The organism is Hoskinsella mucinilytica (assembly GCF_045223415.1).
GTDB classification, from domain to species: domain Bacteria; phylum Bacillota_I; class Bacilli_A; order Erysipelotrichales; family Erysipelotrichaceae; genus Hoskinsella; species Hoskinsella mucinilytica.
In genome coordinates, this window is sequence record NZ_JBEQZJ010000004.1 from 57,672 (window position 1) to 114,375 (window position 56,704).

General features: G+C 36.3%; 59 protein-coding genes (1 of these 59 running past the window's edge). 28 read left to right on the top strand and 31 right to left on the bottom strand.

Annotated features, from left to right (window positions below; genetic code table 11):
* Positions 1-902 carry the 5' portion of a 4-hydroxy-3-methylbut-2-enyl diphosphate reductase gene (ispH, locus tag UGRO018_RS02190; RefSeq protein WP_416324809.1) on the bottom strand. The gene continues 7 nt to the left of window position 1, outside the view, so only the first 902 of its 909 coding nucleotides appear in the window; it begins with the start codon at positions 900-902; its stop codon lies beyond the left edge, outside the window.
* A gap of 161 nt (positions 903-1,063) precedes the next feature.
* Here ispH and UGRO018_RS02195 point away from each other — a divergent pair, with 161 nt between their 5' ends.
* Genes UGRO018_RS02195 through UGRO018_RS02205 form a run of 3 tightly spaced genes read left to right on the top strand, consistent with a single transcriptional unit; the run spans position 1,064 to position 3,857 of the window.
* Entirely contained in the window at positions 1,064-2,425 is a 1,362-nt protein-coding gene (locus UGRO018_RS02195; RefSeq protein ID WP_416324810.1) for a DEAD/DEAH box helicase, read from the top strand.
* Positions 2,422-3,300, top strand: a complete 879-nt coding sequence (locus tag UGRO018_RS02200) for a deoxyribonuclease IV (protein WP_416324811.1) — start codon at positions 2,422-2,424, stop codon at positions 3,298-3,300. Before UGRO018_RS02195 ends, UGRO018_RS02200 begins: the two co-directional genes overlap by 4 nt.
* 2 nt (positions 3,301-3,302) lie before the next feature.
* Entirely contained in the window at positions 3,303-3,857 is a 555-nt protein-coding gene (locus tag UGRO018_RS02205) for a GNAT family N-acetyltransferase (protein WP_416324812.1), read from the top strand.
* Here UGRO018_RS02205 and ispG read toward each other — a convergent pair whose 3' ends face one another.
* Complete coding sequence (gene ispG, locus UGRO018_RS02210) at positions 3,858-4,928, bottom strand: flavodoxin-dependent (E)-4-hydroxy-3-methylbut-2-enyl-diphosphate synthase (protein ID WP_416324813.1); 1,071 nt, start codon at positions 4,926-4,928, stop codon at positions 3,858-3,860.
* 142 nt (positions 4,929-5,070) lie between these two features.
* Between ispG and UGRO018_RS02215 the strand changes: the two genes are divergently transcribed.
* From UGRO018_RS02215 to UGRO018_RS02315, 21 genes are all read left to right on the top strand, one after another.
* On the top strand, positions 5,071-7,116 hold the full coding sequence (locus tag UGRO018_RS02215; protein ID WP_416324814.1) for a peptidoglycan D,D-transpeptidase FtsI family protein: 2,046 nt from the start codon (positions 5,071-5,073) through the stop codon (positions 7,114-7,116).
* Between the two features lie 95 nt (positions 7,117-7,211).
* A complete protein-coding gene (rpmG, locus tag UGRO018_RS02220) occupies positions 7,212-7,361 on the top strand; it encodes a 50S ribosomal protein L33 (protein WP_002609076.1) in 150 nt (49 codons plus the stop codon).
* 41 nt (positions 7,362-7,402) lie between these two features.
* Entirely contained in the window at positions 7,403-8,017 is a 615-nt protein-coding gene (locus UGRO018_RS02225) for an MBL fold metallo-hydrolase (RefSeq protein WP_416324815.1), read from the top strand.
* Positions 8,018-8,113: 96 nt separating this feature from the next.
* Positions 8,114-9,106, top strand: coding sequence for an ATPase, T2SS/T4P/T4SS family (locus UGRO018_RS02230; RefSeq protein WP_416324816.1), 993 nt, complete (start codon positions 8,114-8,116; stop codon positions 9,104-9,106).
* The gene (locus UGRO018_RS02235) at positions 9,060-10,052 is read left to right on the top strand and encodes a type II secretion system F family protein (RefSeq protein ID WP_416324817.1); all 993 of its coding nucleotides are present in this window, start codon (positions 9,060-9,062) and stop codon (positions 10,050-10,052) included. The genes UGRO018_RS02230 and UGRO018_RS02235 overlap by 47 nt, the downstream gene beginning before the upstream one ends.
* A gap of 15 nt (positions 10,053-10,067) precedes the next feature.
* Entirely contained in the window at positions 10,068-10,370 is a 303-nt protein-coding gene (gene comGC / locus UGRO018_RS02240; RefSeq protein WP_416324818.1) for a competence type IV pilus major pilin ComGC, read from the top strand.
* Entirely contained in the window at positions 10,324-10,743 is a 420-nt protein-coding gene (gene comGD, locus UGRO018_RS02245; RefSeq protein ID WP_416324819.1) for a competence type IV pilus minor pilin ComGD, read from the top strand. Before comGC ends, comGD begins: the two co-directional genes overlap by 47 nt.
* The gene (locus UGRO018_RS02250; protein WP_416324820.1) at positions 10,733-10,900 is read left to right on the top strand and encodes a hypothetical protein; all 168 of its coding nucleotides are present in this window, start codon (positions 10,733-10,735) and stop codon (positions 10,898-10,900) included. The genes comGD and UGRO018_RS02250 overlap by 11 nt, the downstream gene beginning before the upstream one ends.
* On the top strand, positions 10,869-11,279 hold the full coding sequence (locus UGRO018_RS02255) for a prepilin-type N-terminal cleavage/methylation domain-containing protein (protein ID WP_416324821.1): 411 nt from the start codon (positions 10,869-10,871) through the stop codon (positions 11,277-11,279). Before UGRO018_RS02250 ends, UGRO018_RS02255 begins: the two co-directional genes overlap by 32 nt.
* Positions 11,227-11,643: a hypothetical protein gene (locus UGRO018_RS02260; protein WP_416324822.1), complete on the top strand. Its 417-nt coding sequence runs from the start codon at positions 11,227-11,229 to the stop codon at positions 11,641-11,643. Before UGRO018_RS02255 ends, UGRO018_RS02260 begins: the two co-directional genes overlap by 53 nt.
* 46 nt (positions 11,644-11,689) lie before the next feature.
* Positions 11,690-12,019 carry a hypothetical protein gene (locus tag UGRO018_RS02265; protein ID WP_416324823.1) on the top strand — a complete coding sequence of 110 codons (330 nt, stop codon included), beginning with the start codon at positions 11,690-11,692 and terminating at the stop codon, positions 12,017-12,019.
* Between the two features lie 72 nt (positions 12,020-12,091).
* On the top strand, positions 12,092-12,655 hold the full coding sequence (gene efp, locus UGRO018_RS02270; protein ID WP_416324824.1) for an elongation factor P: 564 nt from the start codon (positions 12,092-12,094) through the stop codon (positions 12,653-12,655).
* A gap of 117 nt (positions 12,656-12,772) precedes the next feature.
* The gene (locus UGRO018_RS02275; RefSeq protein WP_416324825.1) at positions 12,773-13,675 is read left to right on the top strand and encodes a hypothetical protein; all 903 of its coding nucleotides are present in this window, start codon (positions 12,773-12,775) and stop codon (positions 13,673-13,675) included.
* Between the two features lies 1 nt (position 13,676).
* Positions 13,677-14,336 (top strand): (d)CMP kinase, encoded by a 660-nt coding sequence (gene cmk / locus UGRO018_RS02280; RefSeq protein WP_416324826.1) that lies wholly within the window; start codon positions 13,677-13,679, stop codon positions 14,334-14,336.
* 45 nt (positions 14,337-14,381) lie between these two features.
* Positions 14,382-15,692, top strand: coding sequence for a ribosome biogenesis GTPase Der (gene der / locus UGRO018_RS02285; RefSeq protein ID WP_416324827.1), 1,311 nt, complete (start codon positions 14,382-14,384; stop codon positions 15,690-15,692).
* A gap of 7 nt (positions 15,693-15,699) precedes the next feature.
* Positions 15,700-16,698, top strand: coding sequence for an NAD(P)H-dependent glycerol-3-phosphate dehydrogenase (locus UGRO018_RS02290; RefSeq protein ID WP_416324828.1), 999 nt, complete (start codon positions 15,700-15,702; stop codon positions 16,696-16,698).
* A gap of 360 nt (positions 16,699-17,058) precedes the next feature.
* A complete protein-coding gene (locus UGRO018_RS02295; protein WP_416324829.1) occupies positions 17,059-18,651 on the top strand; it encodes a peptide chain release factor 3 in 1,593 nt (530 codons plus the stop codon).
* Positions 18,652-18,700: 49 nt separating this feature from the next.
* On the top strand, positions 18,701-18,883 hold the full coding sequence (locus UGRO018_RS02300) for a (2Fe-2S)-binding protein (RefSeq protein ID WP_416324830.1): 183 nt from the start codon (positions 18,701-18,703) through the stop codon (positions 18,881-18,883).
* Positions 18,884-19,038: 155 nt separating this feature from the next.
* Positions 19,039-20,517, top strand: a complete 1,479-nt coding sequence (gene spoIVA / locus UGRO018_RS02305; RefSeq protein WP_416324831.1) for a stage IV sporulation protein A — start codon at positions 19,039-19,041, stop codon at positions 20,515-20,517.
* A 108-nt stretch (positions 20,518-20,625) separates the two neighbouring features.
* Positions 20,626-20,910, top strand: a complete 285-nt coding sequence (locus tag UGRO018_RS02310) for an HU family DNA-binding protein (protein ID WP_416324832.1) — start codon at positions 20,626-20,628, stop codon at positions 20,908-20,910.
* A 104-nt stretch (positions 20,911-21,014) separates the two neighbouring features.
* Entirely contained in the window at positions 21,015-21,719 is a 705-nt protein-coding gene (locus UGRO018_RS02315) for a zinc metallopeptidase (RefSeq protein ID WP_416324833.1), read from the top strand.
* Positions 21,720-22,510: 791 nt separating this feature from the next.
* Here UGRO018_RS02315 and UGRO018_RS02320 read toward each other — a convergent pair.
* Both UGRO018_RS02320 and UGRO018_RS02325 read right to left on the bottom strand, forming a co-directional pair.
* Entirely contained in the window at positions 22,511-23,254 is a 744-nt protein-coding gene (locus UGRO018_RS02320) for a type 1 glutamine amidotransferase (protein ID WP_416324834.1), read from the bottom strand.
* A gap of 17 nt (positions 23,255-23,271) precedes the next feature.
* Positions 23,272-24,591, bottom strand: a complete 1,320-nt coding sequence (locus UGRO018_RS02325) for a MurT ligase domain-containing protein (RefSeq protein WP_416324835.1) — start codon at positions 24,589-24,591, stop codon at positions 23,272-23,274.
* A gap of 293 nt (positions 24,592-24,884) precedes the next feature.
* Here UGRO018_RS02325 and UGRO018_RS02330 point away from each other — a divergent pair, with 293 nt between their 5' ends.
* The 3 genes from UGRO018_RS02330 (at position 24,885) to purB (ending at position 27,964) form a co-directional block, all read left to right on the top strand.
* On the top strand, positions 24,885-25,568 hold the full coding sequence (locus UGRO018_RS02330) for a phosphoribosylaminoimidazolesuccinocarboxamide synthase (protein WP_416324836.1): 684 nt from the start codon (positions 24,885-24,887) through the stop codon (positions 25,566-25,568).
* Positions 25,569-25,806: 238 nt separating this feature from the next.
* Positions 25,807-26,511, top strand: a complete 705-nt coding sequence (gene purC, locus UGRO018_RS02335) for a phosphoribosylaminoimidazolesuccinocarboxamide synthase (protein WP_416324837.1) — start codon at positions 25,807-25,809, stop codon at positions 26,509-26,511.
* Between the two features lie 22 nt (positions 26,512-26,533).
* Positions 26,534-27,964: an adenylosuccinate lyase gene (gene purB, locus UGRO018_RS02340; RefSeq protein WP_416324838.1), complete on the top strand. Its 1,431-nt coding sequence runs from the start codon at positions 26,534-26,536 to the stop codon at positions 27,962-27,964.
* A gap of 33 nt (positions 27,965-27,997) precedes the next feature.
* On the opposite strand, the gene UGRO018_RS02345 is transcribed toward purB, so the two are convergent.
* The 26 genes from UGRO018_RS02345 to truB form a co-directional block, all read right to left on the bottom strand.
* Positions 27,998-29,596: a CTP synthase gene (locus UGRO018_RS02345; RefSeq protein WP_416324839.1), complete on the bottom strand. Its 1,599-nt coding sequence runs from the start codon at positions 29,594-29,596 to the stop codon at positions 27,998-28,000.
* A 5-nt stretch (positions 29,597-29,601) separates the two neighbouring features.
* Positions 29,602-30,183: an ANTAR domain-containing response regulator gene (locus UGRO018_RS02350; RefSeq protein WP_416324840.1), complete on the bottom strand. Its 582-nt coding sequence runs from the start codon at positions 30,181-30,183 to the stop codon at positions 29,602-29,604.
* Between the two features lie 23 nt (positions 30,184-30,206).
* Positions 30,207-31,439, bottom strand: a complete 1,233-nt coding sequence (locus UGRO018_RS02355) for a glutamine synthetase family protein (RefSeq protein WP_416324841.1) — start codon at positions 31,437-31,439, stop codon at positions 30,207-30,209.
* Between the two features lie 131 nt (positions 31,440-31,570).
* Positions 31,571-32,854 (bottom strand): adenylosuccinate synthase, encoded by a 1,284-nt coding sequence (locus UGRO018_RS02360; RefSeq protein ID WP_416324842.1) that lies wholly within the window; start codon positions 32,852-32,854, stop codon positions 31,571-31,573.
* Positions 32,855-32,983: 129 nt separating this feature from the next.
* The gene (locus UGRO018_RS02365; protein WP_416324843.1) at positions 32,984-33,817 is read right to left on the bottom strand and encodes an Mrp/NBP35 family ATP-binding protein; all 834 of its coding nucleotides are present in this window, start codon (positions 33,815-33,817) and stop codon (positions 32,984-32,986) included.
* Between the two features lie 29 nt (positions 33,818-33,846).
* Positions 33,847-35,037, bottom strand: coding sequence for a phosphopentomutase (locus UGRO018_RS02370; protein ID WP_416324844.1), 1,191 nt, complete (start codon positions 35,035-35,037; stop codon positions 33,847-33,849).
* Positions 35,034-35,936, bottom strand: a complete 903-nt coding sequence (locus UGRO018_RS02375; RefSeq protein ID WP_416324845.1) for a tyrosine recombinase — start codon at positions 35,934-35,936, stop codon at positions 35,034-35,036. Before UGRO018_RS02375 ends, UGRO018_RS02370 begins: the two co-directional genes overlap by 4 nt.
* 89 nt (positions 35,937-36,025) lie before the next feature.
* On the bottom strand, positions 36,026-36,685 hold the full coding sequence (locus UGRO018_RS02380) for a tRNA1(Val) (adenine(37)-N6)-methyltransferase (protein WP_416324846.1): 660 nt from the start codon (positions 36,683-36,685) through the stop codon (positions 36,026-36,028).
* Positions 36,686-36,716: 31 nt separating this feature from the next.
* Positions 36,717-37,316 (bottom strand): stage II sporulation protein M, encoded by a 600-nt coding sequence (locus UGRO018_RS02385; RefSeq protein ID WP_416324847.1) that lies wholly within the window; start codon positions 37,314-37,316, stop codon positions 36,717-36,719.
* A 68-nt stretch (positions 37,317-37,384) separates the two neighbouring features.
* Positions 37,385-38,551 (bottom strand): DNA polymerase IV, encoded by a 1,167-nt coding sequence (gene dinB, locus UGRO018_RS02390; protein WP_416324848.1) that lies wholly within the window; start codon positions 38,549-38,551, stop codon positions 37,385-37,387.
* Between the two features lie 53 nt (positions 38,552-38,604).
* Complete coding sequence (spo0A, locus tag UGRO018_RS02395) at positions 38,605-39,438, bottom strand: sporulation transcription factor Spo0A (RefSeq protein ID WP_416324849.1); 834 nt, start codon at positions 39,436-39,438, stop codon at positions 38,605-38,607.
* A 179-nt stretch (positions 39,439-39,617) separates the two neighbouring features.
* Positions 39,618-40,598 (bottom strand): SpoIVB peptidase S55 domain-containing protein, encoded by a 981-nt coding sequence (locus UGRO018_RS02400; RefSeq protein ID WP_416324850.1) that lies wholly within the window; start codon positions 40,596-40,598, stop codon positions 39,618-39,620.
* 64 nt (positions 40,599-40,662) lie between these two features.
* Positions 40,663-42,306 carry a DNA repair protein RecN gene (recN, locus tag UGRO018_RS02405; RefSeq protein WP_416324851.1) on the bottom strand — a complete coding sequence of 548 codons (1,644 nt, stop codon included), beginning with the start codon at positions 42,304-42,306 and terminating at the stop codon, positions 40,663-40,665.
* 18 nt (positions 42,307-42,324) lie between these two features.
* On the bottom strand, positions 42,325-43,107 hold the full coding sequence (locus UGRO018_RS02410) for a TlyA family RNA methyltransferase (RefSeq protein WP_416324852.1): 783 nt from the start codon (positions 43,105-43,107) through the stop codon (positions 42,325-42,327).
* The gene (dxs, locus tag UGRO018_RS02415; RefSeq protein WP_416324853.1) at positions 43,097-44,974 is read right to left on the bottom strand and encodes a 1-deoxy-D-xylulose-5-phosphate synthase; all 1,878 of its coding nucleotides are present in this window, start codon (positions 44,972-44,974) and stop codon (positions 43,097-43,099) included. Before dxs ends, UGRO018_RS02410 begins: the two co-directional genes overlap by 11 nt.
* A 13-nt stretch (positions 44,975-44,987) precedes the next feature.
* A complete protein-coding gene (locus UGRO018_RS02420) occupies positions 44,988-45,830 on the bottom strand; it encodes a polyprenyl synthetase family protein (protein WP_416324854.1) in 843 nt (280 codons plus the stop codon).
* Positions 45,823-46,038 (bottom strand): exodeoxyribonuclease VII small subunit, encoded by a 216-nt coding sequence (gene xseB, locus UGRO018_RS02425; RefSeq protein WP_416324855.1) that lies wholly within the window; start codon positions 46,036-46,038, stop codon positions 45,823-45,825. Before xseB ends, UGRO018_RS02420 begins: the two co-directional genes overlap by 8 nt.
* Complete coding sequence (xseA, locus tag UGRO018_RS02430; RefSeq protein ID WP_416324856.1) at positions 46,035-47,366, bottom strand: exodeoxyribonuclease VII large subunit; 1,332 nt, start codon at positions 47,364-47,366, stop codon at positions 46,035-46,037. Before xseA ends, xseB begins: the two co-directional genes overlap by 4 nt.
* A complete protein-coding gene (gene nusB / locus UGRO018_RS02435; RefSeq protein ID WP_416324857.1) occupies positions 47,363-47,740 on the bottom strand; it encodes a transcription antitermination factor NusB in 378 nt (125 codons plus the stop codon). Before nusB ends, xseA begins: the two co-directional genes overlap by 4 nt.
* 62 nt (positions 47,741-47,802) lie before the next feature.
* A complete protein-coding gene (locus UGRO018_RS02440; RefSeq protein WP_463667547.1) occupies positions 47,803-48,699 on the bottom strand; it encodes a 5'-nucleotidase in 897 nt (298 codons plus the stop codon).
* Between the two features lie 44 nt (positions 48,700-48,743).
* Positions 48,744-49,073 (bottom strand): Asp23/Gls24 family envelope stress response protein, encoded by a 330-nt coding sequence (locus UGRO018_RS02445; protein WP_416324858.1) that lies wholly within the window; start codon positions 49,071-49,073, stop codon positions 48,744-48,746.
* Between the two features lie 100 nt (positions 49,074-49,173).
* The gene (locus UGRO018_RS02450; RefSeq protein ID WP_416324859.1) at positions 49,174-50,787 is read right to left on the bottom strand and encodes an ATP-binding cassette domain-containing protein; all 1,614 of its coding nucleotides are present in this window, start codon (positions 50,785-50,787) and stop codon (positions 49,174-49,176) included.
* A gap of 150 nt (positions 50,788-50,937) precedes the next feature.
* Entirely contained in the window at positions 50,938-51,447 is a 510-nt protein-coding gene (locus UGRO018_RS02455) for a stage III sporulation protein AH (RefSeq protein WP_416324860.1), read from the bottom strand.
* 80 nt (positions 51,448-51,527) lie between these two features.
* Positions 51,528-52,904 carry a RelA/spoT family protein gene (locus tag UGRO018_RS02460; protein WP_416324861.1) on the bottom strand — a complete coding sequence of 459 codons (1,377 nt, stop codon included), beginning with the start codon at positions 52,902-52,904 and terminating at the stop codon, positions 51,528-51,530.
* A complete protein-coding gene (locus UGRO018_RS02465) occupies positions 52,895-53,839 on the bottom strand; it encodes a bifunctional riboflavin kinase/FAD synthetase (RefSeq protein ID WP_416324862.1) in 945 nt (314 codons plus the stop codon). Before UGRO018_RS02465 ends, UGRO018_RS02460 begins: the two co-directional genes overlap by 10 nt.
* A gap of 12 nt (positions 53,840-53,851) precedes the next feature.
* On the bottom strand, positions 53,852-54,682 hold the full coding sequence (truB, locus tag UGRO018_RS02470) for a tRNA pseudouridine(55) synthase TruB (RefSeq protein WP_416324863.1): 831 nt from the start codon (positions 54,680-54,682) through the stop codon (positions 53,852-53,854).
* 101 nt (positions 54,683-54,783) lie between these two features.
* Between truB and UGRO018_RS02475 the strand changes: the two genes are divergently transcribed.
* Positions 54,784-55,572, top strand: coding sequence for a PP-loop family protein (locus UGRO018_RS02475; protein WP_416324864.1), 789 nt, complete (start codon positions 54,784-54,786; stop codon positions 55,570-55,572).
* A gap of 465 nt (positions 55,573-56,037) precedes the next feature.
* On the opposite strand, the gene UGRO018_RS02480 is transcribed toward UGRO018_RS02475, so the two are convergent.
* Positions 56,038-56,613: a hydrolase gene (locus UGRO018_RS02480; protein ID WP_416324865.1), complete on the bottom strand. Its 576-nt coding sequence runs from the start codon at positions 56,611-56,613 to the stop codon at positions 56,038-56,040.
* Between the last annotated feature and the right edge of the window lie 91 nt (positions 56,614-56,704).

The following is a 56,704-nucleotide window of genomic DNA, read 5'->3' on the forward strand; positions in this document are numbered from 1 at the left end:
ATTTTTTGAATGTCAATCAGTGGTTTATCCTGCGTTTGATCATATTGTTTTAAGTAATGGATGACTTGAGCAGTCAAGTAGGTTGGTGTACTTGCGCCAGAGGTAATAGCAACCTTATTGGCATGGCGTATATGTTCATCTAATACACCATTTACGTCATCTATCAAATAAACATGAGGAATACCAGCATCTCTTGCGATATCTGCCAATCGATTGGAATTATTAGAATGTGGATCACCAACCACATACAAAACATCAATATTTTGTCCTTTTAAATCAGCCACTGCTTGTTGGCGTATGCGTGTTGCATTACATATTTCTTCACAAAAAACAGCATGAGGATAGGCGAGCTTAATTTTTTGAAAGATGACATCGATGTCAAAAATAGACATTGTTGTTTGATTGGTCACAAAGATAGCCTGCTCACTTGGAAGCGTAGGAAGAACACCATCTTCTGTAATCAGATGAATATGCTTGCTCATGCTGGTCACAGCTTCAGCTTCAGGGTGATTTCGTTTTCCTATATAAAAAATCTCATAGTTTTTATTTAAGGCATCTTTTACGATTTCCTGTGTTTTCACAACATCTGGACAACTGGCATCAACACAGATCAATCCCTTCGCAAGTGCTTTTTCTTTTACATTAGGCGCAATGCCGTGTGCGGTAAAAATGACAACACCTTGATCAATTTCATCCAGTAGTTCTAATCTAGTTTTCGTCTTATCATCAATAGGGATGATATGTAGTTGCTTTAATGCTTCCATAACATAAGCGTTATGAACGAGCATACCAAGAACATAGATCGGCGTATCAGGATAGTCTGATGCCGTTTTCTTTGCCAAAGCGATTGCACGTGTAACTCCTTTACAATATCCTCTTGGTGTAACTTGTATAATTTCCATATGGGTCACCTCTTGTATTATTATAACGTAAAAATGAAGGATAATCCTAGCTATTTGCGCACAAAATAGCGTATAATAAGGTAGAAAATGAGATTTGCTTTACATGCGATCAAAATCCTGTATAATGTAATAGCTGATTTTTAAGAAATGGAGGCGATGATATGAGTTATCGTGATTATATGTTTCAAGAAACAACCAAAGAGTTCATCAGACTAGAAGGGTTTGAGGAACCTACACCAATACAAAAGGAAATATTACCTCTTGCGTGCAAGGGAAGAGATGTCATTGGCATCAGTGCCACAGGAAGTGGAAAAACACATGCTTTTTTGATACCTATTATGGAAAAGGTGGATGTTCACCAAGATCACATCCAAGCTGTGATAACCGCACCGACAAGAGAGCTTGCGTTACAACTTTACAGTCGAATGACAAATATGCAAAAAGCGAATCCTGAATTAAAAATTCGTTTGATAACCGGTGGTATGGAAAAGACTAGAATGAATGAAACCTTAAAGGTTCAGCCACATATCGTAATCGGAACACCGGGACGTATCAAAGACTTGTTTTTGAATGACAAGACCTTAAGAGTCGAAGGGGCTGATATTCTAGTGATAGATGAGGCAGACATGACATTGGAATTTGGCTTTTTAGAAGAAGTCGATGCCATTGCTGGTCGTATGAAGAAATCTTTGCAGATGATGAGCTTTTCTGCAACGATGCCTAATGCATTGAAACAATTTTTAAAAAAATATATGCATCAACCGGCAACCATACATGTAGAGGATGCAAAGTCCTTCCATCCGAATATCGAACATGTTTTGGTTCCATGTACACCGCTTAGCTATGAACAAAAGTTATTGGAAATCCTTCCATCTTTCACACCTTATGTTTGCTTGATCTTTGCCAATACCAGAGAACTAGCAGCAAACGTTGCAGCTTCTATGAGAGATGCTGGTTATCCTTTGATAGAGCTTCATGGGGATTTAAGTAGCAGAGAAAGAACAAAGGCAATGAAAGAATTGGAACACATTCAAAAACCTTATGTGGTTGCTACCGATATAGCTGCCAGAGGAATCGATATTGAGGGTATTTCTCATGTCATTTCTTTGGGATTCCCAAAAGAATTGGATTATTATATCCATCGTTCCGGTCGTACTGGTCGTGCGGGAAAAGATGGAATTTGTTACGCATTATATCAAAAACAGGATGATGCTGTCATTCGTCAATTAGAAAAAAGAGGCATTCATTTTGAACATAGAAGTTATAAAAATGGAAATTGGAATGAATTAGAAGCCTTACATAAGAAAAAGATCAAACAAGATGATCCATTAGAAAAAGAAATTTCTAAAATTGTTGCGAAAAAGAAAAAGCAGGTAAAACCTGGTTATAAAGTAAAAAGAAAGCAAGAAGTAGAAAAACTGAAAAGAAAAGCAAAACGTACGATGATTCAAGAAGATATCAAACGACAGAAAAAAGAACGTGCAAAAAGCAAACAGGCTGAGAAAAGGAGAGAAAGCGAATGAAACTAGGTTGTCATGTTTCCATGTCTGCTCCTGAGTATGTGCTAGGTTCTGTGAAAGAAGCGATAAGCTATGGCGCAAATGCTTTTATGCTATATACGGGTGCACCGCAAAATACCAGAAGAAAACCCATGGAAGAGTTAAAAATCAATGAGGCACATGCTTTGATGAAAGAAGCTGGTATAGAAACAAGTAGCATGATCGTACATGCACCTTATATCATCAACCTTGCAAATTGCCAGAAGAAAGAAACCTTTACTTTGGGCGTAGAGTTTCTACAAAAGGAAATTAAGCGTGTGCAAGCATTACAAGCGACATGTTTGGTACTACATCCTGGAAGTCATGTACAGGCTGGAGAAGAAGCAGGGCTAGATAAGATCGTAGAAGGATTAGATCTTGCCATGTCTGATATGGGTAATGTAAATATTGCCATTGAAACGATGGCTGGCAAGGGAAGTGAACTTGGTTATCAATTTGATCATATCGCTTACCTGATGCAACATGTCCAACATCCTGAGCATATCAAGGTTTGTATGGACACTTGTCACATACATGATGCGGGTTTTGATTTAACTACTTTTGATCAAATTCTTGCTGAGTTTGACCAAAAAATCGGATTGGATCGTTTACTTTGTATGCATATCAATGATTCTAAAAATGAAAAAGGAGCACGAAAAGATCGTCATGCCAATATTGGATTCGGTGAAATCGGTTTTGATACCCTTCATAAAATCGTACATCATCCAAGCCTTACTCATGTTGTGAAAATCTTAGAGACGCCTTATGTAGATGGTCATCCACCATATCTCCATGAAATAGAAATGCTGAAACATGGTGTATTTGATCCTCAATTACTTGATAAAATAAAGGAAAATTAAAAATGGAACTTCAATTGCTTTCGGAGGAATACAAAGGATATCCCATTCATGTGAGTTATCAAAGTGCTTATGTTTATGAGCCGGTTTTATATCAACAGGAGCATCAATTCGGTGTTTTATTTGAAAGAACGCCATTGAAAGAGCCAATGCAATGTGGCTTTGAGGATACATTACTAGCGGATTGGTTGGAACAACCTTTTGCAATCGGTGCCTTTGAAAATGGAAAGTTACTTGGATTTATAGAATTAAGCAATGAAACCTGGAACAAAAGATTACGCATCTCCAATATCTTTGTTGAACCTACTTCTAGAAGAAACTCCATTGGCAGTGCATTGATAAAAGAAGCAAAGCGAAGAGCAAACCGTATGAATGTGAGAGCTTTGATATTAGAAACTCAATCATGTAATGATCCTGCTATTCATTTTTATATCAAACATGGTTTTTCTTTTCTTGGTTGTGATTTGTATGCGCATTCCAACCAAGACATTGAGAATAAAAATGTAAGAATTGAAATGATTCACTTATTATCTGACGAAAAAAAGAACATGGAACAGTAGTTACTGTTGTCCATGTTCTTTTTCAAATGCTATGATTTCTTGTTTTAAACGTTCTACAATTTGTTCTTGTGGAAGCTTTTCTATAATGATACCTTTTTTGATCAACAATCCTTCTTTTTTGCCTCCTGCAATTGCGATATCCGCATGCTTTGCTTCGCCAGGACCATTGACAGCACACCCCATGATTGCTACATTCACATCGCAATGAATCGTTTGTAGGAAACGTTCCATTTCATCCACGACCGGTTGCATATCCCAAGCGGTTCTGCCACAAGTAGGGCATGCAATCAAATTAGGTGTTTGACTATATAGACCGCAACATTTCAATAATTGTTTTACGATGGTTATTTCATTGACCGGATCTCCGTTTACACTGATTCGAATGGTATCTCCGATTCCTTCATTCAACAAGGTTCCAAGTGCCATGCTACTTTTGATGGCGGAACCAAGGAAGGTTCCGGCTTCCGTTACACCTAAATGTAAGGGGTAAGGGAAGGTTTCACTTGCCAAACGATATGCGTCGATACAAAGTAGCGGATCACTGCTTTTAAAGGATAAACAAATATCATGGAAATCAAGGGATTCTAAAATATTGATATGACGCTTTGCGCTTTCCATCATTCCTTGTGCAGTCGGCTTCCCATAAGCCTCATGAATATCTTTTTCCAAAGAACCACTGTTGATACCAATCCGAATGGGGATATGATGTTTCTTACACACCTGAACTACTGCTTCTACATTTTCTCTGGCACCAATATTTCCAGGATTCAATCTGATCTTATCAATACCGTTTTCTATCGCTTTGATAGCCAAACGATAATCATAATGTATATCCGCTACCAAAGGAATATGTGTTTGTCGTTTGATTTCTGTGATTGCGATAGCATCTGCTTCATCAATGATGGCCATTCTGACCATCTCACAACCGGCTTTTTCCAAAGCTAAGATTTGGCTTACCGTAGCCTCTATATCACTTGTACGAGTGTTACACATGGATTGTATAACAACTTTGTTTTGATGTCCTATGGTTAAGTCTCTTACTTGAATTGCTCTTGTTTCTGTACGTTTCATTTATGTTCACCTCATGAAATCATTATAACAGTGAAGTTAGGGAAAAGCAATCAAAGCGAAGCTTTAAAAAGTCTTACAAATTTATGAACGCCTAGCAACTCAAATTCATTTATGATATACTAATGAGCAGGAGGTGAAAGCCTTGTTTAGAAATCCATTTCGTAATCTGGATCAAAAAAAATTAAGACGAAGTTCCGATGCTTTGAAAACACAAAATGATTACTTTAAAATTGTAAATAAGCGTATCATGATTTTTGCCGTTATCATATGTATCATATTCTCTATGGTAGTGGTACGATTGGCTTTTTTACAGATTAGAGGTCAAGATGAATATGCAGCAAAATTAGAAAGCTACACAAGTAAAAAACAGCAAGATCAAACTCCAAGAGGTGAGATCTATGATCGTAGCGGAAATGTGGTCGCAAAGACGGTATCTGCTTTGAATATCACATATTTTCCACCTCAAAATATCAGTGATCAAGAGGAATGGAAACTAGCACAAAAATTTGCAAAACAATTTGATGTCAAACACGATAAATTCACAAAAAGTGATTATCAAGATGCCTATTTTTATTTAATTGAAGATGGCGGAAATTCTTTTTTATCAGAAGAAGAGCTAGCATCAAGTGTGGATAATCAAGAAAAGCTAAAAAGAGAGCGCATAAGTATTGAAGAGGTAACCAAAGCAATATCCGATGATGATTTAAATGCCTATGCTGTTTATCAAGCCATGAACAAAGCTCCTGCTAGTAGTACAAAAGTAATTATGGAGGACGTGGATAAAAAGATCGTTTATTATTTGGAAGAACATAAGGATGAATATCCGGGCTTTGATGTTGATATGGGTGGTTGGAAACGTGAATATCCTTATGATAATACTTTTAAAGATGTGCTCGGAAGGGTATCTACCAATGTACAAGGAGTACCGGCTGAATTAAAAGATTTTTATGAAGCAAAGGGTTATTCTATGAATGATCGTGTCGGACTAGATGGGTTAGAATATCAATATGAAGATTTATTGGCAGGTACCAGAAAGGTCAGCGAAATCACATATGATGAAAACGGCATAGCGGTTCTTAATGAAGAAAATCCAGGTAAAAAAGGATATGATCTGCATTTGACCATTGATATTGAGCTTCAACAAAAATTAGATGAATTATTGGAAAAGGTATTGAAAAATGCCGATCGAGATTCTCGAAGAGATCAATTCAAAAAGGTATTTGTTGTACTTATGAACCCCGATACAGGTGAAATTTATGCAATGGGTGGCAAACAAAAATTCGATGATGGCACGATTATTAACTACTCCAGTGGTGTGTATAAAGAAACCGTTGTTCCTGGTTCTATTGTGAAGGGTGCAACTGTCTTTATGGGATTAAATGAAGGCGCAATCACAGAGAATACCATTTTCATCGATCAACCGATCAAATTCCAAGGATCGGCAGAAAAAAGTTCTTATCACAATTATAATGCCGTAGATGCAAAGGAAGCGTTGGCTAAATCCAGTAACGTCTTTATGTGGTATACAGTGATGAAACTTGCCGGGGTGAATTATGTTTATAATGGACCATTGATCATCAATGATTTTAATGGCACCATACGTTTGATGCGATCTTATTACTCCATGTTTGGTTTGGGAGTGCCAACAGGATTAGATGTACCAAGCGAAGAAACCGGGCTGAAAGGTGTTTCCTCCGATGTCAACAAATTCCTAGATTTTGCGATCGGGCAATATGATACGTATACGCCGATACAAATGGTTCAATATGCATCCATGCTGGGAAATGGTGGAAATCGAGTGCAACCAAAGTTAGTAAATACGGCAACAGAGGTAAATTCCGATAATGTTGTTTATGAAAATAAAACCACGATCTTATCGACGCTTCGAGGTAGCCAAAAAGATTTAAATGTTGTAAGAGAAGGATTTAGACGTTGTGTGACGGAAGGAAATTGTGGTAATTTCAATCAATCCTATGAAGTAGCCGCAAAGACTGGTACAGCCGAGGTTGGAAAATATACCAATGCCGCATTGATTGGTTGGGCACCTTATGATCAACCAAAAGTTGCCTTTGCATGCAGTGCTCCCGAGTCTGATGTCAACGAAGGAACCATTGCCGGAAATATCTGTACAACAGATATCATGCCTACCGTGTTGGATGATTTCTTCAAGAAATATCCAAACAAATAAGAAAATATGGGAAATATGCACCTTTTTCAAAAAGTATTAGCATTTTCCTGTATTGTATGTTATAATTTTTTAGCACAAGTACGAGGAGGGTCAACATGAGAGATAGAATTACATTCAAATGTTCAGAATGTGGCGAAGAAAACTACATTGGAACACGTAATAAACGTAAAAATCCAGAACGTATGCAAATTCAGAAATATTGCCCACGTTGTAACAAGAAAACTTTACATAAGGAGAAAAAATAAGAAGGGCCAAAGACTTGGTCTTTTTTATTTAGATGTTGAAAATGAAAAAAATAGAAACATTTACATTAGGGATGGTTCAAGTAAATACTTATTTGTTATGGGAAGATCAACATGTGCTTATCATTGATCCGGGAACTGCCTCTAGCAAACTGAAAACTGCCATTGAATCAAGACATGGGATTGTAGATGCCATCGTGTTAACACATGGGCATTTTGACCATATCGGGGGTGTAGATGCCCTTGTGAATGAATACCATTGTCCAGTCTATATCAATGAATGGGATAAGCCATTGCTTACTGACTCATATTTGAATGCCTCTGCTTGCATGGGTCTTCCGGAAGTGTTGGTTCAAGCAGATGTTAAGACATTACCAGCGGGAGAGCATACCATTGGTGCATTTACCATTCGTTTTCTTTATGCACCAGGACATAGTGAAGGTAGCAGTATGATCTTATGGGGACAACATTTATTTAGCGGAGATGTTTTATTTGAAGGAAGTATCGGTAGAACAGATTTACCAGGTGGAGATGTTCATAAGATGATGCAAAGCCTTCGTGTTTTCTCGACTATGGATGCTGAAACCTTGATTTATCCTGGACATGGACCCACTACTATTTTAAAACAAGAGCTGCTTTATAATCCGTATTTGAAGTAAAATAAGCAATTTGAAGAAATTTTTAAAAAATTTCTTCTTTTTTTTAGGATTTTTGCCCCTTGATTACGTATGTAATATATAGGAGGTGATAAAATCATGGAAGAAAAAATGAACCAGATGCTTCGACTAGCGCAAACGCATCATGCTACCGATATCCATTTCGTGATGAAAAAAGACAAGCTCACGGTTAGCTTAAGAGGTCTTTATGGCATGGAACAAATTTATAGCCCTGCGCTTGATGTTTCTTTATTCAATTATTTAAAATATCTAAGCAATATGGATCTAGGCAATTTAAGTGTACCCCAAAGTGGAAATTTTCAATACGAATACCAGGAAACGCTTTTGTACTTTCGATTTAGTTTGTTGTCTACCATTCATATGCAAACAGCAGTTCTTCGTATTTTGAATAATCATGGAGAAATTGAACTTGAAGATTTAAGTAGCGCTTCATCACAACTGCAAAGTTTTTTGAGTTGGACAAAAACAAGAAGTGGTTTGATCGTATTATCTGGTCCCACAGGAAGTGGGAAGACAACGACCTTGCATGCGATCTTGCATCGTATCGCCGATAATCACCATTTACAAGTGATTTCGCTGGAAGATCCTATTGAAATCTTTGATGACAGCTATTTACAACTGCAAATCAATGAAAAGAATCATTTTTCCTATGAAGAAGGAATCAAAGAGCTGATGCGACATGATCCAGATGTCATTATGATTGGTGAAATTCGTGACCCTAAGAGTGCTAGGATGCTGTTGCGTAGTGCATTGAGCGGACATCTGATCTTCACGACGATTCATGCGAAATGTTGTAGTGAAGCAATCAAACGATTAAATGAATTTGGATTAAGCAATGAAGAATTACTTCATACCTTAACTGCGGTAGCAAGTCAAAGGCTTTATCCAAGCAAAGGAAAGGAGGGAAGGACCTGTATTTATGAAATCATGGAAAAAGAAGAGCTTACCTATTGTTTGGAGCACAGAGAAGAAAAAGAAGGATATCACAACATATTTTCCAACATTCAAAAAGCTGTGGACGAAGGTGAAATCTACGAAAAAGACGCAGCATTCGATCTTATCGATGAATAAACAAGAATATCTGTTTTTAAGTCAATTGCTTGAAAAAGGATATCCACTTTTAGATGCATTCACATTTCTTGGAAAAGATATGGATGAGGTAAAAAGTGCTCTAGAACATGGTGCTACCATCGAAGAGATCTTTATTCAAAATCAAAAAGGAAGATTCTATACACATTTGGCATTCTTTTTAAAGGTTTCAAGTTTATCAGGTGCCATTCAAAGTGCATTGCATATGACCGAGTTTGAGGAAGGTGTAAAAAAGAAGCTGATCAAACAATGTAGTTATCCATTGTTCCTGTTGGTGTTTGCCTTTGTGATCATGGTGTTTTTTACAGGATTCATCATTCCGCAAATGATGAATAGCTTCGATATCACAGATGATTTTTCAACATTAATGCTACTTTTAAATATCTTACAATACGCATTTATCTTATTTGTATGTTTGATCGTAACTTTTGCGTTGATCTATATCGTGATGTCATTTCAACCAAAAAAAAGAAGTGAATGGATCTATCGCAATCGAACATGGCTTCCTTTATGCAAGGATGTATTATCCTATCAACTATCTGGATATCTGTATGAATTACATAACAAAGGAATCTCTACAAGAATGTCATTTCTATATCTGAAACATATGAACGAAACTAGCTTATTACACATGCTCATGCAAGAAATGATAACAGCGTTAGAAATGGGTGAAGATTTGTTGACACAAATTGAAACAACACATTTATTGAATGCCTCTTTCAAACAAATGTATAAAATCGGAACTTGTAATGATGCAATGTGTGAAATGTTGGAAATGTTCATGAAACAACAAGAGCAAGTTTGGAACCGCCTCATCAAACGATGTGGTTTAGGAATTCAATGTGCTGCTTATCTATTTATTGCCTGTATGGTGCTAGTGGTTTATCAAATTATGTTAGTCCCATTAGGGATGCTGAATACAATGTGAGAAAGGAAGGATTTTATGAAAAAAAACATAAAGGGTTTCACGATATTAGAAATGATGATCGTATTATCCATCATTGCAATCGTGTTTTTATTAACTTTGCCCAACATTCAACAAAAACAAGATATCATCAGAGACCAAGGATGCAACGCCTTATTGAAAGTAGTAGATGCACAGGTGCTACTGTATGAAGTGGATAACTTATCGCCACCAACAAGCATGAGTCAATTGATCAGCAAGGGATATTTAAAAGAAAGTCAGAGAAGATGTCCAAATGGAGATCAAATCGAAATTGTCAATGGCGAAGCATCCATTCGATAAAGGATTCACATTGATCGAGATGCTGATGGTCTTGTTTGTAATATCTATGCTATTGGTGTTATTTCCTGTTATCAAACCCCAAAAAATGATACAACTGCAGTATGAGGCGAATGCCATCAAAGAAATCTTATTAACGACACAGACCTATACTCGAATTACGCATCAAAAACAACAGGTTCAAGTTACAAATCATCAAATTCAATATTTACATCACCAGTACCAACTTCCAAATGGAATATATTGTACACCACGAACCATTGATTATGCAGCAAATGGTAATATCAATCAAGCTGGTACCATCCTTTGTAAATGTGATGGCGCAACGAAACAGATCATATATGAACTAGGTAGTGGGGCAGTGTATGTTAGATAAGAAAGGAATGATCTTAATAGAAACCTTGTTGTTGTTTGTCGTGGTCAGTGTATTGATTTTGATCGTGACATCTTGTGTCATGGGAGTTTCTTCTATGGAACAAAGAGAAAGAGAGTTATTTCAAAATGACGAAATTAGAGAACTTTATCAAAGATAATCAAGGATTTACCTTGATTGAAGTATTGATTGCCTTATTTTGTTTATCCTTTGCTTTATTGCTTTTTGTAGGAGTTTGTTCTGTGTTACAACACTTTCCCACACAAGGCACGTTACAAGATGATGTCATAGCGATTCGACAATTACGGATGATTCTAGTTCAAAGTGATAATGTGCAAGTAGACCCTGATTCATTATCCTTTCATTATCATGGTAAGGATTATGTGCTGAAAGAACATCGTCAACGATTGGTGAAAAGTCCTGGCTATGAAATCTTTTTGAAGGATATTAAAGATAGTGAATTCTATGAACAAGGAGGATGTATCTATGTCAGCTGGAACAGAAACAAAAAACAAGATGCGCTCCTGTATTGCGAATAAACAAGGATTTGTTTCGGCTTATGCACTGGCCATGTTATGCATCATCATGTCATTGGTAAGCCTATGTGTTTTACAAATACAACTATGTACAGCACTGCTTGAGGAAACTTCACAACATGAATTTGAACTTGCTTTATTGCATCATGTGAAATCAAAGCTGAAAGAAGAACAACCAAAAAAAGCATCATCTGAGCAAGAAGAAGATATAGAACCTATAGAAAGCTTTCGTTATAAAAATACAAAAGCAGAAATTCGTTATGAAACAGATTCGATCAAGGTGATATATCAAATAAGGAATCAAACTCAAGAAATGCACATTACCATCAATGAACATAAAGAAATGATGGATATTCAATATTCATAAGAATAAAACCCATAAATAAAGGAACAATAAAAAGGGAGGTGAGGGTATGTTGACCATCAGCATTACCACATGTTTCTTTCTAGTGTTCCTTTTTCTTGGTAATTTATTACAATTTCTCAATACACAAGCTTATGTGATCGCACCGCTGTTTTTTTCATTCCTATGGTGTTGTTCTATGTTTTATCATGAAGCAAACACAAAATCATTAGAAGGAAAAGACTTTCTTTTATCGGCATTATTTGTTCTTTTTGTTTATTTCATCTATCAAATTTTAGGTTTTCCTGTTTCAAAGATATTCTTTACATATTATTATCTGATCGTTTTTATCTGTGTAGAGCTTTATGCGGATAGTATTCGTTTTAAAAGCCTCATTTGACAGAAATGATTTGACAAAACATTGAAATGCATTACAATATAATAGGTAAAGTAAGGAAAGGTGAATGCAATTATGATTAGTTCAAATGATTTAAAGCCTGGTATGACCATACAACAGGATGGAAATATCTTCGTCGTGTTAGAACAAAGCCAGAATAAAACAGCTCGTTCCGCAATGGTTGTAAAGGCCAAAGTAAGAAACCTGCGTACAGGTTCCAATGTAGAACTTTCATGGGGCGGTGGAGATAAAATCCAACCTGCTCGTATTGATAAAAAAGAAATGCAGTATCTTTATGATACCGATGATGCGTTGGTATTCATGGATAATGAAACTTATGAACAGATTGAAATCCCAAAAGAACGTCTGGAATGGGAAATGAACTTTATGAAGCCAAATGACAACGTCATGATTTCTACATTCGAAGGTGAAATTCTTGGTGTTATTCTTCCGGATAAAGTCTCTTTACAGATCGTAGAATGTGAACCAGCAGTCAAAGGTGATACGGCTACCAGTGCACAGAAAAACGCAGTTGTAGAGACCGGACTTCAAGTAAAAGTACCTTTGTTTATCTCTGGAGATGAAGTTATCGTCATCAATACAGCAGACGGAAAATATTCTGGTAGATCTAAAGATTAAGGAAACTTCTTGTAAGTTTTCTTTTTTTCTGAGTTTTTCTGAATTATTGGTCATCTTTTCTATTCAAGAATGTTTATTTTTGGTATAATAAAGTTTAGATTGGGAGGTTTAACCAATATGGAAAAATTGTCACGTGTAAAAAAGTATGAAGAATTAAGAAAATCCATCGAAACAGATAATCATGTCGATGTCAAAGAAGATGCAGTGCTTCACCCTGATGAAACGCTGAAGCAATTTGATACAAGCGTTGTGAAAAAGGTTGAAATCAAAGAAGATGACTATCAACCGGAACGAGAGAAGGTTGTTGAAGAAACACCGGTAAATGAAACGGTGGATCATAATGAATTCACAAATGAGTATCTGGATGATTTTATCAAAGAGGTTCGCCAATATAACATTCGCAAAGGTACAAGGGAAAGTGAGAATACACAAGTCGATATTTTGAATCAATTGAACGCCATCAATCGAGCAAAGCGCACGCAATATGTGGAAAGCATTCAAGATGAAACTCCTGAAGAAGAACCTGTAAGACCATTGTTGAACAAAGAGAATATTGCTCTAGAGGTGCAAAATCTTCTTCGTGAAGAGGATGATGTTGTAGCTAAAGAAGAAATTGAACCGATCCAAATTGAGGAACCTGTGGCGGATATGACCATTCAGATGGAGGCAATACAAGCACCTGTTATGGATGAATGGAAAGAAGAACCTGTGGCTTCGGAAGAAATCGAAGAAGAGTCTGTTCATAAGAAAAGAGGGCTTTTTAAGAAAAAGGAAAAAGCAATCGAAGAACAAGAGGAAGAAGAAAAAGTAGAACCAACCCTACATAAAAAAATATTGGAAGAAACGCAACAACTTCGTGTTCAAATGGATGAATACGAGGATGAGTTAACTGATTTGAGTGATGGAGTAGAAAAAACCAATAAGCTATTGAATTTCGTATTATGCTTTTTGATACTAGTATTGCTTGTGATCATTGGCTTCATTGCGTACTCATTGTTGAAAGCTGGAGGTAAGATTTAATATGAGAATCAATATCGCAATTGATGGTCCTAGTGCTGCAGGTAAAAGTACCATTAGCAAGCTGTTAGCAAAAGAACTTGGATATGCTCATTTAGATACCGGAGCAATGTATCGTTGTGTTGGTTATTATTCAAGTATCAAAGGAATCGATGAAAATGATGAAATGGCATTGGCCGATATGATCGATCATATGGAGATTTCTTTTGATAGCAAAGGAAATGTCTATATTGACGAAGAAGATGTGACATCTAAAATCAGAACCAATGAAATGAGCATGCGTGCCAGTGCAGTAAGTGCTCATCCAATGGTAAGAGAGCGCTTGGTAAGACTTCAACAAAGAATTGCACAACACAAAGGCTATATACTAGATGGCCGTGATATCGGTACGGTCGTATTGCCTGATGCAGAGGTGAAGGTGTATATGATTGCAAGTGTAGAAGCACGAGCAAAACGAAGATTTAAAGAATATGAAGAAAAGCATATCGAAGCAGATTATGATGAGATCTATCAGGATATAGAAAAAAGAGATTATCAGGATACCCATAGGAAAACATCTCCTTTGAAAAAAGCGGACGATGCCCAGGAAATCGATACAAGTGACATGAGTATTGAGGAAGTCGTGAGTACCATCCGTAATCTGATTCAAAACATCGTTGATTAAACAGGAGGTGAATTCAGCAGAACATAGATATCTGCTGAAAATCATATGATAAATGGAATTGTAGCAATTGTAGGACGACCTAATGTTGGAAAGTCCACTATATTTAACCGTATGATCGGTGAAAGAAAAAGTATCGTTGAAGATACTCCTGGAGTGACCAGGGACAGAATTTATGGAAAGGCAGAATGGCTGACAAAGGAATTCAGGATCATTGATACTGGAGGAATTCAGCTAGCAGAGCAACCATTCCAAGAAGAAATCAAAATGCAAGTGGAAATCGCCATTGATGAAGCTGATACCATCGTATTTTTGGTAAGTGGAAAAGAAGGCATGACCAATGATGATGAATACATTGCGAGAATGCTTCAAAAAAGCGGGAAACCGATCGTATTAGCAGTAAATAAAATTGATGACTTGCATTTAAATGATGCAATCTATGAATTTTACGCATTAGGATTAGGTGATCCTATCGCAGTAAGCGGTGTACATGGAATAGGGATTGGTGATATCTTAGATGCTATCATTCAAAGCTTTCCGAAAGAACCTAAAAAAGAATACGAGGGAATGACTAGATTTTGTGTCATCGGTAGACCTAATGTCGGAAAAAGTTCTCTTGTGAATGCGCTTTTAAATCAAGATCGAGTTATTGTGAGCAATATTGAAGGAACTACAAGAGATGCCATCGATACACCATTTAAAAGAGAAGGAAAAGATTATGTTGTCATAGATACTGCAGGTATCAGAAAACGTGGCAAGGTCTATGAAAATATAGAGAAATATTCTGTTTTAAGAGCAATGAGTGCAATTGAGCGAAGTGATGTTGTTTTGGTCGTAATAGATGGAGAAACAGGTATCAGAGAACAGGATAAACATGTCGCTGGTTATGCTCATGAGGCAGGGAAAGGTGTCATCATCGTTTACAATAAATGGGATGCAGTAGAAAAAGACGAGCAGACCATGAACAAGATCACAAAAGAAATTAGAAGTCAATTTCTTTATCTGAGCTATGCTCCTATCCTATTTGTTTCCGCTTTGAAAAAACAAAGGATCCAATTAATTTTACCTGAAATAGATAAGGTACATGATTTCTCTTTGATGAGAATACAAACCAATGTATTAAATGAAGTATTGATGGATGCTCAATTAATGACTCCACCACCAACGCATAATGGGAAACGATTAAAAATTTATTATGCATCTCAAGTAGCTGTAGCACCGCCAACTTTCGTGGTTTTCGTGAATGAACCTGAATTGTTGCATTTCAGTTATCAACGGTTTCTAGAAAACAGATTAAGAGAAGCCTTTGGATTTGAAGGTACTACATTAAAAATCATAGCAAGAGAAAGAGCAAGGTGATCAATATATGAAAGTAGTTGTTGCAGGAAGCGGTAGTTGGGGCTGTGGATTGGCGCAGGTATTATGCGACAATCATGTAGATGTCATGATTTATGGCAATGATCCACAAGAAATCAATGATATCAATGAAAATCATCGTAATTCAAAATACTTTGAGGATGTGATCTTACATCCTGAATTAAAGGCAACCTTAGATGTCAATGTCTTTCATGATGCAGATGTCGTATTGTTTGTGGTACCAACGATTGCGATTGAATCTGTATGCAAACAAATCGATCCTATTTTAACTAAAAAGATCATTGCTGTTAATGCATCTAAAGGCTTTCATCCACAAACCAATGATCGTATGTCAAATGTTATCAGAAACAATATTTCTGCAGAACATTTAAGTAGCGTCGTATCTCTCATCGGACCAAGTCATGCTGAAGAAGTTGTGGTAAGAATGCTAACAACGATTTGTGCAGTTTCTTTGAATCAAGCTGATGCCAAAATTATTCAAGAACTGTTCAGCAACGAGTATTTGAGAGTCTATCGTGGAGATGATGAAATTGGAAGTGAAACCGGTGTTGCATTGAAAAATGCAATTGCTGTAGCAAGCGGAGTATTGTATGGATTAGGTTATGGTGACAATACTAGAGCTGCACTGATTACACGTGGTTTAGCAGAAATGATTCGTTATGGTGTAGCAATGGGCGGTAGAAAAGAAACCTTCATGGGATTAACAGGAATCGGTGATCTCATCGTTACTTGTACTAGCAAACATTCTCGTAATTTCCAAGCCGGATATGAGATTGGTACTCATAATAGCGCAAAATATTTTTGGGATAACAATAAGAAAACAGTGGAAGGTGTGCGTACCGCAAAGGTCGTACATGATGTTGCTCAAAAGATGGGAATTGACATGCCGATCATAGAAGAAATTTATAAAGTATTGTATGAAGAGAAAGATCCTAAAGAAAGTGCAAAGGATTTAATGCTTCGTGATCTAAAACACGAACAGATCTAAACACAAAAAGAAACGAACGATAAAATTGAATATGTTAATAGAAAGCCAGGGTGTATAATCATTTCTGGCTTTCTCTTTTTGTAGGCATACAATAAGAATTAATGTGGCTTATATAGGGGCATCCCAAAACAAGCAATGTTTACGGATAAGCAAAGCTATTTCATTATAGTAAGCACCAAACTTGAAAACGACTATCCGGAATATATAAAATGAAAGAAATAGAGAAAGATAGTGGAATCTGCTCAGATGTGGAGACTTTGTTTTCATATGATCCAGTTATGGGTCATTTTCTTGTGGATAAATACAAGAATTAATGGTATAATAACATGCGCTAAGTGCATTTTCATGGAGGATACGTACATGTCAGATTTACAAAAGGAAATCAAGCGAAGAAGAACCTTCGCTATTATATCTCATCCCGATGCTGGAAAAACAACATTAACAGAAAAGCTTCTCTTATATGGTGGAGCAATCATGCAAGCGGGAAGTGTCAAAGGAAAGAAAGCCAACAAACACGCTGTCAGTGATTGGATGGAAATTGAAAAGCAAAGAGGTATTTCTGTTACCAGCTCTGTTTTACAGTTTGAGTATAATGATTTTTGTATCAATATCTTAGATACTCCTGGACATCAGGATTTTAGTGAAGATACTTATCGTACTTTGATGGCTGCAGACTCTGCAGTCATGGTAATTGATGCCAGTAAAGGTGTGGAGGCACAAACCAAAAAACTTTTTAAGGTTTGTTTATTAAGACATATTCCGATCTTTACATTTATCAACAAAATGGATAGAGCTGCAATGGATCCTTTCAAGTTATTGGAACATATTGAATCAGAACTAGGTATGGAAACCTATGCGATGAACTGGCCAATCGGTTCCGGTAAAGAATTTAAGGGTGTCTATGAACGAGATAATGAAAGAATTATTGCTTTTCATGGTGGGGATCATGGTCAAAAAGCAACGAAAGTTACACAAGGAAGTTTAGAGGATGATACATTCCGTCAAATCTTAGGAGATCATTTCTTTGAAAAGTTACGTGAAGATGCGGAATTATTGGATATCGCCAGTACACAATTTGATGAAGAAAAAGTGAATCATGGTCAAATGACTCCAGTATTCTTTGGTAGTGCATTGACAAATTTCGGTGTAGAACCGTTTTTAAGTCATTTCTTAGATATGACAACCTCTCCGCTCCCTAGAGAGTCTTCTATCGGCGAAATCAATCCGTTTGATGAACATTTTTCTGCTTTTGTATTTAAGATTCAAGCGAATATGAACAAAGCTCACAGGGACCGTATAGCCTTTATGCGTATATGCAGTGGGAAATTTGAAAAAGGTATGGAAGTTACTCTGATGCAACAAAATAAGAAAATCAAACTTTCTCAGCCACAACAATTCATGGCGCAAGATCGTGAAATTATAGAAGAAGCCTATGCAGGCGATGTCATTGGTGTATTTGATCCAGGTATCTTTTCCATTGGAGATACCTTGTGTGATTCTTCAATGAAATTTGAATTCAAAAAGATACCAACCTTTGCTCCAGAACATTTTGCACGAGTCACTCAAAAAGATACCATGAAACGAAAACAATTTACGAAAGGAATTACACAGATCGCACAAGAAGGAGCTATTCAGGTTTTCCAAGAAATCAATATCGGTATGGAAGAAATTATCGTTGGTGGGGTCGGTGTCCTACAATTTGAAGTTTTGGAACAACGTCTAAAAAGCGAATATAATGTAGATATCAAATTAGAAATCCTACCTTATCAAAGTGTTAGATGGATCGATGATCAAACAATAGATCCAAACACCTTGAATTTAACAGGAGAATCTAAGCGAGTCCGTGATCTAAAGGGAAGAAATCTGATCATCTTCATGAATAATTGGGGCATCAAGTGGGCATTAGAACAAAATAAAGGACTTACTTTAAGTGAAGTTGGTAATGCTGAATAAAACAATATGAAGTTTCACATACTAAACATGAACAAAGGAGTGTTATAGTATGAATGATGATGTCATTGTTTGTAATTGCTTAGGTGTTACTGTAAAAGATATTAAAGATGCAATCGCAGGTGGATGCAAATCGTTTGCTGAAGTACAGGAAAAGACTGGTGCCGGAACCGTATGCGGAGCTTGCATCGACGATGTAGAAACCTTAGTTAACAAGCTTTTATCTGAGAATTAGCCGAAAATTTCGGCTTTTTTTCTGCTCACTTCGCTATAAGAAAAGCATGCTATCAGAAAGCAAATCAAAGGAAATAAAACAAATCGCTTTCATATGGTCATAAAAAGGAAAATCTTATCATAAGTTTAGAGTGACTAAGGGAGGATAAAGCAATAATGAATACCACAGAAATTTTAAAAAATATAGCTCAGAGATGCGGTGGTGATATATACTTAGGTATCGTCGGCCCTGTTCGTGTAGGTAAATCCACATTTATCAAGGAGTTTATGGAAAAAGCAGTCATACCATATGTGAATGATGAATATGAAAAAGCCCGCATGATCGATGAGCTACCACAGGCTGGTGTTGGAAAGACCATCATGACAACAGAGCCAAAGTTTGTACCTAATACTGCCGCAACCATTGAATTTGACGATGGATTCACCGTAAATGTACGATTGGTTGATTGCGTAGGGTATGTAATACCAGAAGCAAAAGGATATAAGGATGAAGATGGTATCCGTATGGTTAGAACCCCATGGAATGAGGAAGCAATTCCTTTTAATGAGGCAGCCAAGATCGGTACACAGAAGGTAATTACGGATCATTCCACCATCGGTATTGTTGTTACAACAGATGGATCCATTTCAGATCTATCCAGAGAAGCCTATATTGAGGCAGAAGCTGAAGTGATCGATGAATTAAAGTCTATTGGAAAGCCTTTTATTGTAGTTGTAAATAGCAGTGATGTGAATTCTATGAGCTGTAAAGCTGTTGTTGATAAATTGATTGAAAAATACCAGGTGCCGGTTTTGGCTATGGCTGTCAATCACATGAGCGAAAATGATGTTCATGATATCTTAAGAGAAGCATTGTATGAGTTTCCAGTTTCAGAAATCAACATCAATATGCCACAATGGATCGCTGTACTTGATGACGAGCATTGGTTGAAAAAAAGTTTTAATCAGACGATACAAGACAGTATGTCCAGTGTAGAAAAGCTAAAAGAAGTAGAGAACATCAAAGATGTCCTTAATGAAAATGAATACATTGATACAAGCAATATTGCGACCATAGATACTGGAGCAGGCATTGTTAATGTGGATATCGTCGTGAAAAACGGTTTGTATAATGAGATATTAAAGGAAATCATTGGTGTTGAAATTAAGGATAAGAGTGAATTGATTGCCTTGATGCAAGAATATAGTAAAGCCAAAAGAGAATATGATACCATCAGTAGTGCTTTAAAAATGGTAAAACAAACTGGTTATGGCTTTGCCAGCGCATCACTTCAAGATATCCAATTAAGCAAACCGGAAATCATCAAGCAGGGAAGTCGTTATGGAGTGAAATTAAAAGCGATTGCCCCAAGCATTCATATGATAAAAGTAGATGTAGAATCTAGCTTTGAACCAATCATTGGCAGTAAAGAGCAAAGTGAAGAATTGATTCGTTATTTATTACGAGATGATGGTGATGATGATCAAAGCATTTGGGAAAGCGATATCTTTGGACGCAAGCTAAGTGATCTGATTCGTGATGGCTTAAATGCGAAGCTTTCCATGATTCCCGAAGCAGCTAGAATCCGCCTACAAGATATCCTAACAAAGCTTGTGAATAAAGGAAAAGGAAACGTGATTGCCATCGTTTTATAAAATATAGAATAAAAATGTGAATTAAGGTATTCTTTCCTTATTTTCTTAAAATGTATTGAAAAACAAGGCTCTAAATGGTATTATATATTCATGTTGGAGGTAATTAACATGAGTGAAATTTTAAATAAAAAAGCATTAGTCGAAAGCGTTGCTGAAAAGTTGGAAATGACAAAAAAAGATGCTACAGTAGCAGTAGACACAGTTTTTGAAGAAATCGTTAACACTTTGGCTAACGATGGTAAAGTAGATATTTCTGGATTTGGTAAATTTGAAGTTAGTGAACGTCCTGCTCGTATGGGAATCAACCCAGCTACAAAAGAGCCTTTGGAAATTGCTGCATCAAAATCACCTAAATTCAAAGCTGCAAAAGCATTTAAAGAAGCTGTAAAATAAGATAGATGAAAGGATATGGAATTGATATCCTTTTTTCTTATGTTCTCAGTTGAAAAAAATGTGTTATAATAATAAGCAAATCAGCATTGGAGGTTTTAAAGTTTATGTCAATCAATTCCATTCAATATTTACTTTATATACTAGGATTTGCTATTGTTATGTTAGCACAAGCTCGTGTACAACAAGTATATAATCAATACAAAGCAAAACCTAATGCAAGGAAAATGACAGGGAAAGATGCAGCCAGGATGATCTTAGATGCCAGTGGGTTACCTGAAATTTCAGTAGAAGTAAGCAGGGGAGGTAGCTTGTCTGATCACTATGATCCAGTACATGGGGTAGTGCATCTTTCATCAGATATCTATTATAATACAAGCATCGCTTCCATCAGTGTTGCGGCACATGAAGTAGGACATGCCATACAACATAAAGAACATTATGGGCTTATCGCATTGCGCAATCGTATTTTACCAATTGCCAACATTGCTTCACAGTTAGGCTGGATCGTACTTGTGATAGGATTGTTTATGTTTGCTTCTACACCTGTTATTTTATATATTGGTTTATCACTCATCTTTGTTATTCTTTTGTTTCAGATCTTAACACTACCAATTGAGTTCAATGCATCTGATAGAGCCATAAAGAATCTACAAAGCTATCAACTGATTACAGACAATGAAACAGATGATGTAAAAAGAATGTTAAAAGCCGCTGCATTTACTTATGTTGCGGCTGTGTTATCCACACTTGCGCAAATACTTAGAATATTGTTAATGATTTTAGGGAACCAAAGAAGAAACAGTGATTAAATTAATCAAAAAGAACATGTAGTCATATTAACTGTGACTATTTCTTTTTACACATATTACTTCGCATAATATATATTATGTAATTTTTATGGATTAAAGAATTAAGCTAATTTGCAATGAAATCTTAACTGATGGATCATTCATGGTCTTATTACAAATTAATTCATCTAACATTCACTTTAGATGTTTGTATTTCTAAATCTTTAGGCTTATAATATAGACTAGTAAAAGAGGAGTGATAAGATTGACCATTGAACTAGCATATAAAAATATAAAAGAACTCGTTCCTTATATAAATGTTTTCTTTCATGATTATAGTCCGCTTTTTAAAATTAGCAATTACTTACTATTTATCTATGTTCCGTTTTATGTTATCTTCTCTCCCCTTTATCCTTCGATATTAACGTTTTCCGATTTCATTTTCTTTTGCTCATGTTTCCTTTTGATTTATTTAAAATCATATTTGTATTCTTTCATAGCATACAAAAAGCTAAATAAGCGAGATATTCTACTATATCTTGAAACAGGTCAAGTAGTGATATCAAAAGCAAATAGAAATAGTAAGAGAGTATTTGAAATTAATAAAAACAAAACCAAGCTATTAAACGAACAGGGACTTATACTTGTATTAAATTATAAAGCAGTTAGCTTTCTGTCAATTGGTATTCCAATTACTTCTTATTCTTGTAATAAAGAGTCTTTAGATAGCATCATCAAAAGTATCCATTCATAAACAAAAAAAGTTACAACCTTCCTAAGACTTCCCTTATCAGTTGTAACTTTTATTATTTTTAATCAACGATATTTAATCTTTTTAATATTGCTTTCTTTGCTTCTTGTTCTAAAGTGTCATCTAACGATGTTAGATCGCAAATTGCGATTTCCGGATTTCTTTTTTTCAGACCTTTATAAATTACAAAATCTGCAATTTCCGGATTTTTAGGTAGCAATGGTCCATGCATATAGGTTGCTAGTACTTGACCATTATAAAATCCTTCTTGCTTTGCGTCAAAATGATTGCCATAGCCTGCCAGTACATGGCCAAGAGGTGATACAACACCATAGGTCTGACCACCATGATTTTCGAATCCTACTGCTGTAAAGCTGTTGCCATCTAGGTTACATTCAATGGCAATATTTCCAATACAACGTGTTCCATTTGAGCCTGTATCTGTATAATAATCAAAGAACCCTAGACCTTCGATCTTTTCATTATCAGCGCTAATATAATATTGACCAAATAATTGATAACCTCCACAAATTAATAAGACAAAGGTTTGTTCCTCCATCGCTTTTTTGATTTGCTCTTTTCTAGAACGTAGGTCTTCTATTAACATTTTTTGTTCCTTGTCGGCACCTCCACCTAAGAACAAAATATCATATTGGCATAAATCTCGATCTTCACCAATTGCCAAAGTGTCGATCATGATAGAAATACCTCGATCTTCACAGCGTTTCTTCAAAACCATCATATTACCTTTATCACCATAAAGATCCATGATGTCATGATACATCCAACATACACGAAGTTCCATATTATCGTTCTCCATTCCTATTCTGATTTCAGTCTACTAACGAAAAGATTTCTAACAGGTTGCAATGCTGTATAAGTTGCAATAGCATACATGGTAGTGTCTGCCTTCAACAAAGCATCAACTGCATCTTTCAAATTCTCATGTATCTCTAATTCTCCATGATAATTACCATACTTTAAACGTAACGCCATGTCGTAACAACGAGTACCTGAAATGATCATCTTACACGTTTCCTCACATATTAATTTTTCAAAGAAAGTATCATAAATCCATGACACGTCTGTACCATCTTGGGCATTATCATTCAACACGATCATAATTGTTTTTTTACTGTGATCCTCTTCGATCACTTTCATTACCTCGTTGGCACCGGTCGGATTTTTTACTAAATTTAAAACTAAAGAGTGTCCTTGATAGGTAAAAGCTTCATTTCTTCCATCAGGTACTTTAATTTCCTGAAAAGCTTTTGCGATATAACTAGAATCAATATGATATAAGGTAGCAATTGCAATGACAGCCATACAATTATACATGGTGTATAAGCCCCCCTGTGGTGCTTGATATGTCTTACCATTAAATTCAAATCGTTTGCTTGGTATATCTATAACAATACCCAAGGCATCTATATTAGGAGTATGGAAATCACACCCAGTACATTGAAAATACCCTATATGAGAATATTGATAATAATCATATGTTAATCTGTTTCCACAACGTGGACAGAATTTTCCTTCACTCGCCTCTTTGGTTTCTTTGCTACTACTAATGCATTGTTCCATGCCGAAGTAAACAGCAGAAGCTTGTAATGCAGCATCTTTCAAACGAACAACGTTAGGATCATTGCCATTTAACACCAAAGTTCCTTTGAAATCATGAATTGCCTGCTCAATTTTCACGATCAGTTGTTCCATTTCTCTAGCTCGATCCAATTGGTCACGGAAAAAGTTGGTCACGACCAATGCATCTACTTTTAAATTCTTCATGATGAAAGGAATGTTTAATTCATCAACTTCCAATACGATAGCATCTGCTTTGACCTTTCGATTCCATCCTGTATTTGTAACCAAGGCAGTTGTAATACCTTCCTTAAGATTATCCCCTTTTCGATTGTTAATGACACGATATCCCGCATGTTCAAACATATCCGCAATCATATTACTGGTTGAGGTTTTTCCATTGGTTCCGGTCACTAAGATCACAGGGCAACTGATTTTTAGATTTTTTAATAAAGAAGGGTTGATTCTTAATCCGATAGATCCAGGTAAAGACCCTCCCCTATGTATCAAATGTAGTAAAAATGAAGATAATTTGGTTATGAGAATCGCAATGCTCGTCATATGGTTCCTCCTTTGTGAAGTAAGTTTACTTTTAACTTATACATTATACATGGATTGACGCAAAAGTTCTATGCTATCCTTTACAATTTATAAAATTTCCCTTGTATTAGTATGATATAAAGAGATTGTGTTTATGTGAAAACGTTTCAAAATTTAATCATTCAAGAAAATCACAAGGAAAATCGATAAAAATGCATAAAAATTTCTAAAAAATATAAAAAGAGGAAAAAATTACATAGAAATTCTGAAAATAAATGATATAATGTTCCTGTTACAATAAATGGAGGACAATCATGAAAAAAATCTACGAAGGAAAAACGAAAGATGTTTATGAATTAGAGAATGGCAATGTCATGCTGAAATTCAAAGATGACTGCACAGGAAAAGACGGTGTCTTTGATCCAGGTGAAAATGCGGTTGGATTGACAATTGAAGGTATTGGTAAAGCTAATCTAGAAACTTCTATTCACTTCTTTGAAATTCTGAAAAATGCCGGTGTCAAAACACATTATGTAAGCGCAGATGTAGAAAATGCAACTATGGAAGTTTTACCTGCGAAAGTATTTGGTAAAGGCTTAGAAGTCATCTGTCGTCTTGTTGCTACAGGAAGCTTTATTCGTCGTTATGGCGATTATATTGCTGATGGAACACCTTTAGAAGGTGGCTATGTAGAAGCTACATTAAAAGATGACGCAAAGGGTGATCCACTTATCACAAGTGAAGGTTTGGCTGCTCTTGGCATCATGAGTGAAGCTCAGTTTGAAAGCATGAAAGAACAGACATTAAAGATCACTAAAATCGTTGCAGAAGATTTGAAGAAAATCGGTTTAGATCTTTATGATATCAAATTCGAATTTGGCTACCATAATGATGAAGTAATTCTGATCGATGAAATTGCATCCGGTAACATGCGTGTTTACAAAGATGGTGCAATTGTGGACCCTGTTGATTTAACAAGCATGATTCTTAACAAATAAATAACACTAAAATGCAGGCAAAGGCGCCCTTATGGATATCGCTTTTACCTGCTTTTTTATCAATGAATGGAACTATAAACTTGGAAGAGTAAAGCCTATATACAATTTTTCTCATTGGTTTTCTTGACATCGTAAAATCACTGCCCTATAATTGTAACGTAGAATTTTCAAGCTGTGATTTTATTAAGAAAAGACTGTATTTATCGGCTTAATGAAGGATTCTATACTGGAGGACAAAATGAAAGAACTTGAATTGCTATATGAAGGAAAAGCAAAAAAAGTATTTGCGACAGAAGATCAAACTTCTGTGATCGTTGATTACAAAGATGATGCAACTGCATTTAATGGTGAAAAAAAAGGAACCATACTTGGTAAAGGCGCAATTAACAATAAAATGACAAATTTCCTTTTTGAAAAATTAGAGAAACAAGGAATCCCTACTCACTTTATCAAGGAGTTAGATGATCGTAGAACCCTTGTAAAAAAAGTGGATATCATTCCTTTAGAAGTCATTGTACGTAATAAGGTTGCAGGAAGCTTTGCAAAGCGTATGGGTCTAGAAGAAGGTACAGAGCTAGCATGCCCTATTTTAGAATTCAGTTATAAAAATGACGATCTGAATGATCCTATGATCAATCATTATATGGCTTTGGCTTTAAATATTGCATCACAAGAAGATATCGATACCATTACTGATATGGCATTTAACATCAATGATGTATTGAAGAAGATCTTTTATGCTATAGATATTGATCTTATTGATTTTAAATTAGAGTTTGGTCGTTATCAAGACAAGATCGTGCTTGCTGATGAAATATCTCCGGATACTTGTCGTTTTTGGGATATCCATACACAAGAGCATTTAGATAAAGATCGTTTTAGACGTGATTTAGGTGATGTAGAAGAAGCCTATCAGGAAGTCTATCAACGTCTTGGAATATAAAATAGAAAGGAATTTATAAAGCATGTATGATAAGTATGAAAGTCCGTTAGGACAACGTTATGCCAGTGAAGAGATGCAAGCATTATTTTCTAATGATAAAAAATTTAAAACATGGAGAAAATTATGGATTGCACTTGCGGAAAGTGAAAAAGAGTTAGGTTTAGCAATCACACAAGAACAAATCGATGAATTAAAAGCGCATGCTGAAGATATCAATTATGATGTCGCAAAGCAACGTGAAAAAGTTGTTCGTCATGATGTCATGAGCCATGTTTATGCATATGGTGAGCAATGTCCCAATGCCAAAGGTATCATCCATTTAGGTGCAACTTCTTGCTTTGTTGGTGATAACACGGATCTGATCATCATGAATGAAGGATTAGAGTTAATAAAGAAAAAACTAGTCAATGTATTGGCAGAAATGAAAAAGTTTGCTTTACAATACAAGGACCTTCCCGTTCTGGCATTTACTCATTTCCAACCAGCACAGCCAACAACATTAGGAAAACGTGCTGCTATATGGGCACATGATCTTTTGATGGATTATGAAGATCTATGTTATCTTTTAGAACATAAAAAGCTTCGTGGATGTAAAGGTACAACCGGTACACAGGCAAGCTTTATGGAATTGTTTGATAATGATGAAGAAAAAGTAAAACAACTGGATCAACTTGTCGCAGAAAAAATGGGATATGATAGTAGCTATCCAGTATCTACACAGACTTATTCTCGTAAAGTGGATTCTCGAATCTTAAATGTACTAGGTTCCATTGCTCAAAGTGCACATAAATTCTCTAATGATATTCGTTTGCTTCAGAATTTAAAAGAAGTGGAAGAACCATTTGAAAAGGGGCAGATCGGATCTAGCGCAATGGCATATAAACGTAATCCTATGCGAAGTGAACGTATGGCTTCCCTAGCCAATTATGTTATTGTGGATACGTTGAATCCTGCCATTGTTGCGGCAACTCAATGGTTTGAAAGAACATTAGACGATTCTGCCAATAAGCGAATCAGTATTCCAGAAGCATTTCTTGCCATTGATGGCATCCTTGATCTTTATTTGAATATCACCGATGGATTGGTGGTTTATCCTAAAGTCATTGAATCTCATTTGATGAAAGAATTGCCTTTCATGGCTACAGAAATGATTTTAATGGATGCTGTGAAAGCCGGTGGTGATCGCCAGGAACTGCATGAACATATTCGTGTACATTCTATGGAAGCTGGTAAGATGGTTAAGGTAGAAGGAAAAGAGAATGATCTATTAGAACGTATTGCAGCTGATGATGCTTTCCCTCAAGATATGGAACAATTAAAAGCAATCATGTCTCCTGAAAATTTTGTTGGTCGTGCACCACATCAAACGGAAGAATTTTTCCATGACTTTATTGATCCTATTTTGGAACAAGAAAAAGATGCATTAGGTATGCATGCTGACATTAACGTATAAATAAAGAAAAAGACGAAGTATCGTCTTTTTTCTTTATTTATAAGATTTTGCATAATGGATAAAATCCACAAATAACGGATGAGGTCGATTGGGTCTACTTTTAAATTCAGGATGATACTGAACACCAATATAAAATTCATTTTCACTATATTCAATCGCCTCTACCAATTCTTTATTAAGCGATGTTGCGCTGATCTGCATTCCATGTTGTTGGAACATTTGACGATACGCATTATTAAATTCATATCGATGACGATGTCGTTCACTGATCTGTTCACATCCATATGCACGATAAAGTTGCGTATTTGCTTTGATCAAACTAGGATATCCTCCTAAACGCATAGTACCACCTTTGCTGATAGCATCATGTTGATCGCTCATAAAGTGAATGATCAAATGTTGACTTAAGGGATCGAATTCATAAGAATTGGCATCTGTATAACCTAAGACACTACGAGCAAATGCAATGGCAGCAATCTGCATACCAAGGCATATTCCAAGGTATGGAATATGATGGATCCGTGCATAGGTAGCTGCTTGTATCTTGCCTTCAATTCCCCTATTTCCGAATCCACCGGGAATCAACACACCTTGTACATCTGACAACTTTTCATGAACATTATCCTTAGTGATTTCTTCACTATCTATCCATTTGATATGCACGTTCACCTGATTTTGAAGTCCACTATGATATAAAGATTCCACAACAGATAAATAGGCATCGTGTAACTTCACATATTTACCAATCAAAGCAATCGTAACATGATCCTTTATTTCATCCGCATGTTGAATATGGATTGCCCATGCCGTTAGATCTGCCTTAGGCAAATTCAAATGAAATTTTTTACATACAATATCGTCTAATCCATGTTGTTGTAACATGAAAGGTACTTGATATAATGATGGCATTGTCCTATTTTCGATTACACATTCTTTGGGAATATTACAAAATAAGGAAATCTTATCTTTGACATCCTGATCTAAAGGACGATTACATCTGGCAATGATGATATCAGGAAAGATTCCATAGGAATGTAACTCCTTTACAGAATGTTGCGTCGGTTTTGATTTAGGTTCATTGCTGCCTTCAATATAGGGTACTAAAGTAACATGAAGATACAAACATTGTTCCCTTCCCTTATCCAAAGCAACCTGACGTATTGCTTCAAGAAATGGTTGACTCTCAATATCCCCTGTTGTTCCACCAATTTCACAAATCATGATATCTGCTTGACTTTCTTCCTGGGCTTTATAAATATGGTGTTTGATTTCATTGGTGATATGAGGAATAACTTGTACTGTTTGACCAAGATAAGCTCCGGCACGCTCTTTGGTCAATACATTCCAATATACTTTTCCGGTTGTGACATTAGAATATTGATTCAAATCTTCATCCATGAATCGCTCATAATGTCCTAAATCAAGATCTGTTTCACTTCCATCCTCAGTAACATATACCTCTCCATGTTGGTAAGGACTCATGGTACCAGGATCTACATTGATATAAGGATCTAATTTCATTGCCGCAACCTTTAAACCTCGAGCTTTTAATAGCCTTCCAAGTGATGCAGCACTAATTCCCTTTCCTAATCCACTGACAACTCCACCTGTTACAAATATAAACTTACACATACGAATTACACTCCTTTTTTATGTTGATATTTTTCAATCAAACGCTTTGCTATCTCAAATCTGGTGCATTGCTGATCCATTGCTTTCTTTTCAAGATAACGGTGGGCTTGTTGTTCACTTAAATGTTCCTTTTCCATCAAAAGACACTTTGCTCGATCTATGAGCTTAATTTCTTGTAATTTACTACTGAGATTCTTCGTTTTATGTTGCATGATAGCAATCCTTTTTTGTGTAACAAATGCAAATCTTAGCACTAGCGACAGCACTTGCTTATTGATAGGCTTTCCTATAACATAAATGCCAGCCTGTTCCATTTTATCAACAATGCCATCATACCTTTTCTGATTGACTAGCAAAAAGATCGTGGCATCACATCCTTTTGCTAAATCTAAGGGTAAATCATAACTTGTATCATCCATAAGCGGATAATTCATGAGAATAATATCAAATGCATGTTCTAATACAAGTCTTCTTGCTTTATTGCTTTCTTTACAAGCGGTGATATGGACATGATCCTCGCTATGCAAGAAATCTTTAACATATACGTTAATTTTCTCATTTGTTGAAATGATTAGAACATGCTGCATCTTAGCTCACCTCTTATCTTGCGTTATTTTGATGCTGTTTTGATACCTTCGATATAACGCTCTAGTAACCCTTCAGGAAGGATACGTTTGACAAACTTACTGTTTCTTGCTATCTCAATGGCCTCTTCTAAACTACCACAAAGTTTCTCCAAACCTTCATGATCTTCATAAACATTTTGTTTATTTTCTTCCATATGCATATTTTGTTCCATGCCTTCTATTCCTGCAGAAACAACCAAAAGAAAGGCAATATAAGGATTACATGATGGATCAGCACTTCTTAATTCCATTCGTGTATGAATAGGATCAGCGGCCGGTATCCGAATCAAAGAAGAGCGATTGTTATGGGAGAAACTGATATAACAAGGGGCTTTATCTTCACCTAATCGTAAATAAGATTGCTTTGTAGGATTTAGAAATAATGTGATTTCTTTCATGCGATACATGATACCTGCAATGAATGCATTCATTAATTGAGGATTTTGCGCAAATAGATTCATTCCATCCTTGAATATGGATAAATTGATATGTAATCCATTCCCTGGTTGATTTAAAATTGGTTTTGGCTCAAAGGATGCATAAAGTCCATTCATCAGTGCTACCATATCCACTACATTGCGAAATGTCATTAAGTTATCACAACTGTTTAACATTTCCTCAAAATGAAAATCAATTTCATTTTGGCCAGGTCCTTGTTCATGATGACTGCTCTCTGGAAGGATTCCCATTTCCTCTAAATCTAAACAAATTTCTCTTCTTACATTTTCTCCCTTATCTAAAGGAGCAATATCACAATACCCTGCTTGATCATAAGGAATGCTTGTTGGATTGCCCTCTTCATCTCTTTGAAACAAATAAAACTCACATTCACTTCCAAGCATAACCTGATATCCTTTTTGATGTAAGGTATCCATACTTTTTTTTAGCAAGCTTCTAGTATCATAAGGAAAAATAGTACCGTTTGGATAACGTATCTCACAATACATACGTACTACACGCCCTGTCTGTGGACGCCAAGGAAGAATCGTTAAAGTAGATATATCTGGAAACAGAAATAAATCTGATACAGTTATATCTGTGAAACCATTGATAGCACTTGCATCAAAGCTATATCCATACTCAAAAACACTGCTTAATTCACTTGGCATGATTGATATATTCTTTTGATTTCCATATATATCAAAAAAAGCCAAGCGAATAAATTTTACATCGTATTCTTCTAGAAAAGATACAATTTCTTTTTCGGTTGTAATCATAAGAGCACCTCTCTTTTCAAAACAAAAAAGGCGTCAGTGGAACAGAAAAACGATGAGTTTTTCTGTTCTATGAACGCCATTGTTCTTTTAATATGATATATATTAACAAAATCGATGTTTTATTGTCAATCCTATTTTACAAATTCATGTAGTATGATATTGCAATTTCTTTCTGGTCCCACTGAAATCATAGAAATTCTGGTTTTGGTTAGTTCTTCAATTCTAGCCAAATATCGTTTCGCATTCTCAGGCAATTCCTCATAAGATTTCATCGTTGAGATATCTTCACTCCAACCATCAAATTCTTCATAAATTGGTTTTGCTTTCGCAAGATCTTCTACATTGCTTGGTATATAGTCATAACGTTTTCCATCAATATCATAAGCAACACACATCTTGATGGTTTTGATTCCGGATAAAATATCCAATTTGGTAATTACAAGATCTGTCAATCCATTGATCATAGCGGCATGTCTTACAACATTCACATCCAACCATCCACAACGTCTTGGTCTGCCTGTTGTTGCACCAAACTCAAATCCCTTATTTCTTAATTCATCTCCCATGTCATCAAACAGTTCGCAAACAAAGGGGCCTTCTCCTACTCTTGTAGAATAGGCTTTCGCAATTCCAATGATAACATCCAATTTTTTTGGTGAAACTCCTGCTCCGGTACATACTCCTGCACTGGTAGGAGATGAAGATGTAACATAAGGATAATTCCCATAATTGATATCCAACATCGCAGCTTGAGCACCTTCAAATAATACTTGTTTATGTTCATCTAATGCTTTATTGACATCAATTTGAGCATTGATAATTCTTGGTAACAATAAATCCTTGATTGCTTTGAATTTCTCTAATAGCTCTTCATATACAAAGCCTGGATGGTCATATACTTTTTGAAAGGTGATATTCTTCATCTCAACGGCTGTCTTTAGTTTCTTTTGAAAACTTTCAAAATCTAATAAATCACCCATACGAAGTCCTGTACGAGAATATTTATCTGCATAACAAGGTCCAATACCACGTTTTGTCGTACCGATTTTGTTATCTTTTAAAGATTCCTCGATCAATTCATCTAATAACACATGATATGGCATGATGATATGAGAACAATCAGAAATTTTTACATGATCTGTATTCATTCCTTTTTCTTCTAATGATTTGATTTCTTCAAGGAATACAAAGGGATCCACTACAACCCCCGGTCCAATCACACAGGTTGCATTTTGTAACACACCGCTTGGAAGTAGATGCAATACGACCTTGTCCTCTCCTACTACAACGGTATGTCCTGCGTTGTTTCCTCCTTGAAAGCGAACGACATAGTCCATTTTAGAACCTAAATAGTCTACAACCTTCCCTTTTCCTTCATCGCCCCATTGGGTACCTACTACTACATAACCTGGCATAAGATGATTCCTCCTTAGGGATTGTGATGCATGTTTTATATGTCCAGCAAAAAATCCTTTAATAATATAGCACAAATCATGAAAAAAGGAAATCATTTTTCATCTATTTTTTCATATTTTTTCAATGCATTATTTGGTTGCGTCAATCAACTTATCTACAGCTGGTGTGATCCATGCCTTCATCGCTTTGGCTGTTTCTACATCAAAATTATCATCTTGATAAATCATGTTGATACTTGGTGTCATCGGAAGTTCTGCCCATAAACTTAATCCATTCTTTTCCAAAAATGCTTCCGTATCCTTATGTTGGAAAATTTCAATACGCTTTCCACAATCCGGACATTCTACATAACTCATATTTTCAATAACGCCCAATACCGGAACATTGACCTGATGGCACATATTGATGGCTTTTGATACGATCATGGAAACCATTGGTTGTGGTGTAGATACCATCACGACGCCATTCACGGGTAAACTTTGTAACACAGTTAAGGCTACATCACCTGTTCCAGGAGGCATATCGATCAATAAATAGTCTAATTCTCCCCAAATAACATCTGTCCAAAATTGACGTACTGCATTCCCTACGATAGGGCCACGCCAAACAACCGGTTGATTTTCGTCATCCATCAAGAAGTTTAATGACATCACCTTAATGCCATCTTTATCAACGACCGGTTGAATGGCATCATTCGTTCCATATGCTTTTTCATGTTCTAATCCCATCAAACGTGGAATACTTGGCCCTGTTATATCGGCATCCATAATGCCTACTTTCATTCCTTTATCCGCAAGAACTTTCGCAAGCAGTACGCTCATACTGCTTTTTCCAACGCCACCTTTTCCACTCATCACGCCAATCACATGCTTGATTTTGTTGTTGGCATTATTTTGAATTCCACAAGAATCCTCACTCTTACCACAAGTCCCTTTGCTTGGACAGTTATTACAATTACTCATTTGTATCTCGCTCCTTTATCCTAATTGTTTTATTTTAATTCAGAAAGCACGCTACAACCGATCGTACCCTCTGGCATTGCTACCTCAAAGTTATCCGCAATCGTTGCACCTATCATCGCAAATGTATCGGACACCGGTAATAATCCATGCCCTTTCATAGAAGGGGAATATGCAAGGAAAGGCACCATTTCCTTCGTATGGTCACTACCTTTATACGTAGGATCATTACCATGATCTGCAGTTATGATCAATAGATCATCATCATTTAATTCTTTTAACACCATTCCTAATAATTCATCAAAGCGTTCCAATTCTTTCCCATATCCGATAGGATCTCTTCGATGTCCCCATAAGGCATCAAAATCAACTAGATTCACATAACATAATCCTGTGAAATCTTCTTTCATGACCTCTATGGTTTGTTCCATACCATGAACACTGCTTTTTGACTTTAAGGCTTTCGTAATACCTTCTCCTACGAAGATATCATTGATCTTACCGATGCTGATTACATCATATCCCGCATCCTTTAAAGCATTTAATGCTGTTTTTCCATATGGCTTCAATGCATAATCATGTCGATTGCTCGTTCTTTTGAATTCGCCTTTTTTATTTCCAAGATATGGTCTGGCAATGACACGCCCAACCTTCCATTCCGGCTTCATCGTCAATTCTCTTGCAATCTCACAACAACGATACAGCTCTTCTAAACCAAAAGTTTCTTCATTTCCGCATATCTGTAATACACTATCTGCACTTGTATAGACGATCATATCACCACTTTGATTAGCATGTTCGCCTAATTCATCCAGTATTTCCGTTCCACTTGCTGCTTTGTTACCGACGATCTTATGACCACAACGCTCACTTAATTCCTTTAACAGCTCTTTTGGAAATCCTGTTTCTGTAAAGGTTTGAAATGGCGATGTAATATGAAGACCCATCATTTCCCAATGACCCGTCATCGTATCCTTACCTACACTTGCCTCTTTCAGTTTGGTATAATATCCCTTTGGCTCTTTGCGTGGTGCGACATGTGTGAGGGGATGTAGATTCGCCAAACCTAAATCTGCCAAATGTTCAATAGAAAACGTTGGCATATGTTCATCAATATGCCCAAGAGTATCCGTTCCGATATCGTCATAGTCCATAGCATTCGGCATAGCTCCTACACCAAGTGAATCTATGACAATGGTCACAATACGTTTATATTTTTTCATCGTTTGCTTACCTCCTTTGCTTTAGGATGAAAGGATGCATACGCATCTGTTAACTTTTTATTTTGGATATGCGTGTAAATTTGTGTTGTGGATATATCACTATGTCCTAATAGCTCTTGTACCACACGAAGATCTGCGCCACCGTCAAGTAAATGAGTCGCAAAACTATGACGAAAGCTATGAGCACTAAGACGTTCATCCAAACCAAGAAGATTCAATTGATTCTTAATGAGAAGATGTACATATTGTCTGGTCACGATATGTCCAAGATGATTGATAAACACATAGGATTCTCGCTTTTTCACCCAATGAACCCTTACTAGCTTCAGATAATTCTGTAAAGCTTGAATGCTTCGCCCATGCATGGGAATCATACGTTCCTTATCACCTTTTCCAATGACCCTTAGAAACCCTTGTTCCAAATGAATCTGATTTAATGTAAGGGAACACAATTCGCTCACACGTAAACCACACCCATATAAGACCTCTAGCAATGCTTGATGAAATATACCTTCATCACTATCATCAAAACTGTTTAACAGCGTTGTGATATCAGCTATGTTGAAGTACTTTGGTAATTTTCTACCGACTTTACGTCCATGAAGATGGACACTGACATCTTCGATATTTGGATAATTCATTTTGATATAACCATGAAACATGTGAAGGACCGTGATCATATGATTCACACTACTTGCCTTTTTCTTATCTGCTTGTAAAGCTAAAAAATCTTGTAAGATCGGATAAGTAATATCCTGTAGCTGTAAAACCCCTACAGAAGCCAAATACTCACGATACTGTGTCAGATCACGACGATAAGATGCAATCGTTGCCAAAGACTTTTGATCGACCACACTAATATAATGAAAATAATCCTCCATTGCTTCTAAAATATCCACGTTATCACCATTAGATATTATACCACAGGAACATCATCATTTCTCTTAAAAAGAACTTGAAAAAGAAAAAAAGCTGATGTTTCAAAACATCAACCTCTTGTATGCGTGATCGGTGGAAGAATATGACAATTGGCTTTACCATCCTTAATCGCTTCTATCAAAACCCCAATTGCTTCTTCCTTATTCTCATCATAAATAAATTGGATCGTTCTTGTTTCCAAACGCCAGGCTCTTAATGTCGTAACGATATCGATCAATCGATTACTACGATGCACTAAATAAAACCGCCCTTTCTCTTGAAGTGCTTGCGATACTTTCTTTGCAAGCGTATCTAAGGTCAAATGGACTTCATGTCGTGCGATCCTCATTGCTTCACTTTCATTCTTTGCCGTTCCTTCATAATGTTGGAAATAAGGTGGATTACATACCACAACCGTTACCTTAGGCATCACTAACTTTGAAACATCACCTTCTATGATATCCGCATCAATGTGAAGTTGTTCCATATTATGTTTGGCCAAAACAACGGCATCATGCTGTATCTCGATGCCAATCAACTTGGAAGGGTTTTTTCTTGCTGCTGCCGCAAGCAATGCTCCATTGTTGGTTCCAATATCTAAAACAGTATCAGATGTATGTATCTTCATAAAAGCCGCCAACCTCGCTGTATCGCTGTTCATTCGAAACATTTGATCATCTTGATAGAGATAAATATCTGTACCATTTAAATAATCATACGTATATGCCATTATTTCACCTCATCATCTTGTTTATTATACCTTATTTCCCTATTAAATTGAATAGGTTGACCAATTGAATCATCAAATCCGCTTTAATATACGCCTCTACGATCACAATCAAAAAGCAGATGATCAAATCATTAAGGATAGAGTCTGCCAACTTACGAAAATCTAAGCGTTCTTTATTGCTGCATGATATGATGAGATACATGCTCAACTGTATGGCACTGGCCGAAATCAAAAAGGTCGCTAAGCAATCTACTAGTACTTGAGGGAATAGTGTCAAGATGATACCTGCGATTCCTTTTAATTGATACGTATAGACAAATAAGGCACAGGAGAATCCGATCTGCATGCCTTTGGTAAATACAATGAAGCTAATAAAAGGAATACCGATGATACTGGTGCCTAAAAAAAAGACAAATAAGATAAAAAGAATACCTGAAAGGAATTGTCCTGAAAAACTGGTTGCATTATCACTCATTGAATTGAGATAGCTTGTGAAGTTTTTCATATCATTGATATCGATTGTTTTACTGAAATACAACCCTGCCGCAAAGCCCGCAACCAATAGAATTGCGATAAAAAGATAGACGTTGCGATATTTACGAAAAAAGCCATGGTAGATTCGTTGTTTCATAAACTCACCTCTACTACAGCATATGAAAAAAAAGAAGTTTCAAGGCTTCTTTTCGTTCGACATAATATTCACTTTGCGAGCACCTTTCCTAAGGTTGTCAAATGTGCATCCGGCAATTGTTTGTTTAATTCCTTTAAGACCTGTTCCACCTCATTTGTATTCTCAATAGGTTCTTGGAACATGTTGATTTGATCGACACTTTTTGCTGTTTGAAAGGAAGCAAGACCAATGCCAAGATGACGAATCGGTTTCCCATTATGATTACGGTCAAATAAATAAAGCGCATTCTCTAATAAGATATTGATGTCATTGGTATAGTTAGGAATATTGACACTTCGTACCATATTGGAAAAATCATGATATCGAATAGATACTGATATCAATCTTCCACTCAGTCTTTCATCTTTTGCTCGTTGACTTAATGTACGTGCAAGTCTTTGAAACACCGTTTTTACCTCATCATATTCTGTAATATCTCGATCTAATGTTGTCGATTGAGAAATAGATTGCAGACTTTGATTGAAATTTAATTGATTGCTACTGTTACCACGAGCATGTTGTATGAATTGATAAGCGTGTTTTCCAAGCAACGTCATTACCTTTTTCTCGTTTCTTTCATCTGCCAGATCCCCAATGGTTAAAATGCCTTGTTCTTCTAGCATCGGAACGGTTTTCTTACCAATGCCCCACATTTCACTTATCGGTAACGGCCAAAGTTTTTTCGCAATTTCTTGTTTTCTTAAAACCGTGATCCCCATAGGCTTTCGCATATCACTTGCCATTTTTGCCAAGAATTTATTGGGCGCAACCCCAATACTACAAGGTAGCCTCAAGTCTTCCATAACATCCTTTTGAATGATCCAAGCAAGATCCAAAGGTCGCTTATAAGCCTTGATTGCTTCTGTTACATCCATATAACATTCATCAATACTGGCTGGTTCGATATAAGGAGAAAACTTTCTTAGATATTTGAAAAAACGTTCACTTAATTCTTCATACCAAGAATACTCTCCCTGTACAACAACAAGCTCTGGACATTTTTCCAATGCCATATGCAAGGGCATGGCACTATGGACACCATAACTTCTTGCTTCATAGCTTGCTGTTGATACTACACTTCTTCTGTTTAATCCGGCCACAACCACCGGCTGTCCTTGTAAGGCTGAATTTTTTAATATTTCCGCACTTGCAAAAAATGAATTTAAATCAATATGAAAGATTACTCGACCACTCAAACTAACACATCCTTTAAGGATTAGTATAATAGATTTAACTAGAAAAATCTACCTTAACGATATTGTTTAATGACACTATTTTTATTTTTCATACGATGTTCTAATCTTAGCTTATCGGAAATCATTGCGATAAACTCAGAATTGGTTGGTTTTGCTTTACTTGCTGAAATGGTATATCCGAATATATCATCAATCGCATCAATATTCCCACGATTCCATGCAACCTCAATCGCGTGGCGAATCGCACGTTCTACTCTGGAAGCCGTTGTTGCATATTTTTTCGCTATCTCCGGATATAACACTTTTGTGATCTGTCCTAGAAAATCAACATTTAGATAGGTTTCTAAGATAGCAGTACGCAAATACATATAACCCTTGATATGTGCCGGTATCCCGATTTCATGTAAAATCTCTGTGATTTCCCCTTCTAACTCTAGCTTGACCATACGCTTGCGTTCATCCTCATCCAGATTTACTTTAACTACATTTGTACCCATGGATGGTTTCTTGCTGAAGCCAATGATAAAGTTTAGTTTGTCCACAAGTTCCTCGATTTCGAAGGGTTTCATTAATATGTAATCAATTCTATAATTCTGAACCTGTGTGACGATCAAATCATTGACAAATGGTGTGGTACATATAATGTGGTCTACATCAATTTTATTCTTCTTTAAATCAGCCAATACACTTATGCCATCTTTCTTTGGCATGATCAAATCCAATAACAGCACATCAATGTGCTTACCATGTAGTTCCGTAATGCATTGTTCACCGTTGGTTGCACTACCAATGATTTGATATGCATCACTTTTTGCAAATGCCTCTTTCATACAGTGAATCATTTCTAAGCTGTCATCTACGACATAAATCTGAATTTTGTTGTTCATATATTTCTCTCTCTCCTTCCTATACTATTATATAGATACAATAGGCTAAATAGCACGAAGTTTGTCGCCTACAAAAGAAAAAATAGCAAAGTTTGGTGAAAGATAAAAGAAAATCGACCTTTTCTACCATTGTTTCTACTAAACGAGGAAACACGATGGGCAAAAAGGTCGATTACTATTTAGGAAGCACTTTCATCTAACATCCAATCAACGAAAATACCATAACCGTAAATCGGATCACCGGTTATCACGTGGGTCAATGCACCTATGATCTTACCATCCTGTATGATAGGAGACCCGCTCATTCCTTGAACGATACCATTTGTTTTTTGTTTTAAGGTTTCATCTGTAATCTTTAATTCAATTCCTTTTACATCCTTACTACTTTGTTTATGCACTTTTGTAATTTCTATTTCATACAGCTGTACTTCATTCCCTTCTAATACCGTCATGATCATAGCCTTTCCAACATGTACTTGCGTATGATCACCGACTTGCATTGCCTGTTTTTGTGGTAAAAAGGAATATTCCCCATAGATACCATACACACTGTTTCGATCTACATGACCGATGGTAGTGCTAAAATCAATGGTAGCTTGTTTTTCTCCGGGTACATTCGCTTTGGCTTTTTGGATACCATCAACAGTTGCAGGATAGATCGTTCCTGAATGGATATCGGCAATGCTATGAGTATCACTATCCATGATTTCATGTCCCAATGCACCATATCTTCCTGTATCAGGATCATAATAAGAAATCGTTCCGACACCGGTAATTTTATCCTTTACATATAATCCGCTTTTGATATTGCCATTCTCATACGCTGTCACCAATGTAACATTCATCGCTTTTCCTTGTCGCAAAATGGTTAGTTCTATTTGATTGCTTTGCTGATGATGTTGATTCAGCTCTTGACTGAATTCCTCTAGTGAAGTAATCTCTACACCATTAACTTTTGTAATCAAATCATTCACCTTTACGGTTTTTGATGGATCAATGGTTTTACCATTTGCTTGAAAGGTATAGGTACCACTGATCAACACTCCATCATATGCTACTTGAATACCAATGCTTTCTCCTCCTGGTATCAATTCCTTTGCAGAAACAGTACCAAATAGAAGAGTAGCACTAAACAATATACAAACAAGTTTTCTAAACAAAACGCATCACCTCCTGAAAGTTAGTTTACTCTCACTTGATGATGCGCAATCTAGTAATTATTACCTATTCTTCATTCGCAAGCTGATATAGCTCTAATGCAGATTGAATTGCATGATCTGAATCACTACCACTGGCAATATTCGCCAATTCTTTGATTCGCTGTTCTTGATCAAGCAATGCAATACTTGTTCTTGTCTGTTGGTTTGCCTGATGTTTTTCTACAATGTAATGTTGGGATGCACATGCTGCAACCGGCGCAAGATGGGTCACGCAAAATACTTGCGTTTGTTTTCCAAGTTCTTTCATTTTCTTACCGATGGCCAATGCGACCTTTCCACTGACACCAGTATCTATTTCATCAAAAATCACGGTTTCGATTCCCATTAAAGAGGTAAACACTGTTTTTAATCCGAGCATCAATCTAGACAGCTCTCCTCCGGAGGCACTATGAGCCAATGGCTTAAGCCCTTCTCCGGCATTCATAGCAACCATGAATTCAACCTTATCGATACCGGACGTATTCCCTTGTGTAGGTTCAAAAGCGATTTCAAAACGAGCATGCTCCAATTGTAGGTCATGAAGCTGTTGTTTCACTAAAGTGCTAAGCTCCATAGCCTTTTTTTGACGAAGCTTGCTTAGTTTAGCCGCTGACGCTAAAAATTTCTTATGTGCTGTTTCTACAATTGCCTCATGTTTTAAAATGAAATCCTGGCGATGTAAGATACTATCTATTTTACGTTCTAATTCAGCTCTTTTTTCCATGACTGCATCATAATCTCCACCATACTTTCGATAAATCTTATGAATAAGGAAAATACGATCAGAAACTTCATTAAAACGAGCTTCATCATATTCTAAATGATCTAAATAGTCATGCAATTCGCTATTCATATCTTCCATTTGATAATAAAAATCACTCAAAGTGGAAGCAATCCTAGATGGTACCTCGTCTTGTAATCCTTGTAATGCTTTGAATGTTTCATAAACGGCAGGATTTCCTGTCTGTTCCATTTGTGTTATCGCAAGCTGAACGGCAGATGTGATTTTTTCAAACGAAAGCATGCGCTTTTGTTCGTCCTCTAACGCTTCTAGTTCTTGTTGACGAATTGCTGCTTGATCAATTTCATTTAACTGAAATGTCAAATATTCAAGATCATCTTCATTGTAATCACTGGACAATGCTGCTTCTAATTCATCCTTGACCTTCTTATAAGCATGATAGTCTTTTTCCACCTGTGCATTCAGATCCAACTCATTGACAAAATTATCTAATAATCCCAAATGATAACGTGCATTCAATAAGTATTGGGTATCATGCTGAGAATGGATATCCACGATCTGGGATATGATTTCTCTTACATAGGAAACACTTGCGACACGATGATTGATCCTTGTTGTACTTTTGCCTTCCTTTGTGATTTCTCTTGTAATGATCAAAGCATCTTCTTCCAAATCAAAACCATCCTCTGTTAATTTTTGAATCAAAGATGGATGCTCAATGGTAAAGACACCTTCGATCATCGCCTTATCACACCCTGTTTTGACCATACCGGCATTTGCTCGTTCTCCCTTTAATACCCCAATGGCATCCATTAAAAGGGATTTTCCTGCACCTGTTTCTCCTGTAAAAGCAGAAAGCCCCGGTTGAAAATCAAGAGATACTTGATCAATCAAAATAAAATTCTTCACAAAAATACTGGTTAACATCACGACACCCGCCTTTCGTTAAGTATGTTTACAATGATACGCTTCTACGATTTTTTTATAGTCAAATGTTTTCGTACAAGGCTTGGACATGATATGCATGACAAACTCTTTATTTCCATCCCGTCCCAAAATACTGCTTCCTTGTAGATGATGAACATATAAGCCGATTTCTTGTACATAGGATACCATATCTTTCAAAACCTGTACATGAATTTTTTTATCTTTTACGATTCCATGTTTTCCGATATGCTCTTTTCCTGCCTCAAACTGTGGTTTGATCAATGCCACAAGGTCTACATCCTTCATGACTTCTTTGATGGCCGGCAAAATCAATTTGATGGATATAAAAGAGACATCCATACAAGCAAATTGCGGAAGCAAAGAAAACATCTCTGATGTTAAATAACGACAATTGGTATGTTCCATATTTATGACTCTTGCATCTTGTCTTAATGTTTGATCCAATTGATCACAACCAACATCAATTGCGTAAACAAGCTTCGCACCCTGTTTTAAACAAACATCGCTAAACCCGCCGGTACTTGCGCCAACATCCATACAAACCTTATCTTTTAAATCTAGATGAAAATCTGATATTACATCATAAAGCTTATAACCGGCTCTTGATACAAAGGACAGAGAGGATGGCGCTACTTGAACGTCATCCTCTTCACGTATAGAAAAGCTGTTTTTCAAAACAACCGTACCATTTACAGACACTCTCCCTGCCTTGATAGCATCTTGAGCTTTGCTTCTAGTCTCGCTTTTTTGCTTTTCTACCAAATATTGATCAAGCCTCATGATTTTTACCCCCAATCAGATGAACGATAAGTTCACATAAGGAATTCATATCCAAATGCTCCAACTTTCTCAATTGAGGCAAAGATCCATGGGTAACATAATGATCATCAATCCCCAATCGTATAAACTCCTGATGTAATTTATGGTCATTCACATATTCCAAAATAGCACTTGATAGCCCACCTGCCATCATATCTGCTTCATAAATGATGATTGGTTTCTCTTGAGCACATAATTCTTCTAACATCATAGAATCAATTGGTTTGAAAAAGCGAGCATTGACCACACGTACAGGAAGTTGATTGACCTTAACTTTTGAAATGATGCGATCTACATCATTTCCATAGGTGATGATGATGACTTCATAATCTTGCATTTCCCAACTTGTCCAACTACCAAGTTCAATCTGTTCATAATGATGGACTGATTGGTAAGGTGTGTTTCCTCTAGGATAACGTATCGCAAAGGGATGTTGTTGTTGAAATGCTGTATACATCAGATTTTGCGCTTCTGTTGCGTCCTTAGGTTGAGATAAGATCATATTAGGAATACTTCTAAGCATTGCGATATCAAAAACACCATGATGGGTATCTCCATCCTCACCAACCAAAGAACAACGATCGATTCCTATCACAACAGGTAGATCCATTCTCGCAATATCATGATTGATTTGATCGTAAGCACGTTGAAGGAAAGAGGAATACACGGAAACAAATGGACGAATACCGCTAGTTGCCAAACCTGCCGCAAATGTCATCGCATGCTCCTCTGCGATCCCACAATCAAATGCTCGATCTGGATAGGCATCGAAAAAGTTTTGAAGTTTACTACCACCGATCATCGCCGGCGTGATACCAACGATATGTTCATTTTTTGCTGCAAGATCTACCAATGTTTTCGATATGACTTCACTCCAACTCAAATGACCTGCAGGCATTTTTGCTAAGGTCTGTCCACTTTGCGGATCAAATTGAGAAACACCATGCCATTTGCCCTCTTTATCCTCTTCTGCATAGGAATAACCTTTTCCTTTTTTTGTCATAACATGAACCACGATCGGACCATCATGTTTCTTCGCTATTTCCAACACTTTGATCAATGTACGAAGATCATGACCATCTACAGGCCCGATATAATCCAAATTGAAATCACCGAAAATAGAGGTATCCACTACATTTGCTTTCACTGCATTTTTCATGCTACGCATAGATTTTAATACCGCACTTCCAGTTTTTGTATTAGACAATGCCCCTTTCAGGTCTTCCTTTAAATTGTTATAAGGACGACTTGTTCTCAATCGGGTAAATGCCTCATCCATTGCCCCGACATTCTTAGAAATCGACATGTTGTTATCGTTGAATATGATGACCATCTTAGGTGATAACGCACCGATTTGATTCAAGGCCTCCATTGCCATACCACCACTCAATGCCCCATCTCCTATGACAGGAACTACTTCATAGTCTTCCTTGTTTAAATCTCGAGCGATTGCCATACCAAGTGCTCCGGATAAAGAAGTACTCGAATGCCCTGCTTCCCAAGCATCATGTTCACTTTCACAACGCTTCTGAAAACCAGCCAATCCTTTATATTGTCGTAAAGTAGGAAACATCGAAACCCGTCCGGTCAATATCTTATGTACATAGGACTGATGTCCTACATCAAATAAAAATTTATCCTGGGGCGTGTGAAACACATAGTGCATTGCAACCGTTAACTCCACGATTCCCAAATTACTGGATAAATGACCACCTGTTTTTGCGACACTTTCAATAAGAAAACAACGAATCTGATCACATAGATCTTCTAATTCCGCAATGGAACAGGTTTTGATATCGTTTGGTTGTTTGATATCATGAATATTCATAAAAGGACACCTCTCAATGTTTTCTATTCATCAATAGCTGAAGCAGTTCAATCACCTTTTCATCATGTACGGTCAAAGAATGCAAGGAAGCAAGTGCATCATCATAATAACGTTTTGCATCTTCTTTTGCGCCATCGATTCCACGCAAAGTAACATAAGTTGTTTTATCGTTGGAAAGATCGCTGTTGATATTCTTTCCAAGTTCTTCTTTCGTACTTGTGATATCTAGGATATCATCTTGTATCTGAAAGCTTAATCCAATGGCACTACCAATGGAAATCCATGTTGGAATGTCTCCTTTTCGCTCGGCAATCAAGCACGCACAAACCATAGGAAGCGTCAAAAGCTTTGCGGTCTTATATTCAAAGATATCTTTTAATTCTTCGATGGTCACTGTTTTTTTAGCTTCCCCTTCAATATCTTTTATTTGCCCTAAGATCATCCCATCTGCACCACTATAAGAAGCAAGTGCGCTTAGAATATCGACTTTTCTTTGTGCGGAACAATCGACTTGAGCAGCGCTGATAAAAGCCTGTGTCAATAAAGCATCCCCTGCCAAAATGGCAGTTGCTTCATCGAATTGTACATGACAAGTAGGCTTACCACGTCGTAAAGTATCGTTATCCATTGCAGGTAGATCATCATGAATCAAAGAATACGTATGAATCATTTCGATTGCTGCCGCTACCGGATATCCTGCCTCTTCTCTTACACCATATGCCGCTAACACCGCAAACAATAGTCTAGGGCGAATTCTTTTACCACCAGCCATCAAGGAATACATCATGGCTTGCTTTACTTTAGAATCACTCACACGATCCAGACAATGCGTGAGATATGTTTCAAAATTATCCATTGTCTTTTACCTCCTGATAGCTTTCTAAAAGTGTTGCTACTTTATTTTCAAAATCCTTTAGCTGTCCATCACAAGAATGAACCAATTGAAGTCCTTCTTCGAATAATACGATAGCCTCTTCCAACTCTAAATCATTCTTTTCAAGTGATGCCACGATTTCATTCAAACGTGACATAGATGATTTAAATGATGGCGTTTTTGAAGTCATACCAATTCCTCCTTTTTCTCTACATTTGCGTGAAGGAAACCATCTTGCATTCTAACCTTGATGGTATCCCCTTGTTGTATATCTGAAACGCTTTTGATGATATGATCATCTTGATACGTGATTGCATAACCACGTTCTAATATTTTCAAAGGACTATATGCGTCCAATAAAGATAACATATTGGCATATTGCAAAGACTGTTTATGTTCAAATTGTTTCATTGCATAGACCAAGGTATCTTTTTGACGAAGCACCTTTTTTGTATTTTCATTAAAGATACGCTCACTTGCAACACCCAATACATGAGCTGCATCTTTCCATGCTGTTCGCTGTGTTTGAAGATAGCCTTCTACTTTCCCAAGACTTTGTACATGCATCGCAAGTGTCATCTGTTCTTTCATGATATAAGACATTGGATCTTTCAGAAAACGATTTTCCTTTATCTGTGTAAATTGCTGCTTATGATGAAGATAGATATGACGGATATCTTGTATCATACGATTCTTCGTTTCTTTCAAGCTAGATTTTACTTCTTCAATATCCGGTGTAATCAACTCTGCAGCTGCAGTTGGAGTCGCTGCTCTAGCGTCACTCACAAAATCGACCAAGGTAGTATCTGTTTCATGACCTACCCCTGTTACGATTACAGTCTTCATCGCATACACACAACGTGCTACACTTTCTTCATTAAAACACCAAAGATCCTCTATCGCCCCACCACCACGGGCCAATAAGATCACATCATGACCATTTGCATCTGCTAAGTTAAGATTTTCAATCAAATTCTTAGAAGCCGCTGTTCCTTGTACTAAGCTTGGATATACTTTAACTTCACAAATAGGCCAACGTCGGGATATCGTCGTTAAGATATCCTGTATCGCCGCACCTGTTTTAGCACTGATCACAGCGATGCTCATAGGATACATGGGCAATGGTTTTTTATGCGCCTCATCAAAGCAACCTTCTAAGCGCATTTTTTCTTTTACTGCTTCAAGCTGTAAAAACAAATCACCCAAGCCATCCAATTGTACGCCAGTAACATAAAGTTGTGTCGTACCGCTTGCTTCATACATTGAAACACTTGCAGTTACGATCACCTTCATGCCTTCCTTCAATAACATCTTACATCGAGATGCATAACTGGAAAACATGACACAACTGATTTTAGCCTTGTTATCTTTCAAAGAAAAATACCAATGACCACTTCGATGATTGGTGAAATTACTAACCTCACCCTTGACAAGAATGCTTTGTAGATTCTGGTCATGATCCAGTGTACCCTTGATATATCTTACAAGTGAATTGACACTGTATAAAGGTCTGCTCATAGTTTGTCCAAAACTCCATTGATCAATTTATAGGTATCATCATCACAATATTTTTTCGCAAGTGTGATTGCCTCATCTATGACAATTGCCTTTGGTGCTGTTTCCAAATCTAATTCACAACATGCCATCAATAAGATTGCCTGCTCTACATATCCTAAGCGATCAAATGACCATTCCTCGTTTAATTTTTCATTGATAAGATTAATATAAACATCTTTATATTGAATTGCGTCAACGGTAATGGTATACAAAAATGGATCTACACTATTTGTTTCCAAGTTATCATAAAGCGCCAACTTGATTTCTTTGTTTAATAATAGGTGCTGATAAAGTACTGTCATACCCGTTTCTCTCAGCTGATGTCTGCTTGCCATAATAAATCCTCCTAATCTATGTATTATTTTACCACAATTTGATATGGTTTCCTTCTATATGCTTATTTATTTTTATATGGTACCTGTGCACTCGGTACGACACTGCTTGCAGGTTTTGCATGTACTTCCTGATCATCAAAGAAGATATGCGGGCGAAATGCCTCTAAAATATCCTTTTTTGCTAAACCGCCAAGGAAGAAAGCTTCATCAATTCTAACATCCCATGCCCGAAGCGTACGAATCACTCGTTCATGTGCAGGAGCATTACGTGCTGTCACAAGAGCAGTACGTATGGGCGCTGAATCAGGAAATTGCTTTTGGAGATCGGATATCGTTTTGAGAAAATTCGCAAAGGGTCCTTCCGGTAGTTCTTTTTTAGCAAGGCGTTTTTCATTTTCCACAAAAGCTTCTAAACCATCTTTTTGAAAGATCTGTTCACTTTCATCAGAAAACAACACAGCATCACCATCAAATGCAATTCGGATTTGTTCGATATCTTGCATACCATTGGAAATTGGATCCGTATAAATTCTTCCGGCAGCAAATCCGGCATTGATCGCACTTTCTACATCTTTTTCATTTGCACTTAAAAATAAATCTACGCCGAATGCCCCAAGATAATCCGCCAGTGAGCTTCCTCCTGCTAATACTGCTCTTGTAATATCAAGTTGATAGGATGCAATGCTATTGAAGATACGCAAAGAGGTATCCGCACTATTCCTAGACATAATGATGATCTCTACTCTATGCTTTCCTTGTTCATTCAGCTTCAACAATGCTTTCACCAAAGAAAAGCCACTACCTGGTTTTAATATATCATTTTCATGTTCGATCTGATAATCCGAATATGCCTGTAATCCCTGTTCCTCAAAGATTCTGTTTTCTTCATCCAAATCAAACAAAGCTCTGGAACTTATACCAACGACCAGACAATCTTTCAAGCTCATCGCCATGATCATCCATCCTCCTTTCACGAAAAAAAGAAATCCTGTAAGGATTTCTTTTAAAATATAAAGCCAACGACACGGATATCAATTACATCCGGTGTATATCCAGTCATATGTTCAATATTTTCAAAGATCTTACTCTGCACCTTACTGCAGGTATCATTTACATTCACGCTATACTTCACTTTCACATCAATGCTTAAAATCAATTGATCGTTTGCAATTTTACAGGAAAGCGGATACTTGAACGGCTTACTTCCTGCTGCCAGTTTCAAGTTTTCTTCTTCATCAATGACGTTTTTCGCAATTGCCTGAAATGCAGCGGTGCTTAACGCAATGACACCAACATCGTTGTTTTCTTTTAATGCAATATATTCTTGAGCCATTTTCATCACCTTCTGGTATCATTATATCAGAACTCCCTCATTTATTCAATCCAAACATCATATTTCAACGATAGAAGCGTAATGAAAAAGCCTATTTTCGTTATTCCATTTTCTCCTTTTGACTGATGTTATGGATATATCCGTTTTTCATTTCGATAATGACATCATAGAGCTTCATCATATCTTTTAAAGGCTTATGACATACGGATATGATCGTTAGATCTTGTTGCGTCAACAATAGATGTTCTAGCATCAAAGTGTTTTCTTGATCCAGTGCCGAAAAAGCCTCATCTAAAAATAACCATTTTCTTTCTGTCAACAATGCTCTAGCTAATTGGATCCGCTGTAATTCGCCTCCACTGATTTCTTGAACATCACCATTCATTTCATCATCTAACCTCGATGACAATTTTTCTATATGGACTCTTTTCATTAAAGTATGGATCGTCTCATCTTCTACTTTTTTCCCTAGGGTAATGTTCTCTTTCAAGGTCCATGGTAACAATTGACTTTGTTGTTTCAAATATACAATTTTATCCAAATAGGAAGAAAAGGAAATCTGTTGTAAGGGAATGTCGTTGACATAAATACCATCACTTTCCAATTGCTTCGTGATCAACTTCAACAACGTTATTTTTCCACACCCTGACTCTCCTATGATCAAATATTTCTTATGCTTCTCAAATTCCAAATGCAACTCTTTCAAAACAGGATGCTCTTGATAACGATAGCCTGAAAGATTCACTTTGATCGTATCAATGTCACCGCACAAGACATTTTCTTTTTCACTCTTTGCATGTGACCACTGTTGTTTGATATGATCTAACACAGGCTTACCGGCATGTATTTGATTCTTTAGATCTGCATAATCGGTCATCGGATCGATGATAAGATTACTTGCTTGCATGACACTTAACAATGCCCCGATCGTTAATTCCTTTTGATCGATCAGAAAGACGCCATATACCAATAATCCAAAAAACATCAGATGCCCAATACCGATATCAAAAGAAGACAACACCTTCATAAAACCATTGGCTCTAAGATTACAATTTGCCTGTATTTTATTTCTATGATCTAAAAAGGATCGAAACTTTTGTTCAATCTGAAAATTTCGTATGACATCGAAATTATCACAAAACCCTCGAATAGACGCAATCCATTGATGCTGAGCTTCTACATAGGATAATTGATTTTTCTTTAACTCATGACGAAAGCAACGATTGAAAAAAACCAAAGCAATACCAAACCCATATAGAAAAAACAACAGGGAAAGATGGATGGAACCAATGAAAATACTTGCAAACACAAAGGATACGCTCAATGAGCATATAGATAAATAAGGTTGTACATATTGTTCCATGATCATAGTTACCTGATTGTTTAAAACATTCAAGTAATCACTGGTATCCATACGATGGAAATCCTCTGGCGAAAAGGTGACATATGCATCATACAATCTTTGATTGATATCAAAATGGATATCTGATTTTAATTTTTGCGTCATCATATTTTGATAAATTTGGATCCCCATATACAGAACAAGAAAACCAAGCAACCACCCTAACTGATGCATTAAAACATCAATTTGGCTGATCGAATCAATGATATAACCCATCAACAAGGATTTTACGATCTGCATACCAGAAAACAAAACAATACCAAAAATGACCATGACCACCATAACTGTATGTTTTTTGATGATTTCTTTCATTCAACATCCCTCTTCCTTACTGCTTCACTTCTATCTTTTTCTATTATACAATAATTTCACATACTTTTATAAGGATTTTTAAAAATAATCATATACAATAAAAAAAGCGAATTACTTACCACGATAAGTAAACCGCCTTTGCATTTGATATTATTTGAATGAAACTTCAATTAAATATTTTTGATTGACAATGTCGCTTGCGATTTTCATAACACTGGCAGCTGTTTTCTTATCTTCCTTTGTATCGAAAATGGTAATCGTACATGTCGTATCTTTGATTTCCACCGCCGCATTTAATTTTTCTTTTGCAAGTGCATTTTTAATTTGTTCTTGTAGCTGTTGTTGCTCTTTCACCTCATCCATTGTCGATAAAGCTTCTTGCTTTTCCTGCTCTTCACTATCCTTGTTTGCAATCACTTCTGAGCTTGAATTTAATTCAGTTTCTTTCTTTTGATTGATTTCATCCTGCAAGTCCTTTGCTTTGTCTTTTGTTTCTGTTTGTGATGTATTTTCCTTTTCACTTTCACCGTTCACTTTTTCCGTTGTCTTATCCTTTTCATCCATCACGGAAGTAGAATCAGACGGTAATGTCACATAATAGACCGATAACATCAGAACCAGTGAAAACATGGTAAGAAATGCCAATGCCTGTTTATTCATGGTCTTGCCCTCCTCGCTTGTTCTATCCTATGTAAAGGAGTGGCTAAATATGATAAAAAGGAACTCGAAAGTTCCTTCTTTTATGAGTGAAATATCACTTTGATACGCTTCATCCATTCTTCATAATACGCTTCACGATATTCCATGAAATCGGAATAAGAAATAACACGTGCTTCCAGTTCCTCAATAAAGGTCACAAAGGCTTGATTGATGGATACCATCTTATCATTATGAATGATTTGAATAGATCCAATCTCACAAAGTGAATCAGCTAAGATACGACTACATTCTTCATGTAACAGATCGCTTTGTTCCATCGGTAGCTTCACAAAGCTGGTATTTAACCAGTAATTATCCACAAGATAATTCTTGATGACATTTAAAAACATACAAAAATCTTCCATGTTGTTTCCCGGTTCTATTGCAAATAACATATTGAAGAACACAAACCAATCATAATCCTCATTGATAATGCTTAACAAGTAATTGCCAAGCACATGCACAAACACATCCTGTGATACAAACGTATGATCGATTTCTATTTCATTTTCAAAGTCCATATCAATGCTATTCAGTTTCTTAAAGGTCTTAAACAAAGAACTGACACGATCATTGCTTCCTCCATCATATCGGATATCTTTTAAGAAGATATAGTGACCCAATATGGTAGAAGTACTCTTGATATTCATCGTAAAGCCGATTGATTCATTCATTTTCATCGCAAACAAATCGTTGATTGCTTTTGATATCTGCTTTTCAAAGGTTCCTTCTGTGATGCTTGTATCACTTAAGCTTGATTCCTGCATTTGATTATAAATGATATTCAACTGTCTATCCGTAATCGTCAAATTGGCTTTGATACTTGCCAGAAGATCCTTCATAAAATCATCATATACATAATAATTGGTATTCTTATAAACCAATTTATGTTCGATTTCTCCCCAAAAGGAATGAACCAGTGCTTTGATCTGAAGTTCCACATTGACACGTATCCCATCCTTTAGATAATAACCATCAATACGATAAATGGCAAAGCCGTTTTTTTGAATTTGTGGTTGTCTGCTGTTACAGTCTAGGAAAAAATTTGGATTTGCTTCATTATAATAATAACCGTCTGCTTCATTTTTCTGATTCAATTGTTCTCTCAACTGATTCAATACATTAAATTCATCTTCAATAAAACGACATTCGATGATAAATCCGATCAAATCACTTAAATTATTCAAAATATCTTGGGCTTGATTGTTTTCTACATAAAAACGATTGCGAATGATTTTTTCTCTTAAGCTATCCTTTGATTTGATACGTGAATTGATATCTACGACCATTTCTCTTTTGCTTTGCATAAGATACTCGATATAATCATGTAATTCATCTTCGATACTGCGATAAAACGGATGATTTTTTTCAAGTAGCTCTAGTGTAGAATCGATGGTATCAAATACTTTTAAACGCATGATATCGGCTCCTCTCTGCTTTTGAAATAGTTCTTTGCAGTTTCCATATCGCTATGTAGCTGTTTCATGAAAGCTTCCTTCCCAGGAAATTTACATTCTTCTCTGATAAACGACAAAAAGCGAAAAATCACGGACTCTTGATAGATCATTTCATGAAAGTCAAAAATGTGTGCTTCCAAAGATGTTTGTTCTTGATAGTTGAAACTAGGGTTGTGCCCTACATTCATAAATGCCGGATACCATTTACCACGACAAAATACTTCTCCAACATACACTCCCTGTTTGGGTATGAGATAATGATCATCCATGCATAAATTAGCCGTAGGAAAGCCAACTGTCCTACCAATATGATTTCCTTCGATTACATGCCCATTGATTTCATAAGCTCTTCCCATGATCTTAGCTGCTTTTTCCATTTCTCCATTCAAAATCAAATGTTCGATCCTTGTACTGGAAATTTTTTGATGTTCACTTTCAACTTCATCAATCACTTGCACTTGAAATTTCGTTTGCGCCTTTAACGTTTCCACGCTTCCACTGCCTTTTATCGCATAATGAAAGTCATAACCACATACCAGTGTATGCAAATTCAATTTTCCTAATACATATTGATGAAAATCTTGAATGCTTAGATCCGCCATTTCTTTGGTAAAGTTTAGAACGATCCAATTTTGAATACCTAGTTGTTCCGCAATTTCCATACGTTTTTTCATCGGCGTAATATGAGGAATGTGTTCTATCTTTTTGATTACCTTCCAAGGATCAGGTTCAAATGTAATAAGTGATGGAACTGTCTTTGTTTCCTCTGCTCTTTTTTTAACTGCTTCTATCAATTTCTGATGTCCTAAATGAAGACCATCAAAATATCCAATACAAGCAGTGATGTTTTCTGTCAATTCTTCTGCTTGATCAATTCCTATATGATATACCTTCATGCTCATCCTCACCTACCATAATCCTCGTGCACAACGATATTGTCTGCCTCTCTCTTTTTTATATACTGCCACAACGTCTTCACCATGTACGATCATCACTTCAGATTCTTCACAATCTAACGAAATCTTTTTGCCATGATACACATCTTGAATCGGCTCATATGCAATCTGACGATAGCCGTCAAACACTTCTTTTAATGTATGAAAATGAACCTTGCCTTCTTTTACCTCATCTATGGTAACAGCATCTTTTAATTCAAAACGTCCAACCTTTGTTCTGACAAGAGATGACATGCATCCTAAATTGCCGCTTTTTTCTGCTGCATCAACACAAAGGGTACGGATATAAGTGCCTGAACTACAAGCAACTCTGAATTTCATTTCCGCTTCATCTAGTACTTCAATCTCATATATCGTAGCATCACGTAGAGGTCGTTCAACCGCTTCATGATTTCTTGCATACTCATACAGTTTTTTCCCATTCACTTTCACACTGCTGATCATTGGAGGTAATTGTTTGATCTTTCCTTGAAAGGTATCCAAAATACCCTTCAGATCAGAAATCGGTGTGATCGTTTTTGTTTCCACGATCTCCCCCCAAATATCATCCGTATCCCGTCGTTCTCCTAAACGCATGGTCGCAACATATTCCTTATCCGTATCTTCTAAATAAGGAAGTGCCTTACAAGCTTTTCCCACCAACACCAAAAGCACTCCGGTTGCTTGAGGATCTAATGTACCACTATGTCCAATTTTCTTTGTATGTAAGATTCTTCTTAACTGAGCTACCACATCATGACTGGTCATCCCAGCTTCTTTATGAATCACTAATATTCCATCCATGTTATCACCGTCATTCATTATACCATAAAATCAAAACTTCTGTTATCAAAAGTATGTGAAACCATGTTATAATAGGAACCGTTATGTAAGGATGTGAAAAAATGAATTTACAACAGATATTACGTTGTATTCGCAAAGCGGATCACGATTATCATATGATCAAAGATGGAGAACGTATTGCTGTCGGTGTAAGTGGTGGTAAGGACAGTATGGTCTTATTGACTGCATTGCATATGTATTCTAAATTTCAAGGCAAAAACTTCAAGGTCGTAGGCATTCATATCAAGCTTGGTTTTCCTAATATGGATTTTACACAAGTAGAACAATTTTGTGAAAGAGAAGGCATCGAGTTTCACAGTTTTGATTCTATCGTCTATGATATTTTAAAGAAAAATCTAGATAAAAACGGTGATTTGAAATGTAGTCTATGTTCCAAGTTCAAAAAGGCTACGGTCATTGAAGAAGCCAAAAAACTAGGTTGTAAAAAGATTGCTTTCGGACATCACAGCAATGATGCGGTAGAAACCCTTTTAATGAATATGATCCATGGTGGAAAAATTGCGACGTTTTTACCTAAAATGTATATGTCACGAACTGACACGACGTTTATTCGACCTCTGATTTATTGTTATGAGGAAGATATTCTTTCTGCACAGCAAAACAATAACATTCCTTTTGTGAAAAGTACTTGTCCAAATGATGGATATACAGAACGTCAGGAAATGAAAAATTTATTAGAGACTTTTTATCAAAAGTATCCTATGGCTAAAAGCAATTTTGTTCATATGCTAAGCAATGAACAACAAGTAGATTTATGGCATAAGCTAAAGGATGGCGAAGAAGATATCTATGATATCGCTGAAAGTGAACAAAAAAAGGTTTTACAATAAAGTGAAATAAAAACAGAAAACAAGCGAAATTGTGATATTTCAATCACACTTTCGCTTTTTCTTTACCCACAATTCAATAGATCCCGTTTTTTGATTTGCATGTAGATCAAAGAAAATGAACATAGAGCCAAGAACATCACAAATGTTTTTTCATGATTTTTTATTTTTCATATCATAACATACTTATAAATATGTTATGATATTCATAGATAATATGAGCGCTTACTGCGCAGAAAGTGAGACTCTTATGTATTTACTATCTGGTACCTTGTGTATGATTACCGCTTATTTCGCTTTGTTTATAGAAAAATATTTTGGATCAAGTAGTTTGATGAATCGCTTGCCTTATTTTTCTTTCCTTTTTTTCATTGCAGGAATTATCTTTTATGTATTGCATTATCGACTTGTAATCAAAAAAGATAAATAAAAGCTTCAAGCTGTCATTTCTATCAGCTTGAAGCTTTCTTATTTCCCTTCTAGATAATAGGTGGCTTCCATATCGGCTGTGCTTAGCGCAAAGGATAATGGATAATTTTCAAAGCTAAAACCAATGCTTCTTGCATCCTCACTGCCGCTAAATCCCATATGATAACGAATTGCAAATGCTTCTTCCCTACTTAATCGCATAAATCCTGTAATGATATAAACACTTTTTTCACCATGTCCATAAGGAAGGTTATCTTCAAATTCATAGTAAGGAACTTGTGTCCATTTTCCATCTACTTTTACATTCCGCATGCTTTCTTTATAACAATTCACTTTACAAATATCATGTAGAAGTGCAACCACCGCAATGCTCTCTTGTGAGTATTCCATACGATATAATTCTTTTGTTCTAGGTCTATTTAGATAATCCACAAGACAATCATAAACATTCAAACTATGTTCCAACAACCCTTGTGCATGTGCACCATGAAATCTTGTAGAAGCGGGTGCCGTGAAAAAGTCACTATGATTCATAAGATAGTCAAGAAGTTTCTCACTTCCCTCTCTGTGAATATGTTCTTTGTATAATGATAAAAATCGTTCTTTTGCTTCCATTGTCCCTTCCTCCTTGCGATAAAATTATTATATCATTTCATATACGAATTCTCTACCTTTTCTTTATTGAATATGATTACCTTCAGATAGA

What these genes read in the sequence shown, in the direction of transcription:
- UGRO018_RS02345 (WP_416324839.1), bottom strand. Translation starts at nt 29,596, where the DNA reads ATGTGTAAGTTTATATTTGTAACAGGTGGAGTTGTCAGTGGATTAGGA.
- UGRO018_RS02200 (WP_416324811.1), top strand. Translation starts at nt 2,422, where the DNA reads ATGAAACTAGGTTGTCATGTTTCCATGTCTGCTCCTGAGTATGTGCTA.
- UGRO018_RS02465 (WP_416324862.1), bottom strand. Translation starts at nt 53,839, where the DNA reads ATGAAGGTATATCATATAGGAATTGATCAAGCAGAAGAATTGACAGAA.
- UGRO018_RS02385 (WP_416324847.1), bottom strand. Translation starts at nt 37,316, where the DNA reads ATGAAACAACGAATCTACCATGGCTTTTTTCGTAAATATCGCAACGTC.
- UGRO018_RS02325 (WP_416324835.1), bottom strand. Translation starts at nt 24,591, where the DNA reads ATGACGAGCATTGCGATTCTCATAACCAAATTATCTTCATTTTTACTA.
- ispG (WP_416324813.1), bottom strand. Translation starts at nt 4,928, where the DNA reads ATGAAACGTACAGAAACAAGAGCAATTCAAGTAAGAGACTTAACCATA.
- UGRO018_RS02320 (WP_416324834.1), bottom strand. Translation starts at nt 23,254, where the DNA reads ATGGAACTTCGTGTATGTTGGATGTATCATGACATCATGGATCTTTAT.
- UGRO018_RS02205 (WP_416324812.1), top strand. Translation starts at nt 3,303, where the DNA reads ATGGAACTTCAATTGCTTTCGGAGGAATACAAAGGATATCCCATTCAT.
- UGRO018_RS02450 (WP_416324859.1), bottom strand. Translation starts at nt 50,787, where the DNA reads ATGAAAGAAATCATCAAAAAACATACAGTTATGGTGGTCATGGTCATT.
- purB (WP_416324838.1), top strand. Translation starts at nt 26,534, where the DNA reads ATGTATGATAAGTATGAAAGTCCGTTAGGACAACGTTATGCCAGTGAA.
- UGRO018_RS02370 (WP_416324844.1), bottom strand. Translation starts at nt 35,037, where the DNA reads ATGAAAAAATATAAACGTATTGTGACCATTGTCATAGATTCACTTGGT.
- UGRO018_RS02410 (WP_416324852.1), bottom strand. Translation starts at nt 43,107, where the DNA reads ATGAGGCTTGATCAATATTTGGTAGAAAAGCAAAAAAGCGAGACTAGA.
- UGRO018_RS02455 (WP_416324860.1), bottom strand. Translation starts at nt 51,447, where the DNA reads ATGAATAAACAGGCATTGGCATTTCTTACCATGTTTTCACTGGTTCTG.
- spo0A (WP_416324849.1), bottom strand. Translation starts at nt 39,438, where the DNA reads ATGAACAACAAAATTCAGATTTATGTCGTAGATGACAGCTTAGAAATG.
- xseA (WP_416324856.1), bottom strand. Translation starts at nt 47,366, where the DNA reads ATGAGCAGACCTTTATACAGTGTCAATTCACTTGTAAGATATATCAAG.
- UGRO018_RS02300 (WP_416324830.1), top strand. Translation starts at nt 18,701, where the DNA reads ATGAATGATGATGTCATTGTTTGTAATTGCTTAGGTGTTACTGTAAAA.
- nusB (WP_416324857.1), bottom strand. Translation starts at nt 47,740, where the DNA reads ATGGCAAGCAGACATCAGCTGAGAGAAACGGGTATGACAGTACTTTAT.
- der (WP_416324827.1), top strand. Translation starts at nt 14,382, where the DNA reads ATGATAAATGGAATTGTAGCAATTGTAGGACGACCTAATGTTGGAAAG.
- UGRO018_RS02310 (WP_416324832.1), top strand. Translation starts at nt 20,626, where the DNA reads ATGAGTGAAATTTTAAATAAAAAAGCATTAGTCGAAAGCGTTGCTGAA.
- UGRO018_RS02365 (WP_416324843.1), bottom strand. Translation starts at nt 33,817, where the DNA reads ATGAGTAATTGTAATAACTGTCCAAGCAAAGGGACTTGTGGTAAGAGT.
- UGRO018_RS02480 (WP_416324865.1), bottom strand. Translation starts at nt 56,613, where the DNA reads ATGGAAGCAAAAGAACGATTTTTATCATTATACAAAGAACATATTCAC.
- UGRO018_RS02230 (WP_416324816.1), top strand. Translation starts at nt 8,114, where the DNA reads ATGGAAGAAAAAATGAACCAGATGCTTCGACTAGCGCAAACGCATCAT.
- UGRO018_RS02380 (WP_416324846.1), bottom strand. Translation starts at nt 36,685, where the DNA reads ATGGCATATACGTATGATTATTTAAATGGTACAGATATTTATCTCTAT.
- UGRO018_RS02260 (WP_416324822.1), top strand. Translation starts at nt 11,227, where the DNA reads ATGTCAGCTGGAACAGAAACAAAAAACAAGATGCGCTCCTGTATTGCG.
- comGC (WP_416324818.1), top strand. Translation starts at nt 10,068, where the DNA reads ATGAAAAAAAACATAAAGGGTTTCACGATATTAGAAATGATGATCGTA.
- UGRO018_RS02250 (WP_416324820.1), top strand. Translation starts at nt 10,733, where the DNA reads ATGTTAGATAAGAAAGGAATGATCTTAATAGAAACCTTGTTGTTGTTT.
- dxs (WP_416324853.1), bottom strand. Translation starts at nt 44,974, where the DNA reads ATGAATATTCATGATATCAAACAACCAAACGATATCAAAACCTGTTCC.
- UGRO018_RS02360 (WP_416324842.1), bottom strand. Translation starts at nt 32,854, where the DNA reads ATGCCAGGTTATGTAGTAGTAGGTACCCAATGGGGCGATGAAGGAAAA.
- UGRO018_RS02440 (WP_463667547.1), bottom strand. Translation starts at nt 48,699, where the DNA reads ATGATCATGGCGATGAGCTTGAAAGATTGTCTGGTCGTTGGTATAAGT.
- UGRO018_RS02295 (WP_416324829.1), top strand. Translation starts at nt 17,059, where the DNA reads ATGTCAGATTTACAAAAGGAAATCAAGCGAAGAAGAACCTTCGCTATT.
- UGRO018_RS02445 (WP_416324858.1), bottom strand. Translation starts at nt 49,073, where the DNA reads ATGGCTCAAGAATATATTGCATTAAAAGAAAACAACGATGTTGGTGTC.
- rpmG (WP_002609076.1), top strand. Translation starts at nt 7,212, where the DNA reads ATGAGAGATAGAATTACATTCAAATGTTCAGAATGTGGCGAAGAAAAC.
- purC (WP_416324837.1), top strand. Translation starts at nt 25,807, where the DNA reads ATGAAAGAACTTGAATTGCTATATGAAGGAAAAGCAAAAAAAGTATTT.
- UGRO018_RS02420 (WP_416324854.1), bottom strand. Translation starts at nt 45,830, where the DNA reads ATGGATAATTTTGAAACATATCTCACGCATTGTCTGGATCGTGTGAGT.
- UGRO018_RS02350 (WP_416324840.1), bottom strand. Translation starts at nt 30,183, where the DNA reads ATGCAGCATGTTCTAATCATTTCAACAAATGAGAAAATTAACGTATAT.
- UGRO018_RS02225 (WP_416324815.1), top strand. Translation starts at nt 7,403, where the DNA reads ATGAAAAAAATAGAAACATTTACATTAGGGATGGTTCAAGTAAATACT.
- UGRO018_RS02265 (WP_416324823.1), top strand. Translation starts at nt 11,690, where the DNA reads ATGTTGACCATCAGCATTACCACATGTTTCTTTCTAGTGTTCCTTTTT.
- UGRO018_RS02355 (WP_416324841.1), bottom strand. Translation starts at nt 31,439, where the DNA reads ATGATTACAACCGAAAAAGAAATTGTATCTTTTCTAGAAGAATACGAT.
- UGRO018_RS02460 (WP_416324861.1), bottom strand. Translation starts at nt 52,904, where the DNA reads ATGCGTTTAAAAGTATTTGATACCATCGATTCTACACTAGAGCTACTT.
- comGD (WP_416324819.1), top strand. Translation starts at nt 10,324, where the DNA reads ATGGAGATCAAATCGAAATTGTCAATGGCGAAGCATCCATTCGATAAA.
- UGRO018_RS02330 (WP_416324836.1), top strand. Translation starts at nt 24,885, where the DNA reads ATGAAAAAAATCTACGAAGGAAAAACGAAAGATGTTTATGAATTAGAG.
- UGRO018_RS02290 (WP_416324828.1), top strand. Translation starts at nt 15,700, where the DNA reads ATGAAAGTAGTTGTTGCAGGAAGCGGTAGTTGGGGCTGTGGATTGGCG.
- efp (WP_416324824.1), top strand. Translation starts at nt 12,092, where the DNA reads ATGATTAGTTCAAATGATTTAAAGCCTGGTATGACCATACAACAGGAT.
- UGRO018_RS02315 (WP_416324833.1), top strand. Translation starts at nt 21,015, where the DNA reads ATGTCAATCAATTCCATTCAATATTTACTTTATATACTAGGATTTGCT.
- UGRO018_RS02275 (WP_416324825.1), top strand. Translation starts at nt 12,773, where the DNA reads ATGGAAAAATTGTCACGTGTAAAAAAGTATGAAGAATTAAGAAAATCC.
- xseB (WP_416324855.1), bottom strand. Translation starts at nt 46,038, where the DNA reads ATGACTTCAAAAACGCCATCATTTAAATCATCTATGTCACGTTTGAAT.
- spoIVA (WP_416324831.1), top strand. Translation starts at nt 19,039, where the DNA reads ATGAATACCACAGAAATTTTAAAAAATATAGCTCAGAGATGCGGTGGT.
- UGRO018_RS02195 (WP_416324810.1), top strand. Translation starts at nt 1,064, where the DNA reads ATGAGTTATCGTGATTATATGTTTCAAGAAACAACCAAAGAGTTCATC.
- UGRO018_RS02475 (WP_416324864.1), top strand. Translation starts at nt 54,784, where the DNA reads ATGAATTTACAACAGATATTACGTTGTATTCGCAAAGCGGATCACGAT.
- truB (WP_416324863.1), bottom strand. Translation starts at nt 54,682, where the DNA reads ATGGATGGAATATTAGTGATTCATAAAGAAGCTGGGATGACCAGTCAT.
- recN (WP_416324851.1), bottom strand. Translation starts at nt 42,306, where the DNA reads ATGTTAACCAGTATTTTTGTGAAGAATTTTATTTTGATTGATCAAGTA.
- UGRO018_RS02255 (WP_416324821.1), top strand. Translation starts at nt 10,869, where the DNA reads ATGACGAAATTAGAGAACTTTATCAAAGATAATCAAGGATTTACCTTG.
- cmk (WP_416324826.1), top strand. Translation starts at nt 13,677, where the DNA reads ATGAGAATCAATATCGCAATTGATGGTCCTAGTGCTGCAGGTAAAAGT.